This window comes from Desulfosporosinus paludis (assembly GCF_045689965.1).
Classification (GTDB): Bacteria; Bacillota; Desulfitobacteriia; order Desulfitobacteriales; family Desulfitobacteriaceae; genus Desulfosporosinus; species Desulfosporosinus paludis.
This window is the reverse complement of sequence record NZ_CP144211.1, coordinates 5,138,186-5,195,856: the sequence shown is the minus strand read 5'-3', so window position 1 is coordinate 5,195,856 and position 57,671 is coordinate 5,138,186. Positions and strand designations below refer to the sequence as shown.

The 57,671-nt window shown below is 43.1% G+C and carries 47 protein-coding genes and 4 pseudogenes (2 of these 51 running past the window's edge); 10 read left to right on the top strand and 41 right to left on the bottom strand.

The genetic code is table 11. The features are described 5' to 3' along the window. The 3 genes and pseudogenes from VZF35_RS25685 to VZF35_RS25675 all read right to left on the bottom strand — a co-directional run. Positions 1–19, bottom strand: the 5' end (the start) of a protein-coding gene (locus tag VZF35_RS25685; protein WP_407309403.1) for a cell wall-binding repeat-containing protein. Its footprint begins 1,604 nt before the window's first position; 19 of the gene's 1,623 nt are visible here — the first part of the coding sequence; its start codon is at positions 17–19; its stop codon lies off the left edge, out of view. Positions 20–68: 49 nt separating this feature from the next. Beyond that, on the bottom strand, positions 69–908 hold the full coding sequence (locus VZF35_RS25680; protein ID WP_407309401.1) for an ABC transporter substrate-binding protein: 840 nt from the start codon (positions 906–908) through the stop codon (positions 69–71). 334 nt (positions 909–1,242) lie between these two features. Continuing rightward, a pseudogene (locus tag VZF35_RS25675) lies at positions 1,243–2,876 on the bottom strand (class I adenylate-forming enzyme family protein). Between the two features lie 284 nt (positions 2,877–3,160). Here VZF35_RS25675 and VZF35_RS25670 point away from each other — a divergent pair. Both VZF35_RS25670 and VZF35_RS25665 read left to right on the top strand, forming a co-directional pair. Continuing rightward, positions 3,161–3,811, top strand: coding sequence for a VC0807 family protein (locus VZF35_RS25670; protein ID WP_407309399.1), 651 nt, complete (start codon positions 3,161–3,163; stop codon positions 3,809–3,811). Positions 3,812–4,077: 266 nt separating this feature from the next. Beyond that, positions 4,078–4,386 carry a hypothetical protein gene (locus VZF35_RS25665; protein ID WP_407309397.1) on the top strand — a complete coding sequence of 103 codons (309 nt, stop codon included), beginning with the start codon at positions 4,078–4,080 and terminating at the stop codon, positions 4,384–4,386. Positions 4,387–4,388: 2 nt separating this feature from the next. On the opposite strand, the gene VZF35_RS25660 is transcribed toward VZF35_RS25665, so the two are convergent. Then, a complete protein-coding gene (locus VZF35_RS25660) occupies positions 4,389–6,809 on the bottom strand; it encodes a hypothetical protein (protein ID WP_407309395.1) in 2,421 nt (806 codons plus the stop codon). Next, positions 6,799–7,965 (bottom strand): exonuclease SbcCD subunit D, encoded by a 1,167-nt coding sequence (locus tag VZF35_RS25655; protein ID WP_407309393.1) that lies wholly within the window; start codon positions 7,963–7,965, stop codon positions 6,799–6,801. The genes VZF35_RS25660 and VZF35_RS25655 overlap by 11 nt, the downstream gene beginning before the upstream one ends. A 289-nt stretch (positions 7,966–8,254) precedes the next feature. Here VZF35_RS25655 and VZF35_RS25650 point away from each other — a divergent pair, with 289 nt between their 5' ends. The 6 genes from VZF35_RS25650 to VZF35_RS25625 all read left to right on the top strand — a co-directional run bounded on the left by VZF35_RS25650 (position 8,255) and on the right by VZF35_RS25625 (position 13,212). Then, on the top strand, positions 8,255–9,241 hold the full coding sequence (locus tag VZF35_RS25650; RefSeq protein WP_407309391.1) for a tyrosine-type recombinase/integrase: 987 nt from the start codon (positions 8,255–8,257) through the stop codon (positions 9,239–9,241). A 119-nt stretch (positions 9,242–9,360) separates the two neighbouring features. Continuing rightward, on the top strand, positions 9,361–10,323 hold the full coding sequence (gene msrB, locus VZF35_RS25645) for a peptide-methionine (R)-S-oxide reductase MsrB (protein WP_407309389.1): 963 nt from the start codon (positions 9,361–9,363) through the stop codon (positions 10,321–10,323). 152 nt (positions 10,324–10,475) lie between these two features. After that, positions 10,476–11,393 (top strand): ABC transporter ATP-binding protein, encoded by a 918-nt coding sequence (locus tag VZF35_RS25640; protein WP_407309387.1) that lies wholly within the window; start codon positions 10,476–10,478, stop codon positions 11,391–11,393. Beyond that, positions 11,377–12,390: an ABC transporter permease gene (locus VZF35_RS25635; protein WP_407309385.1), complete on the top strand. Its 1,014-nt coding sequence runs from the start codon at positions 11,377–11,379 to the stop codon at positions 12,388–12,390. The genes VZF35_RS25640 and VZF35_RS25635 overlap by 17 nt, the downstream gene beginning before the upstream one ends. Before the next feature lie 10 nt (positions 12,391–12,400). After that, positions 12,401–12,829 (top strand): hypothetical protein, encoded by a 429-nt coding sequence (locus VZF35_RS25630; RefSeq protein WP_407309383.1) that lies wholly within the window; start codon positions 12,401–12,403, stop codon positions 12,827–12,829. Positions 12,830–12,843: 14 nt separating this feature from the next. Next, complete coding sequence (locus VZF35_RS25625) at positions 12,844–13,212, top strand: SGNH/GDSL hydrolase family protein (protein ID WP_407309381.1); 369 nt, start codon at positions 12,844–12,846, stop codon at positions 13,210–13,212. A gap of 115 nt (positions 13,213–13,327) precedes the next feature. Here the strand turns inward: VZF35_RS25625 and VZF35_RS25620 are convergent, their stop codons facing one another. The 5 genes from VZF35_RS25620 to VZF35_RS25600 form a co-directional block, all read right to left on the bottom strand. After that, a complete protein-coding gene (locus VZF35_RS25620) occupies positions 13,328–13,849 on the bottom strand; it encodes a hypothetical protein (protein ID WP_407309379.1) in 522 nt (173 codons plus the stop codon). Between the two features lie 163 nt (positions 13,850–14,012). Beyond that, positions 14,013–15,107 (bottom strand): sulfite oxidase, encoded by a 1,095-nt coding sequence (locus VZF35_RS25615; RefSeq protein ID WP_407309377.1) that lies wholly within the window; start codon positions 15,105–15,107, stop codon positions 14,013–14,015. A 95-nt stretch (positions 15,108–15,202) separates the two neighbouring features. Continuing rightward, positions 15,203–15,787 carry a pyruvoyl-dependent arginine decarboxylase gene (locus tag VZF35_RS25610; RefSeq protein ID WP_407309375.1) on the bottom strand — a complete coding sequence of 195 codons (585 nt, stop codon included), beginning with the start codon at positions 15,785–15,787 and terminating at the stop codon, positions 15,203–15,205. 344 nt (positions 15,788–16,131) lie between these two features. Beyond that, positions 16,132–16,335: a hypothetical protein gene (locus tag VZF35_RS25605; RefSeq protein WP_407309373.1), complete on the bottom strand. Its 204-nt coding sequence runs from the start codon at positions 16,333–16,335 to the stop codon at positions 16,132–16,134. 311 nt (positions 16,336–16,646) lie between these two features. After that, on the bottom strand, positions 16,647–17,456 hold the full coding sequence (locus tag VZF35_RS25600) for a class I SAM-dependent methyltransferase (protein WP_407309371.1): 810 nt from the start codon (positions 17,454–17,456) through the stop codon (positions 16,647–16,649). A 219-nt stretch (positions 17,457–17,675) separates the two neighbouring features. Here VZF35_RS25600 and VZF35_RS25595 point away from each other — a divergent pair, with 219 nt between their 5' ends. Continuing rightward, positions 17,676–19,280 carry an IS1182 family transposase gene (locus VZF35_RS25595; RefSeq protein WP_407307550.1) on the top strand — a complete coding sequence of 535 codons (1,605 nt, stop codon included), beginning with the start codon at positions 17,676–17,678 and terminating at the stop codon, positions 19,278–19,280. Positions 19,281–19,495: 215 nt separating this feature from the next. Here the strand turns inward: VZF35_RS25595 and VZF35_RS25590 are convergent. From VZF35_RS25590 to VZF35_RS25535, 12 genes and pseudogenes are all read right to left on the bottom strand, one after another. Beyond that, positions 19,496–20,694: pseudogene (locus VZF35_RS25590) on the bottom strand (LUD domain-containing protein). Continuing rightward, positions 20,694–21,680 carry a (Fe-S)-binding protein gene (locus tag VZF35_RS25585; RefSeq protein ID WP_407309369.1) on the bottom strand — a complete coding sequence of 329 codons (987 nt, stop codon included), beginning with the start codon at positions 21,678–21,680 and terminating at the stop codon, positions 20,694–20,696. Before VZF35_RS25585 ends, VZF35_RS25590 begins: the two are co-directional and overlap by 1 nt. Before the next feature lie 451 nt (positions 21,681–22,131). Further along, positions 22,132–23,295, bottom strand: a complete 1,164-nt coding sequence (locus VZF35_RS25580) for a pyridoxal-phosphate-dependent aminotransferase family protein (RefSeq protein ID WP_407309367.1) — start codon at positions 23,293–23,295, stop codon at positions 22,132–22,134. A gap of 251 nt (positions 23,296–23,546) precedes the next feature. Beyond that, positions 23,547–24,785 carry a (Fe-S)-binding protein gene (locus VZF35_RS25575; protein ID WP_407309365.1) on the bottom strand — a complete coding sequence of 413 codons (1,239 nt, stop codon included), beginning with the start codon at positions 24,783–24,785 and terminating at the stop codon, positions 23,547–23,549. A 24-nt stretch (positions 24,786–24,809) separates the two neighbouring features. After that, on the bottom strand, positions 24,810–25,652 hold the full coding sequence (locus tag VZF35_RS25570) for an FAD/NAD(P)-binding protein (RefSeq protein WP_407309363.1): 843 nt from the start codon (positions 25,650–25,652) through the stop codon (positions 24,810–24,812). After that, positions 25,652–26,665: a 4Fe-4S dicluster domain-containing protein gene (locus VZF35_RS25565; RefSeq protein ID WP_407309361.1), complete on the bottom strand. Its 1,014-nt coding sequence runs from the start codon at positions 26,663–26,665 to the stop codon at positions 25,652–25,654. Before VZF35_RS25565 ends, VZF35_RS25570 begins: the two co-directional genes overlap by 1 nt. Positions 26,666–26,674: 9 nt before the next feature. After that, positions 26,675–27,625: a 4Fe-4S dicluster domain-containing protein gene (locus tag VZF35_RS25560; protein ID WP_407309359.1), complete on the bottom strand. Its 951-nt coding sequence runs from the start codon at positions 27,623–27,625 to the stop codon at positions 26,675–26,677. Then, positions 27,618–28,100, bottom strand: a complete 483-nt coding sequence (locus VZF35_RS25555; protein WP_407309357.1) for a hydrogenase iron-sulfur subunit — start codon at positions 28,098–28,100, stop codon at positions 27,618–27,620. Before VZF35_RS25555 ends, VZF35_RS25560 begins: the two co-directional genes overlap by 8 nt. A 35-nt stretch (positions 28,101–28,135) precedes the next feature. Continuing rightward, complete coding sequence (locus VZF35_RS25550; protein ID WP_407309355.1) at positions 28,136–31,168, bottom strand: FAD-dependent oxidoreductase; 3,033 nt, start codon at positions 31,166–31,168, stop codon at positions 28,136–28,138. Between the two features lie 167 nt (positions 31,169–31,335). Then, positions 31,336–35,319 (bottom strand): helicase-exonuclease AddAB subunit AddA, encoded by a 3,984-nt coding sequence (gene addA / locus VZF35_RS25545; protein ID WP_407309353.1) that lies wholly within the window; start codon positions 35,317–35,319, stop codon positions 31,336–31,338. Further along, positions 35,312–38,948: pseudogene (gene addB, locus VZF35_RS25540) on the bottom strand (helicase-exonuclease AddAB subunit AddB). The gene addA and the pseudogene addB overlap by 8 nt, the downstream one beginning before the upstream one ends. Positions 38,949–38,960: 12 nt before the next feature. After that, positions 38,961–39,902 (bottom strand): N-acetylglucosamine kinase, encoded by a 942-nt coding sequence (locus VZF35_RS25535; RefSeq protein WP_407309351.1) that lies wholly within the window; start codon positions 39,900–39,902, stop codon positions 38,961–38,963. Positions 39,903–40,356: 454 nt separating this feature from the next. Here VZF35_RS25535 and VZF35_RS25530 point away from each other — a divergent pair, with 454 nt between their 5' ends. Beyond that, positions 40,357–41,082 (top strand): polysaccharide deacetylase family protein, encoded by a 726-nt coding sequence (locus VZF35_RS25530; RefSeq protein WP_407309349.1) that lies wholly within the window; start codon positions 40,357–40,359, stop codon positions 41,080–41,082. 3 nt (positions 41,083–41,085) lie between these two features. On the opposite strand, the gene VZF35_RS25525 is transcribed toward VZF35_RS25530, so the two are convergent. From VZF35_RS25525 to VZF35_RS25435, 19 genes and pseudogenes are all read right to left on the bottom strand, one after another. Then, the gene (locus tag VZF35_RS25525) at positions 41,086–41,889 is read right to left on the bottom strand and encodes a diguanylate cyclase (protein ID WP_407309347.1); all 804 of its coding nucleotides are present in this window, start codon (positions 41,887–41,889) and stop codon (positions 41,086–41,088) included. An 8-nt stretch (positions 41,890–41,897) separates the two neighbouring features. Next, a complete protein-coding gene (locus VZF35_RS25520; RefSeq protein ID WP_407309345.1) occupies positions 41,898–42,491 on the bottom strand; it encodes a hypothetical protein in 594 nt (197 codons plus the stop codon). Positions 42,492–42,600: 109 nt separating this feature from the next. After that, complete coding sequence (locus VZF35_RS25515) at positions 42,601–43,449, bottom strand: YitT family protein (protein WP_407309343.1); 849 nt, start codon at positions 43,447–43,449, stop codon at positions 42,601–42,603. Positions 43,450–43,632: 183 nt separating this feature from the next. Beyond that, positions 43,633–44,844, bottom strand: coding sequence for a DUF4349 domain-containing protein (locus tag VZF35_RS25510; RefSeq protein WP_407309341.1), 1,212 nt, complete (start codon positions 44,842–44,844; stop codon positions 43,633–43,635). Beyond that, a complete protein-coding gene (locus tag VZF35_RS25505; RefSeq protein ID WP_407309339.1) occupies positions 44,844–45,353 on the bottom strand; it encodes an RNA polymerase sigma factor in 510 nt (169 codons plus the stop codon). Before VZF35_RS25505 ends, VZF35_RS25510 begins: the two co-directional genes overlap by 1 nt. A gap of 264 nt (positions 45,354–45,617) precedes the next feature. Beyond that, a complete protein-coding gene (locus tag VZF35_RS25500) occupies positions 45,618–46,343 on the bottom strand; it encodes a phospholipase D-like domain-containing protein (RefSeq protein ID WP_407314830.1) in 726 nt (241 codons plus the stop codon). Further along, positions 46,307–47,041 carry a PLDc N-terminal domain-containing protein gene (locus VZF35_RS25495; RefSeq protein ID WP_407309337.1) on the bottom strand — a complete coding sequence of 245 codons (735 nt, stop codon included), beginning with the start codon at positions 47,039–47,041 and terminating at the stop codon, positions 46,307–46,309. Before VZF35_RS25495 ends, VZF35_RS25500 begins: the two co-directional genes overlap by 37 nt. Before the next feature lie 200 nt (positions 47,042–47,241). Beyond that, entirely contained in the window at positions 47,242–47,958 is a 717-nt protein-coding gene (locus tag VZF35_RS25490; protein ID WP_407309335.1) for an ATP-binding protein, read from the bottom strand. A 174-nt stretch (positions 47,959–48,132) separates the two neighbouring features. Continuing rightward, positions 48,133–49,242 (bottom strand): pyridoxal phosphate-dependent aminotransferase, encoded by a 1,110-nt coding sequence (locus VZF35_RS25485; RefSeq protein WP_407309333.1) that lies wholly within the window; start codon positions 49,240–49,242, stop codon positions 48,133–48,135. A gap of 85 nt (positions 49,243–49,327) precedes the next feature. After that, a complete protein-coding gene (locus tag VZF35_RS25480) occupies positions 49,328–50,272 on the bottom strand; it encodes a GHMP kinase (protein ID WP_407309331.1) in 945 nt (314 codons plus the stop codon). Beyond that, on the bottom strand, positions 50,272–50,829 hold the full coding sequence (locus VZF35_RS25475) for a cob(I)yrinic acid a,c-diamide adenosyltransferase (RefSeq protein WP_407309329.1): 558 nt from the start codon (positions 50,827–50,829) through the stop codon (positions 50,272–50,274). Before VZF35_RS25475 ends, VZF35_RS25480 begins: the two co-directional genes overlap by 1 nt. Beyond that, the gene (locus VZF35_RS25470; RefSeq protein WP_407309327.1) at positions 50,830–52,215 is read right to left on the bottom strand and encodes a cobyrinate a,c-diamide synthase; all 1,386 of its coding nucleotides are present in this window, start codon (positions 52,213–52,215) and stop codon (positions 50,830–50,832) included. 103 nt (positions 52,216–52,318) lie between these two features. Then, positions 52,319–53,291: pseudogene (gene cbiB / locus VZF35_RS25465) on the bottom strand (adenosylcobinamide-phosphate synthase CbiB). A 4-nt stretch (positions 53,292–53,295) separates the two neighbouring features. Further along, complete coding sequence (locus VZF35_RS25460; RefSeq protein ID WP_407314828.1) at positions 53,296–54,897, bottom strand: cobyric acid synthase; 1,602 nt, start codon at positions 54,895–54,897, stop codon at positions 53,296–53,298. 38 nt (positions 54,898–54,935) lie between these two features. Further along, positions 54,936–55,571, bottom strand: a complete 636-nt coding sequence (locus tag VZF35_RS25455; protein WP_407309325.1) for a precorrin-8X methylmutase — start codon at positions 55,569–55,571, stop codon at positions 54,936–54,938. Next, positions 55,568–55,936 carry a sirohydrochlorin chelatase gene (locus tag VZF35_RS25450; protein ID WP_407309323.1) on the bottom strand — a complete coding sequence of 123 codons (369 nt, stop codon included), beginning with the start codon at positions 55,934–55,936 and terminating at the stop codon, positions 55,568–55,570. The genes VZF35_RS25455 and VZF35_RS25450 overlap by 4 nt, the downstream gene beginning before the upstream one ends. Further along, positions 55,933–56,718 carry a precorrin-6A reductase gene (gene cobK, locus VZF35_RS25445; RefSeq protein WP_407309321.1) on the bottom strand — a complete coding sequence of 262 codons (786 nt, stop codon included), beginning with the start codon at positions 56,716–56,718 and terminating at the stop codon, positions 55,933–55,935. The genes VZF35_RS25450 and cobK overlap by 4 nt, the downstream gene beginning before the upstream one ends. Continuing rightward, entirely contained in the window at positions 56,715–57,404 is a 690-nt protein-coding gene (gene cobJ / locus VZF35_RS25440) for a precorrin-3B C(17)-methyltransferase (protein ID WP_407309319.1), read from the bottom strand. Before cobJ ends, cobK begins: the two co-directional genes overlap by 4 nt. Further along, on the bottom strand, positions 57,401–57,671 hold the final stretch of the coding sequence (locus VZF35_RS25435) for a cobalt-precorrin 5A hydrolase (protein ID WP_407309317.1). 836 nt of this gene lie beyond the right edge of the window; the window shows 271 of its 1,107 coding nt (coding positions 837–1,107); the start codon falls outside the window, past its right edge; the stop codon is at positions 57,401–57,403. Before VZF35_RS25435 ends, cobJ begins: the two co-directional genes overlap by 4 nt.

The following is a 57,671-nucleotide window of genomic DNA, read 5'->3' as shown; positions in this document are numbered from 1 at the left end:
ATGCTAATTTTTTCTTCATTGAATCATTTCCCCTCTTTCAAGCTTTCCTAAATAAACTATACCACCACCTACCCGTGAGAACAAGAAAACAGTCTGTGAAGATTCTCTATTCCATCAATTAGCCTTGGTCCAGGTCTGCATATAGCACCGCAAGAAATTGGATAAACTTTATTCTCTCGAACCGCTGTAATGCTCTCCCATTCCGCAGTAATAATGTCATCCACACTTCTCTGGCAAATAGGGTACTTGGAAGTACACCCTTTACATTTTAGAGGCTTCTCTTGTCCTTTTTCTATGCCACAAAACAGGATCACTTCCGGGTCGAATTCTTTAATTTGATTCCAACTGACCTTGACGTAGGAATCATTGGACTGGAAATCCATCAAGTGAGCTCCAGCAAGCCGTAAGGCATCATATTGAAAAGACCTTGGTCCTGGTGTAAAAAAGGGATCGGTATTCATTAGGCGAAAAACCCTTGGATGACGAATATTAGTTTTTTGGCTAAGGTTATCAATTCTTTCTTTCAAAAGCCTTATGATCGGTTGTACGGTAATTTCCGTTTGACAAAGCTGTGCTAATTTATTCATGAAAATAAAGACATCTTCTACATTGGTAGGGGTGGCCGAGAGAATATTAATGTTATTGTATTGCAGTTCTTCTATAAGTTTTTTATGCAAAGCCATATCGGCTAAAACAATGTCGGGCTGAAGTGAAAGAATTTTCGATAGTTGAGGGTGAGCAAACGTGCCAACTTTATATTTAAATATTGTTGCCTCTGGATAATTACAGTGTTCTGTTATCCCTACTACACGTTCCTCTAGGCCTAGAAAATATAAAATCTCAGTTGCCGAAGGAACCAAGGAAATAACCCTTGGAATTACCTTTGAACGAATATCATGAATTGACATATCCAACCCCTCCTCAAAGCTAAGTGTTTGTCTGCATTGCCATTATACTTCCATTTAAAACTAGGAATTCCTCTATTTGAGTTTGAGTTGAGTTTGAGTAAAAAAATAAACACCTTCGATGGTTTTCTAAACAAGCACCTCAATACTATCGAAGCTAAGAGACATTTTACCTTTGAATAAGTTGAAAGTGACTTTGAATGAACAGTTCCCCAAAAATAAAACCGGTCGGATCGTAATAACGTCCAGTCCGGTTTTATTCCTTCTTTATAAAGACAGCAATTCGTTCTTTCTAAGCGCTATAAAGCAGTTGCTGTTATGATGCAAAACTATGATTTTATTTCTCCGTTTGAATAGCCACTAAACTTGATCCACCGTATTTATCCCTCAAACGTGGCTTTTCAATCTTGCCTGTGGGATTGCGGGGAACTTTGTCGAAAATAATTTCACGCGGACGCTTGTATCGCGGCAGAGGGGCACAAAATGAGGTTATTTCTTCTTCTGAACACTTAAAGTCCGGCTTTAGTTCAATAATTGCGGCGGCGATTTCACCCAGGCGCTCATCCGGCAAACCAATGACCGCGACATCTTTAATGGCATTATGTGCGCGGATAAAATCTTCAATCTGTACCGGATAGAGATTCTCTCCCCCACTAATAATCACATCTTTTTTTCGGTCAACCAAATAAATAAAGCCGTCTTTATCCATCCGGGCCATATCTCCGGTAAACAACCAGCCATTTTTGAGTGCAGCTGCAGTTGCTTCAGCATCGTTGTAGTAACATTTCATCACGCCTGGTCCTCTGACAACTAATTCTCCAACCTGTCCTAGGGTTACAGAGCATCCATTCTCATCGGTAATCTTGACTTCCCAGTTGTGACCGGGTATTCCGATAGCACCTACTTTATGAATATTCTCAGTACCCAAATGGACACAGCCTGGACCAATTGATTCACTCAAACCATAATTTGTATCATAAAGGTGGTTGGGAAAACATTTTTTCCAACGACGAATTAGGCTGGGAGGGACTGGCTGCGCCCCGATATGCATCAGCCTCCACTGAGCAAGATCATAATCTTCCAGTTTTACATCTCCTCGATCTATGGCATCCAGGATGTCTTGTGCCCATGGAACTAAAAGCCAAACAATTGTAATCTTTTCTTCAGAAACTGTTTTAAGTATCCATTCAGGCTTGACTCCCCGAAGTAATACCGCTTTGCTCCCAGACAGCAAACTACCGAACCAGTGCATTTTGGCACCTGTGTGGTACAGCGGCGGAATACACAAAAAATTATCTTCCCGCGTTTGCTCATGGTGATTGTTTTCTGTATAACATGCTGACATCAAGCTCCGGTGGGTATGCAGAATTGCCTTTGGAAAGCCCGTAGTTCCCGAGGAGAAATATACTGCGGCATCATCTTCGTCTGAAAGCTCGATATTTGGGGCGTCAGAGGAACAGTTGGCAGTCAGGCGGTCATAATTTTCTGCAAAAGAAGGACGGTTTTCCCCGCAAAGAAAAGTGTCTTTACTTTAGGTATTTGATCATAAATCATTTCTACCCGTCCGATAAATTCAGGCCCGAAAATCAAAGCAATAGTGTCAGATAAACCTAAACAATATTTTATTTCTTCGGCTGTATAGCGAAAGTTTAAGGGTACTGCAATTGCTCCGGCCTTTAATATTCCAAAATAAATTGGCAGCCACTCTAGACAATTCATTAACAGAATAGCAACTTTATCCCCTTTTTTTATCCCTCTTTTTAACAGCAGATTAGCCAGTCGATTTGCTTTCTCATCAAAAACGCCCCAAGTCATTTCCCGTCGATATTCCCCTGCCGGGTTGTTTTCAATTAATTCGTACTCACGCCAGGTGACATTATGACTCTCTTGAAGATCTAAATTAATCTCACTTAAACATAGTTCTTGTCCATAGATCTTGGCATTTCGCGCTAAAAATTCTGTAATGGGCATTTTCTCTTTCCTCCCGTTCTTCCAAACAACAAAAAACAAACACTAAAATGGACCGTACTTCTAAAACAATACAAACTAAATTATAAAGCTCTCTACCTAGTTAATCAATAGATTCTTATATCCGTAGATATAGTCCGAAGCGTAAAGTTCTCTCTTCAGATAGATGTTTGAGCAAATTATTTATGTTAAAAATTAAGAGTAACAAAAAACATCAAGCACACAATAACGTAGTACTTGAAATCGGAAACTAAACTAAAACTAGGCATTGTTGATAGGAGGTAGTCATGAGAATCTCTCAGTCAGAAGGAATGAATCTTCAAGTTGGTGCGCTGCAAAGAAAATTAGGGTTAAGCTTGATTTTCAGTTGGCTTGTTCCGTGGGTATTATATATGGTGTTACGTCCTTATTTGTTTAGTGATACAATCGCCCTGACCATTGTTGGAGTTATTCCCCTCATAAGGACTGTAGCACTATTCGTTTGGCGTCGTCGAGTTGACTGGATTAGTGTAGGGGGTGTCATCAGCTTCACGATTGGCCTAACGTTTTCGCTTCTCCTAGGTGGAAGCTCTTTGCCGTTTAAACTCTATCGTCCTATAGTAACCGGCACTATAGGGCTAGCTTGCCTGATCTCGGCGGCGATAAAAAAGCCTTTACTTTCAACGTTAATTAAGCTATTTATACCCAAAGCTTCTGAGGGATTCGGCCACTCGATGTCGGACCAACGGTTCAGCTTAAAGCAAATGGCGATCATCACCACGGTGGCCGGATTAGTGCTCCTCGCTGATGCAGTAGTACACATTATTATGGCTATTAGTTTGCCAACAGACATCTTTCTTTTAATGTCCCGCGTCGTCACGATTGTTGCTGTGGCTGTTTTGTTCGGTTCAAGATGGTTAGTTCGGCGGAACATTTTTGGTAACCAAAACCGCCAATAGATTTTGAGTTTATGACCTAAAGCTGCCCTCCAGCCGATTACTCGGTTTTGGAGGGTCTTTTATCTTTAGTTGAACGAGTTCACTCCCTTAAGCATGGAGTAGATTTCTTAATCAAACCTTGGATTGAATCTAAACCTTAATATGGTTTAATTACAATCGGCGGCTCGATCAAACGACTAACGTCATAGTCAAGGCTTAGCTTAAACTTCTGATATTTTTCAGGAAGTCAAACATATTAAAGGGGAGGTGAACAATCAAATAAAAACTTGGCCACTCTGCGGGCCTACCAAGATGTTATTACCGACCACCCCGAGCGCTTAAAACAAGCCTTACCGGCGATTGGTCGTCAGGTCCACCGGATGGAGAAGGTAATTTCCGGGTTGCTGCAAATAGCAACTTTAGATAAGGGTGATATCACCCTGGAGAGCGTCGATCTTGGTGCTCTTATACAGCGCTTGGAGCCTGTTTATGAGGCTGAGTCCTTGAGAGGAATGAGAGGAAATGTTGCTGTTGAAAGTAAGGTTGGAGTTGGGACCCAGTTTACTATCCAGCTGCCTCTTACTACCAATGGTTAATACTATATTGAAGACCATCCAAGTCCATTGAGTTTTTCTCTCAGTTTAAGGTCTGTTGTGGTGAAAATTATCTGTCTTTCAAGGGATAGCTTTTTTAAATACCCTATGACACCGTCCCAGAATCGTTCTCTTTCATTGATTTCTCCCACTGAAAATAACAAAGGCACTTCTCTGTAGCTGCATAGAACTAACTTCGCGATAGCCATACGATAAGCAAAGTAATCACTGTTTGTTTTTTTGAGATTACTATGCTGCATCTTTTGGCCCTGCGAGGAGGAAATACTGCTTAAAATCTTATTCATTTCATAGTTAAGCAAGTTTCCATACTTTGTTTGCCATTCCTTTAAAGATGCTTCCAATAACCCTTGAGTGCCCTGTATGGCCCGCTGTAAGCTTTCATAAGTCATCCACTCCTGCTTAACAGACTCTATCTTCTCCTCTAAAACAGCCAATGAAGGATAATTTTGGCGTGACGGAAGGCGTTGTTCCGCCTCTATAAGCAGCTTGTGAATTTCTGACTGTTCTTTTTGCCAAGCAGTCAGTATCTTTAGTCGATCATCATCGGAAACTCGTGCTTCATGTTCCAACTCTGCTAAAGGTTCCAGTTTATTAACAAGTACTTCCATGTTTCGTGATCCTAGCAAGTCCTTGAACCTCTGGGAAAGCTCAGCAATTTTCCTCTCTGCGTCGTCTCTCATCCTTAGTTCAGCGGCAACATTAAATACTGTTGCTAAAACTTCTTCTCTATTTGTGGCAGTTGTTTCCCAATTGTTTAACTTCTCTCGCAATTGTTCAATAACACTGCGTAACTTAGTTTCTTTTTTTGAAGATTCTTCATGCAAAGACTGCAGCTCTTCCATCATATTGGAAAGCTGCTGCTTTTTTATTTGGTAATCTTTCCAACCCTTCAGCCATGCCAGAAAATCTTCAACATTGGTCGCGAGTAATGCCCGATTCAAAAGCTTAGTGCGGGAATATACAATGTTGTGCAGACTATCTTCCCTAGCGACATTTTTTTGCAACCCTTCAACTTGAATCTGAAGTTTTTCCACGAGCATTTGCTGGGTACGAAAGTTTTTAAGTCTACTTGCAAATTCCTCAAAGTTTGAGACATGATAACGGTCATAATAACGAGCAAGACGGGACGCTAACTTTTCTCCAATACTTGTGCCGTTAAAATAGCTTCGTAACGTGCGATCAAGGGAGCTGCCAAGCCTTGAGTTTTGCCACTTTGCTAATTGTCTTTCCCATTCTCTAACCTTGAGCTCATCTTCCTCTGTTACGTCAGCGATATCATCAAGCTCTCGAAGTCGAACTGCTTCATTAGAGTATTGAACTTGAGAACGTTCTAGCTCAGCGTTTGTGTTCAAGAAATTGTTAAGCTCTTTTTCTGCCGCATCCCTTTCCTCCACCGCTCTCTGTAAACGTTGAACGTCGTCCTTGGAGAACACCGCGTATCCGCATGTTTGTAAAGAACCTTGAAGTTGCGTAACGTTATCTGACTTATATTGGATGATATTGGAGAATTGATCAACTTGCTCTTGAAGATTTGCCCACTCAAGGCATTCCTCCCGCAAACCCTCAATCAAAGCCCAATCTACTTCAGAGTTACTCGTAATAACCGTTAGATTTGATTCTGCATTTCGAATCTGTTCTTCAAACTGAATTATTTCTGTTTGAAGTTGACGCAATTCCCGATAATCAGGGTTTTGGCTCAGCAAGGCCAAACGTTCCTGCAGAAGGAGGGCAGACTGGATTTTTTCAGACAAAATCGCTTCGTTTTCTTGCAGTTTCTTAATTTCTATTTGGAGCAAGCGTTCTTCATCTTGCCGGCGGCGCGATGCTTCCCAATCACGCCTCAAGGCGGTATACTCAGTCTGTATGAGAGTCATGTTTCCCAGTTGTTCACCGACTTTCTTTTGGGCTCCAGCCAGAGAGGCTTGAGCATCGATAAGCGATACCTCTTCATCGCCGCCTTGACGAAGATTATCGATTCTTTGGTGCAGCTGATCAAGGCTATTTTTCTTCGGCCAATCTACTATCACCCCTTGACAAAAAGACTGTAGATTTACTCCGAATATGTAGTCCCCTAAGGAAATACTTTCTGGCAAGGATATTGTCTGCCCTGTTATCATTTCAGTTACCTGAGTTAGAATTTGCCTGCAATCATTGTCTCGTGGCGGGTAGTTTCTTTGGATGTAAAACCGGGCATTTTCTCCAACTACCCAGGCCTCCAATAATCCTGTGCTAATCTCAGATATTAAAGAACTTAGTGAATCTTGATAAAATAGTTCCAGCAACAACTTTCCCAGAAGTCTTTGTTGACCTTTTTCCTCAAGGAAAAGGAAAGCTGGACCCGCAGGACATATCCAGTCAACATCCCCTAGATCCTCTCTACTGACTTTTATTCGTTCAATTCTCATCGTCTATCCGCCCCTGATCTAGTGCGGTGAGAGCAATTTTTCTCACCAGATCCCAGTGATCTTGGTCTGCTTTGCTCAACGCAGCGCTTTGACGCTCTTGGAGTTTTTGAAGAAATATTTGGGTTAGAGTTAGATAGCCGCGTTCCTCTCCAACCGTTGTTTCCGTCAGTGTCCTAAAATCCGGCCTAAGTTGCGAGGTCGTCTCTCCTTGACTATATATAACTTCGATAAAACGAAAGGTGTCTGCCAATAACCTTTGCAAAGGGCGAACCACTTCCTCTGCATTTGCAGATGCTCCAGTTAACTTAATTCTGAATAAATCCCTTTCCCGTTCTTCGGGGGCTGTTTCTGACAAAAGTATAGAAGCAAGGGATTCTATATTGACCTGAATTGGCAAGGCTTTTTCAATGTAGCGGCGCTGTCCCAGTTCCCGAAATTCAAATTGGGTGGAACCATGTCCAATTTCTCCGATAATCACTCCATGAGGACCGCTCTCGCTAAAACCTCGTGCTTCGAGAACCCCACTATCCGCCCAGGCAGTTTTTCCTGCCTTCTGAATGCCGGTCCACTTTTGCTGGTGCCCCAAAGCTAAATAGCTTAAACCACTTGACGAAATATGCTCAGTCTGGAGTGGGATAAATCCTTCAGTGCTTTTGGTAGAGGCCACCTCAGCATGGAGAAGCATAAGTGGGATTGTTCCGTCTTCTACCACCTGAAAGCCCTCGAGAAAAGGTTTTTCTTGCTGATAAGCGGTCCATCCCGCTCCATAGACTGTTACATTTTGAGCCGGGATTTTCACATGGCTGATCCCGGCAGAGAATATATGGGCATTACTCGGCCATACTGCGAGACGGTAGGCAGATGTCGCAACAAAAGGATCTTTTTCTCCTGGAACGATGAAAATTTTCGTACTCTTCAACCTGCCCAATGATTGAGCCACTCGCTCTACAGTTGTTTTCCGAACATACTCTTGTTCGAATAAATCACCGGTCAGAAAAAGAAATTCGACGTTCTCCGATTGACAAAGCAAGAGAACAGTTTCAAAGGTCTGCCATAAATCATGATTTCGCTGCATTGCCCATCCCGCTGGCCCTTCCCAAAAAGGACTGTCAAAACGGCAGCCGGAACATTGCAAAAAACGTACGCTCAGAGTCATAACCTCACCTTCAAACTTAAACCCTATTTAGCTTACCAAGGTTTTCACTTAACCTCTTTAGAGATACTTCATTTTACTATATTTCAAGGGTATCTAACTAGCATTGATATCTAAATATAAAGTATTCTGATGTCTTTAGGCTCTTAAACTATTTAACTAGGTCACTGAGCTGCGCTAAATTGCGATTGATTGTATTTAGAGCTTGTGCCAAGTATAATTAAAGAGTTAAATTCTGGATATCAAATATTTAAATTGACGTACATTGAAGTTGGAAGATGGAGGTAAAGCCTTGGATAATCGATCATACTCCTTCCCCCTGCCCATATTAGCGCGAGATTTTATTAACCACTTAGCGGTTACCAATAAATCAAAATCAACTCAAGTTGCCTATACTCTTGAACTGCGCTTGTTTTTTAATTATTTATGTGATTTCTTACCTGACTTCCCCTCTTCTCCTCAGGACATTGATTTATCCTTTATTGGAAAGATTAGTCATCGGCATATTGAGGCTTACCTAAGCTGGGTCAGTGACCAGCGAAATAACGGAGCTCGCGCTTTAGCGCGTAAACAAGCAGCTATAAAATCATTTTTTCACTACTTGCTTCGTGAAGATTTGATACCAAAAGATGTTACGATTAAATTGGATCCTATCAATGTTACTCAGAAACTTCCTAAAGCATTAGAACCGGAGCAGATTGCCGATTTAACAGATGTTATGGAAACCGGCATTGGCTTAACTCCGGGTCAATTAAAATACTACGCTTATACCGAAAAACGCGACTATGCTATAATCCTCACTCTAATCGGCACGGGCTTGCGATTGTCAGAACTTTGTCATCTCAACTTAAGCACCACTAACTTTAATAAAGGCTGCTTTGAGGTAACGCGCAAAGGTAATAAAGAAACGGTTATATATTTTAATCGTGAAATTTCCGAGGCTCTTACGGATTATATCTTGCATGAACGTCCTCGTTATGCTTCTGGGGATTCGGATGCTCTTTTTCTTTCGATACAGGGAAAGCGTATCAGCAAAAGGGCAGTACAAAATCTTATTTTAAAATATATGACGATCCTGAAGGGTCTTGGTCATAACACAGATGGTTTCAGTGCTCATAAGATGCGTTCAACCTTTGCAACCTTACTGTTGCGTGAAACCGATAATCTGGCCATTGTCCAGGATGCCTTAGGGCATTCTGATCCGCGAACGACAAGGATTTATGCCAAGGTTCTCGACGAACAACTTAAGCGCGCTGCAGAATTAATTAAGTTTAAGTAATAAGATCAGATTTCTTAAGGTATAGAGTGCATCTTTAAGGCATCTCTGCAAAATGGATAAAGTATCGTTCACTAATGCATAATAGTTGGGATAAATTTTTATGGAGGGAAATAAGGTTAATGGCTAAGGGAGAATATCAGTATGCTACATTTGCCGGAGGATGTTTTTGGTGCATGGTTAAACCATTTGAAGAGCTGCCCGGTGTGATTGAAGTAGTATCCGGCTATACAGGAGGAGATTTAAAAAGCCCTACCTATGAGGATGTCTGTTACCGAGACACTGGTCACTTTGAAGCTGTACAAATTACTTTTGATCCAGAAATACTTGCTTATAAGAGACTCTTAGAGATTTATTGGCAACAGATTGATCCAACAAATCCAGAGGGTCAATTTGCTGATCGCGGGCCGTCTTATCAAACAGCAATTTTTTATCATACGCAGGATCAACTTATAGAAGCTCAACGATCGAAACAAGCACTGGAGGAAAGTGGTCGGTTTGCTAAAGAAATAGTGACACAAATCCTTCCGGCCAAAGAATTTTATAAGGCCGAAGATTATCATCAAGATTATCATCGAAAAAATCCTTTAAGATATGATGCTTACCGCCGAGGATCTGGCCGAGACGCCTTTATCAAATTACATTGGGATGAAGCAGTGGAAAAAGAACTTCTGAAGCCCAAACTGACGAAAATGCAGTATGAGGTCACTCAAAATAAAGGAACTGAGCCTCCCTTCAATAATGAATATTGGGATAATCAATCAGAAGGTATTTATGTCGATATCATTTCTGGAGAACCCCTTTTCAGCTCTCTGGATAAATTTGATTCCGGGTGCGGTTGGCCGAGCTTTAATAAACCGCTCAAGTCTGAGGCTATCCGGGAGAAACCTGATTTTAGTCATTCCATGCATCGTACTGAAATAGTTAGTACTCAAGGCGGAGCCCATCTCGGACATGTTTTTACAGATGGCCCCCAACCGACGGGATTGCGTTATTGCATTAATTCGGCTGCGCTGCGTTTTATTCCGAAAGAACAACTTCAAAAAGAAGGGTATGGTGAATTCCTCAGCTTGTTTTTGAAGTAATTCAGTAATGTTATTAATACGACCTCTGAGAATTTTCTATAGAACCCCTAGTTTAAAGCTTTGATAATTGTGGGAAATCCACTTTTTATTTAAGCTTTTTTTATTTATAATAGACATGTCCTAAGGAAATTAACGGACTTAAAGGAGTAGTTATGTCACAAACTGCAGTACTTGAACTTAATAACGTAAGAAAAACCATTAAAGGAAAAGAAATCGTCAGAGGGGTTAATCTAACGCTCTACCCTTCCCAGATCTTTGGGTTTTTGGGTCCTAATGGCGCTGGAAAAACAACGACGATCCGCATGATTGTCGGTTTAATTAAACCGACATCAGGGTCGGTAACAATCTGCGGTTATTCCTTAGCTCATAGTTTTGTAAAAGCTATTTCCAATATTGGCTGTATTATTGAGAGCCCTGATATGTACAAATTTTTAACGGGTATGGAAAATCTCCTGCAATTTGCCGCTATGAACAAAACAATAACTCAAGAGAGGGTCAAGGACGTTGTTGAAATGGTGAGTCTTCAGAATCGAATTAAGGACAAAGTAAGCACCTATTCCTTAGGAATGCGCCAACGTCTTGGTATAGCTCAAGCCATCTTGGCAAGACCAAAACTGTTAATTCTTGACGAACCCACAAACGGCCTTGATCCTGCCGGTATTACTGAGTTCCGAAATCTGATTCGAAAACTAGCCTATGAAGAGGGCATGACGGTTTTTGTCTCAAGCCATTTATTATTGGAAATTCAGCAGATGTGTGATATCGTCTCTATCATCAAGCAAGGTAGTGTGATTAAAACTGCTAATGTTCAGGACATCTTACAAGGTGATCGGATAGAATGGCAGTTAGATGATCCTGATAGGGCAAAAACCCTTCTCAGAGAACATTGGAATATTGAAGCTGTTCAATTAAAAAAGAATACGATCAGTGCGGGCCTAAATCAGCAATCTCTAGCTGTAATCAATGAATTTCTCATCAGAGAAGGAATAGCCCTAACCTATTGCTCGGCACAGGAAAACTCGTTAGAAGAGTTATTTCTTGACCTGACTGAAGGTGATCAAATTGTTTAATCTGATTGAAAATGAAGTTGTTAAAATGATTTCTAAAAAGCGACTCCTCTTTGTTTTGGCTATTCTTATTGTGTTAATCTCGGTCTTTGCCTATGGTCAAAAACAAACTCAAGCAAGAACTCAAGCTCAGCTTTCTCAACGTATGGGAATAACGGCTGCCGATGATTGGCACAAGATGGCGGATCAACAGATCATCGATATGAAAAACAGGCTGGCCAGCCCTTATATGGATGAGAAAAGTAAGTCTTCACTTCGGGTCAAAATCGAGCAGCTTCAATATAATCTGGATAATAATATTAACCCCCTGGATCTCTCGGCAGCAAAATTCACGACCAAATTCATGGAACAAGCAATTTTCTTATTCCTGCCTCTTTTAATTATTATGTTGGCTGCTGATATGGTTTCCGGGGAGTCTTCAAGTGGAACCATCAAACTGCTTCTTGTCAGGAGCGTCCCAAGATGGAAGATTCTTCTCAGTAAATATTTAACTCTGATCCTTTTTGAGGTTGTCGTTGTTTTTTTCACGTTTGTAATTTCTGCGCTTATTTCGGGGTGCTTCTTTGGATTTGGAGGATGGCAAGCTCCCGTAGCAACCGGCTTTAAAGTATTGGCAGGGCAATTAGATACGTCCACCGTTCTCAACGTTCCCCAGTGGCAGTACGCCCTAATGGTTTATGCTGTGGCTTTTTTTGTGGCTATCGTTGTAGGAAGTATTTCCTTTATGATCTCTGTGCTCGTTAAAAGCACGGCGGCTTCGATCGGGATTATCATGTCGACACTCATAGCGGGTAATTTCATCAGCTACTTTCTCTCAGATTGGAAAATCACCCGCTATTTGTTCATGGTTAATCTGAGGCTTACGGATTATTTATCAGGCTCATTCCAACCGATCGAAGGGATGACGATGCTTTTTTCGGTCAAAGTCCTTTTAGGTTGGGCAATTGCGGCGATGATTGTAAGCTTTGTCTATTTTACAAAACAAGATATCTTGGTTTAAGGAGAAATCAATGTTTAAAAAGAGCGTATGGCACTCCATTCTTCTTATTACTTTTCTGGGTGTTATTGTTTTATCGGTTGGTTTCTATCAAGCGATCAGCGTCACCACGCTATCTAACCCTCAGCCCTCCGCTCAGACCACAATGGCGCAAACTATAGGAGATTCAACAGCAGGACATTCCCAAACCTCCAACGCTTTCAATGTGCTTATTCTGGGAGATTCAATTGCGAAAGGAACAGGGGATGAAAAAGGTAAGGGTTTTTCGGGTTATCTATCCGACTATTTTAAAAATAGTACCTCTAAAGAGATTCAAATGGATGACACTGGAATCGACGGGCTGGAAAGCAAAGGTCTTCTTGAACAACTCCAAGACAGTAAAATTAAGAAACTAATCACCGATTCAGATATGATTCTAGTTTCTATCGGGGGAATGATCTAAGAAGTATTCTTACCTTGAATAGCCTTGCCCAAGAGGATGCCTTTAACACGCGATTAAACAGCTATTTAAGCAACTTAAAACAAATACTTGATATTATCAACAAAACCAATCCTAATTCTGAGGTTGTGTTTCTAGGCCTCTATAACCCCTATGAGAAAGTAACCAGCAGTGAAGATACTAAATTTTTATCAACTTGGAACTATAAGACACAACAGCTTATTGAAGACGACGCTAAGGGAATTTTTATCCCAACCTATGATCTTATGAAATTTAATTTAAGCCGATATCTTGCTAAGGATGGCCTGCACCCTAATTCATCAGGATATCAAGCCATCTCTGAGAGGATCGGTACCTCGATTGAAACGATCATAGCAAAACCCTAAGCATTAAAAGTAAGTAATAGTAAAGAAATGCCTCAGTATTAAGAGCTCTGAGGCATTTCTTTGAGTTGTGTTAATTATGAAGTAATCATTAAATTCTTGCGATCATTTTGATTAATTATTGATATTGTGGTTGATTTGACCAACCGTAGCCTTGTAGGTTTTGTTGACCTTGACTTTGTTGCTGCTGTAGTTGCTTGCCTTGTTGTCCCTGTTGATTCTGTTGATTCTGAGTCATAGTTTGAAGCTGTTGTTGAGCCTGCTCAATAAAAGTGTTCATTTGGCTAAGCACTTGAGCAGATTGAATATATTGATCTGCCTGACTTAAAGCCTGCATGCCTTGTTGAATGCTTTGTTGTAATTGAGTAAAGGCTTGCTGTTGTTGTTGCTGCGATTGATTTTTAAATTGTGTCATTTGTTGTACTAACTGATTTAATTGTTGTCCTTGAGCTTGTTGTTGAGGTTGGTTCTGCGAAGTCTGGTTCTGAGTAGATTGATTCTTTATACTCGAAAGCATTTGTTCCATCTGATAGAATCTGTCTTTTAACTGGCCTAATTCATTAGCCACTTCCATATCCGTTTTAGCTTCTTCCATTACAATAGCTTTCATTTCTTTAATCCCATCTTTGCTAGTGCTCATTTAATTAAACCCTCCTCGAATTAAATTTCAACCTAATGTAATATTTCCTAAAGGATAAAATATATATCTGGATAATCATGGGTACTATCAAAAGCTAATATTAATTGTTCTTACAAAACTCATAGTTTCAATAATTGCAATAAATTTTTATATTGTTTTTGCTTTAATGGAGAATTTGAGGTACTGTGATAGAAATTTGATGAATGGAATTATTACCATATCCCTTAGCATTCCAGGGAGCAGCTTTCGGTTGAATTTGACCTTTATTGTCAAAGGCCCTGACCAGTAAAGAATAATGGCCGGGAATAGAAATATCCCAGAGGTACTCCCAGAACGTCCATGTAAAGGGCTCATGTTCAGGGCTGGTTAACCTGGCGGCATTCCAACTCATTCCATCATCCATGCTTATTTCTACTCTACTTATTGTCCCTTTGCCGGTCCAAGCGAGACCACGGAGTGTATGTTGTCCAAGATGAATTCTTTCTCCTTTGGAGGGCCAAGTAATAATTGAATTCACTTTCATTTCCGTTACTGGTAAAGCGTTGTCATAATCTCCCTCGTTTGTAATATATACATAATCGATTGCTTGGAATGGACCTTTAAAAGGACTAGAGGTGGCTGTGATTCGAGAGATCCATTTAACATGAGCCATTCCATACCAGCCAGGGACAATCAAGCGTAACGGAAATCCGTGCTTATAAGGAATTGGCTCATCGTTCATTTTCCATGCTAAAATACATTCACTTAATAAGGTTTTGTCTAGTGGTAAGCTGCGTTCGAAATTCACGTTAGTATCCATATCTGGGCGAATCCCTGAATCAGCTCCTGTAAAAACAAGTTCCACTGCCGTATCCTTAATCTGAGCCTGATCAAGAATATAGGTCAAAGGTACTCCAGTCCATTTTGCATTTCCAACAGCACCGATTTGCCATTGCTCCCCTGGGACAGGAGGCTCCATAAGACCTCGTTTATTACCGGAACATTCAATGGTTACATATCTATCAACTTTGGGCATTTGTTTGAGTTGAGCGTATGAAAAGCTGATCGGTTTCTCGAAGTCACCACCTAAGGATAAAACCCAAGATTCGAGATTTATCGTGGGATAGGGTAAATGGTTTCTGGTATAAAAGAGTTCGTTTGGAGTAATCCAAGTTAGGATATTATTAAGGGGCGACTCCATATTTTCAGGCATCATTTGGCGGGGTATCAAGCCCGGCTTGTCATTAAGTTTATTACTTGGTAAATCCTGATAGGTCATCTCTAAATTCCTTTCTATTTAAGCGATATGGCTTATTTTGTCAAGTAGCCGATAATTTCATTCCGGAAAGATAAATTTGTCACATATCGGTTCCGTTAAAATCTTCCCATGATTGGATAGATATAACTCAAAAAGCCTATCAAAGCAATTACCGTTCCATACTTGTGCTTTATTACATGTTCTTGAATTACCATCTTCTCGTCATATAGAGCATATTCCTCCGGATTGTAACGCCTATTGACAACTGCTGCCAATAAATTATGGAGATATTCCTTGGCTTGCAGTTCACTATCATTGCCCTTGTATTCCGCAACGTATCCCCCCATGAGCACTCCGTCATACTTTCTTCGAACGTGAACTCTACCTATCCCTGCGCAAACTCGTTCTCCCCTTTTACCGTTCATTTGGGCTATAATTGAATCCATGACTGCACCGTGATGATAACAGGACCTAGCACTTTCTATGGAGATTTCAGTGGCCTCTGGTGGTAATATTGAAGAATACCGAACAAAATTGAAGTCCTTAACACCTGCAGTTATCAATGCTAAATCAAAGGCTCCAGCTTCCCAGGGGTCTGCTCCCCAACCCAAATCTGTGTCCCCAAATCCTTTGGTCATTATATAATCCTTAGGTATTTTGTTGCCAATTAGGATCGTTTTCTTAAATAGAATAGTGATCACGCTCCACTCTAAACGTCATCAAACAGAGGAATTCCTCTAACTTCTATGAATATATTCGACAATGATGATGGTTAGGTGTTATGTCCTTGAAAAGGGTCCTATCTAAAAACAATTTAGATAGGACCCAAAAATCAGGAGGATGTTATATACGATATCCAATTCTGGATAATTGATACATTTCCAAACTAACCAAGCCTTTCAAACTCTTTAATCAATCATACTCATTTTCATTCTTATTTTCCAAATTATTGCATTGTCTTAAATAATTTTAGTAATACTCAATAAAAAGAATCCCTGTTAACAACGCTTACAGGGATTCTTGAAAATTCAAATTAATACTCAATCTATTTCATATAATGAAACCCTGTTTCACAATCGTAACAAAGGTCATATGCTTCGATCTCACGTGCTTGTCTGGGATGTAAATCATTCCTGTGATCTGAATAAATTCCTCGATTTCCCTTTTGCCAATCACTATAGTTTGGTGCCGAATCTTGGGATTTTCTCCATTCAGAGTTCCCTTTTACGTCATCTCTGCCATGAGTCATGCTGATTCACCTCCTTAAACTATTACCATCTTCAGTTGAATTGTTAGAATCTGATACTCACAACAAATTTGTTTCACATAATAAAACTCAGTTTCATTATGGTTACTATGATTGTATCTTATCATATTGCCCTTATTGTATCAAGTGGTCTCCTACCCTTACCCCATCTTAATTTTAATTCAATAAATCAAAAGAGTCAATATATTTAGTAAAATCAGAAGATAAATATCTTTAAGGAACTTTGGCTTTTCTTTAATTAAAACAAATAACCAGATCCTGTATGTTCTGGTTATTGAAAAACGTTCCAGCAGCTATTTTCGAAAGAGAATCTTTCGTATCCAATCTCTAAACGTTTTTTTAGGGGGAACCGTTGGTATTGGCTTTTGACCTGATACAAGGCCGAAACCAAAGAATCCCAGATTTTGCTTCATAAAATTGGCGTTTCTTTGCAATCGGTTGATTAAGCCGGGTTGATGTTTGATCTTTTGTGGTAGGTCTTTGATCAATAGCCAATCTTTCTTTAGTTCGCGTAAGAGCATATTGCCGTTATTTCTCATGGGCTGCGGGTTTTTTATCGTTACATCTTCGAATCCGGCTTCTGTTAAGGCTTTAAGCCATTCTTCAAAAGGCAAAGGATTAGTTCCTGAACCGAAGCAGATCTCCATTTGTTTTCTGAGATGAGGCGGCAATTCTTTAATGAGAGCCATTTCTAAATCAGCGACCCGTCCTTCAGGCCTTAGAACTCGGTAAAATTCTCGGTATACTTTGACTTTATCTAGAAATACTGTGATAGATTCTGCTATGACTAAGTCGAAGAGGTTGTCATCGAAAGGCAGCTGATAGACATCTGCTGCCTCAAACTTCACGAGATGGGAAAGTCCTTCCTTCTCGGCTCTATTTCTGGCTTTTTCCACCATTAGAGGATTAATATCAATCCCAATGATTTTGCAGCCAATCGTTTTGGCTACATGACAAGCTGTAAGACCGCTTCCGCATCCAGCATCGAGCACGAAATCTTCAGAGCTTATCTGCATGGCTTCTAAATTTTGTTTGGTAGCGGGAAAGCCTCCTGGATGGGAACTCCCTACCCCCAACCAAGCTATCAGTTCAAAATAATTCATGTCTTCGACTCGTTTACTGTTTCCCAAAGGCTCACCCCTTCCTTATAAAATATATGGTATTATATTCCAAGAATTAACCTACTGACAGTTGTTTGCTGCTTAAAAAAGCAAGGGGGCGTTGCAAAACGAACTAAAATAGTTCGTAAGCAACGCCCCTTTTCCTACTAGAAACAAAACTGCAGGTCCCAAAGAACCCGCAGTTGTCGTATAATTTGAGTTATGCTAACAACCAAATTACACTCTAAAAATTATACTGAATTAAGTGGACACTATCAATTAGTTCTACCATTTAATTTTGATGTGTTAATACCGGAGGATGACTCAGTTCGACTGCTAAGCCACATTTTGGAGGGATTGAATTACGAAGCGTTGTATCAGGCCTACTCTTCCACTGGAAGAAAACCTGTAGTCGAACCCAAAATCCTGTTCAAAGTAGTAGCCTATGCCTATATGAACAACATTTACTCAAGCCGCAAGATTGAAGTTGCTTGTAAAAGAGACATTAACTTCATGTGGTTGTTGGAAGGATGCAAGGCACCAGACCACAGCACCCTTGCTCGATTTCGGAAGAACTATTTAAAGGAATCCATAGAAGACCTCTTTTTCCAAATGGTGACGTATTTACACAAGCTTGGGGAAGTAGAGTTTAAGAACCTTTTTGTCGATGGAACAAAAATTGAAGCCAATGCTAACCGTTATACGTTTGTCTGGAAGAAAGTCGTTACTAAGAATGAGACCAAAATGTTCTTGAAAATTCAATCCTGTCTTGAGGAGATCAATTTGACCTATCTAAAGGACTTCAAGGCAACCAAAGAAACGTTACTTAAGGACCTTAAGGCGGCCCTCTCCTACCTAGAAGAAAAACGTCAGCAAGAGCAGATTGAATTTGTCCATGGTATTGGAAAACGGAAATCAAAGCTACAAAAGTTTACAGAAGACCTGAAGGAATTCTATACCCGTCAAGAAAAGTACAACAGACATCACCAATTCTTCGAAGGAAGAAATAGCTACTCCAAAACCGATCCTGATGCGACCTTCATGCATATGAAAGATGACCATATGCGCAACGCTCAGTTAAAGCCGGCTTACAATGTTCAGATTGGCGTGGAAAGTGAATATGTAACAGGGGTTGGAATTTTCCAGGATCGTAACGACATAGCCACACTCATCCCTTTCTTAAACACGCTGGAATCTAAACTACAGGCCCATTATGAAAATGTTACTGCAGACTCTGGTTATGAGAGTGAGGAGAATTATCTTTATCTCGAAGGGAAAAAGCAGACCTGCTACATAAAGCCGCAAACCTATGAACAATGGAAAAAGAAACGCTTCAAAAAGGATATCAGCAAGCGAGAAAACATGGTTTACAATGCAGAAATGGATGAATACACCTGTCATAACGGAAAACAACTCAAACTAGTGGGAATTACCCATCGAACATCGGCAACGGGCTACCGATCTGAAATCACGATCTATGAATGTGAAGACTGCCGTGATTGTCCTTGTAAAAGTCAATGTACAAAAGCTAAAGGCAATCGAAGAATGCAAGTATCTAAAACGTTTGTGGCCAAACGCCAGGTATCGTACGGAAACATTACCACCGAAAAAGGGAGACTACTCAGAGTAAATCGATCCATACAGGTCGAAGGAGCCTTTGGGGTACTCAAAAATGACTATAACTTTAATCGCTTTTTGACACGAGGTAAAAACAGTGTAAAAACTGAATTTATGCTGCTGTGTTTTGGGTATAACGTGAATAAACTTCACGCTAAAATACAGAATGAACGAATTGGTAAACCCCTTCATCCATTAAAAACGGCTTAAAAAGGGGTCGAAAAAACAGTCTCATCTAGAAGGCTTATTTTGCTATACACAAATTTAAGTAGAAAATAGAGATTGAGCATTGCAATCAAACCACTTAATATTTTCCACAGTAAAAAGAAATGGGGAGCATCGCTTGCTACTTCAAAATAGTAGTTTTGCGACACTCCCTTGCTTTTTTAAGAGAAACAGGAGATAACGGAAAGAAGTATTATTCTCTAGCCATTCACTACTTTCTCCCTAAGTTTTTGTACCATTGAAGGAACGTTTATTTGCATAGGACAGCGTTCAACACAACGCCCACAACGCAAGCAGGTGAAAACAAGTGGTGCAGCTTTCTCTATACCGCCTGAGACAAATGCTGTCCAAACTGCCCCGATTCCACTCATGTAAATATGCCCAAAGTGGCCCGCAGTAATTTGGAAAACAGGGCATTCATACATGCATCCCCCGCAGCGAAGGCAATGAAGGGCATTTTTGAAGGCATCTTCCTTCGCCATATTACTACGCCCATTATCGACAAAAATTACATTGAATTCTTTAGGTCCATGGGCGCCAAAGGTTGTGACTTTTTCTATATCCCCGGTTTTACTTGGACCGCTGATAATATTGACATACCCGGGCACCCCGTATTGCGCATAACGCCACGTGACTTCAGCGACTTTCATAGCTTCTTGAAACGTTGGAACAATTTTTTCAATCCCAACTAAAAGAACATGGACAGGGGGAGCTCCAGTTGCGAGGCGTACATTACCCTCATTTTCAATAATAACCATTGCACCCGTATCTGCAGCAACTACATTTGCCCCACTTATTCCGACATCGGCCTTAAAATATTTTTCTCTCATGAAATCCCGAACAGCTGCTACCTCTTGGGCAATATCCGGGGGACTTCTTTGCCAAAAAACTTTGTGAATATTTCTGCTACCCGTTCTCTAGGTACATGAACGGAAGGCGAGAGAATGTGCATGGGCCTCTCTTTATTAAGTTGTAAGATAAACTCCCCTAAATCAGTTTCCCAAACTTCATTGCCAATCTCTTCGAGGTATTCTCTGAGAGAAAGCTCTTCTCCCAACATACTTTTCCCTTTTACGATCGTTTTACCCGAACCTATGATACCTGCTGCTATTTCCAGAGCTTCTTGTTTGTCTTTAGCGTAAAAGGCTTTACCTTTGTTACGTTCGACAGATTCCATGGCTTGTTTAAGCAAAGCCTGCTGATTGGCAATGGATCTTGCCTTGATTTCTCGAACTTCTCCGGCCAGTTCCGGCGTGTGTGGAAAGCGTTCTAAAGTTTCTGCGATAGTTTGACGATAGGCCTTAACTGCGCGTGTAATGGCTTTCTCAATATTTTCATCTTTGCCGGCTATATTTATATCTTTTGTGTAGGTGTTGAATTCTTTTTTCAGATCAGCCATTACGAGTTAAACCCCCTATAGAGATATTCGATAAGGTCTTCTACTACGGTATTGTCGTCCTTGGCTTGCCCGCCTTGCAAGGATGCTAAGCAGTAAGGGCAAGATGTTAAGATAATATCGGCACCAGTTTCCTCTAGTTCTTTTACGCGGCGTGCTGCGATTGTATGGGATATTTCAGGATAGAGAAATTTGTTGGGACCGCCACAACACGTTGTCCATTGGCGATTGCTGCCAGCTTCTTGGAAAGAAACCCCCATACTGCTTAAAATATCCCGAAGTTCTTCCGTGATCTCCATTTCACGAGCTAAGCGACAGGAGTCATGGATGACAACAGTTTTCACAGAGTCAAGTTTAGGAAGAATGTTCTTTTTTTCCCAAACTAATTCAACGAAGGTTTTAATCTCATAATCAAAGTCCTGAACGAGTTTTGGATATACAAACTTAAGCACTTCAGCAGCATGCGGAGACAGACATACAATCGTCTTAGCTCTGCTCTCTCGAATCACTTTCGTTACTTTAAGTGCATAAGTTTGCATGTCAATATTAAAGCCCAATTCAGTGAGTAAAGCTCCACTGTAGAGTTCTTTATCCCCTGAATAGCAGAAATCATAACCTAGTTTTTGGAGAATGACGGCGGCCTTGTAAGAGATCGAATTAAAACGCTCACGGTCCTTGGCCAGAACAGAGGCATAGAGTTTTTCAGCATTGATCCCTGTTTTATTGATAATATTACGAGCCCCCATCATGAAAGAAAAAACTTTACTACCTTGATCCATGATCGTCATAGTATTTACTAAAGAGTCGATAAAAGGGAGGAGCTGATATTCTCCTCCCGTGTAGAATAGCATTTCCCCATGCTCCGGCAACTTAAGCCCTTTAGCCCAGGCAGCAACCTCAGAGCCCTTCATAGCTAATGGATTACCGTGCTTCAAAATATTACCTCGTATGATTTCCAGCACAGGAGGAAGCTTTATTTCAATTGCCATCAAATACCCCATCCGTTCTTTAAAGTTTAGAATTAAGCCTATTGTTATAATTAAATTCGAAAATCAGGCAAAAGTAAATCATTTTTGGACATGTATTATGTATTCAGTGAACCTCCCCACTCACACTTCGACAAGTGAAAACACTGTTTTCCCTGCAGGATCTGGGCTTCCGGTAGAGCTGGCAACTATATTCAATGCTGCATATGTGAATCTCCACTGGAGGCTTACCTATGGTCTCACCAGCTTTACCTCCTGGAGAGGTGAGACGAATCGGCATATGATAATAAAAAATAGAGGCTGTACTTAACTTGACCTTCAAGTTTTGTACAACCCCCATTATTATACTTATATCAGTAATAGGAACATTTACTAATTTCCTTAGTTAATAAAAATAATGACATTAGATTAAGAAAGGAGTCGAGTGATTAACACCGTAACTATAAAATAGTTTTTATCGTGTATGATATACCTTTGTAAACTCATCAACTGCTTTTTCAATATTAGCCTCGTGTCCCATTTCTTTAAGTGTTTCGCCAACGAGTTCAAGAGCTTTAACAAACATTTTTTCTGTGGTATTCCCCATATGTCCAATACGGAATGCCTTTCCGGATAATGAAGCCAAGGCTCCGGCAATAACCATGCCTTTCCCTGCTAAACGAGCACGAAATTCAGCATCTATTACTCCTTCAGGATAGAGAATACAACTTAAAGTTGGAGCTGCAATTTCTTCAGAAGCCAAGGGTTTCATACCATAGACCGTCAATCCGGCTCTCATGGCTCGCCCTATCGCTGTATGACGTTGATAGCGTTTACTTAATCCTTCAGCCATGACGATTTCCATACCTTTATTAAAAGCATAAATCATGTTAACAGGAGGGGTGGCATAATATTTACCCGGATCGTTCATGATTGGAAGCCAGTTTTTGATATCTGAGTAATAACCAGTAACTGTGGGCATAGCCTCTCGCGCTGCTAAAGCTTTCGATCCAAAGGCAACAATAGCCAGTCCGGGAGGAACACCAATCGCTTTTTGAGAGCCTGTTAACACAACGTCTATGGTGTAAGCCGGATCACCGTAAGTTTTCTGCATGTCTTCCTCAATTGCTGCGGCAGCACACACACCATCGAGAATAAAAAGCGCTCCGGATTTTTTGACAACAGGAACTAATTCATCCAGATTTGCCATGATCCCAGTTGAAGTATCGACATGTGTTACGGTGACAGCTTCGAAGCCACCTTCAGCTAATTTTTCTTCAATTAACTCTTTACGAACGTGCTGTCCCCATTCCGCTTGAATGGTCTCGACCTGAATACCAAAAGACTTAGCTAAAGGAATGAAGCGGTCACCGAAGTAGCCATGACTGATGACTAGTAATTTCTCACCGGGAGCGACCGTATTAATAATCGCAATTTCCATAGCAAGTGTTCCTGAACCGGCAATCACAAAAACTTCTCCATCAGTGTTAAATAGTTTTTTTGTTAAATCTAAACTATTTTTAAAAACTTTAACGAATCGCGGATCCGTATGAGCATAGGTTTCGCTGGATAAAGCATCATAAATTTCATCCACAACGGGTGTAGGTCCCGGGATAAGCAGCATTTCTTTATTAGGCACGATATGACCCCTTCTTTCTTAATCTCCAATCATTTTAGTATTTCCTACTATCTCTAATATATAAATACTAATTGGTATAATTTCTACTCAAATTGTTTATTTCCTGCAACAATTTGAGTTTTTCTATGTATACAGGGTATTGTGTAAATATTAAGCCCCGACGGGCGGTTGTACCGCCCAACGGGGCTTATTGACCTTGTACTGCAATAATCTTGTAGTCGTAACAACAGCCGAGATTTTATTGAGTACTTCTAGTTCTCTCCAGCCTCTGCTCCTTCGACTGCATCATCCGGAACTAAGGCATTTTCGACGAGGGTGCTAAGGTGATGCATTTTCATACCGAGCTTATAGAACTTATTCATGTCATTAAACTGATCGATACAGTTATGACAGGGAATGCAGCCTATTTTAGCCCCAGTAGCTATTAATTGCTCTACTTTTGGTTTAGCTTTTTCCATACGCTGCGCTCTAGTTGCGGCTACTGCTAAAGCTCCTCCACCAGCTCCACAACAAATGTTATACTTGCCCTCGGGATTCATCTCGCGATAATCCATGACGACATTTTTAATCACATAACGTTGTGGTTCATAGACTCCTTCTTTACGAACAGTATTACAGGGGTCGTGCATCGTTACCGGGAGAGGATTTTTAGTCTTATCTAGTTTTAATCTGCCCTCTTTAATCCATTCGGCATATTTCTCGACAATGTGGCGTACTGGAAAATCCTTGCCTTTCCAATAAGAACGCTTGAACATTCTACAAGAACGGAAAGCATGGCCACACTCCGTAACTACAAGCTCTTTAGCATTTAATCTCTCTACTTCTTCGAAGAGAGGGCGGGTAATTTCTTGAAATTGATCATTTTTCCCTGTGAAGAGACAGATATTGGTTGCATCCCAGCGCTTACTGCTAAGTGTGTAATTAACTTTAGCGGCTGCGAAGACATGTAATATTGTTTGAAGTTCATTCGGATAATGCTTAACTTCTCTGGCATTAAAGCCGAACATAAAATCAGCATTCGGTACGTCAATAGGAATTTTATAGGTAGGATCTTTCAATTCGTTCTGGAGTTCCTCTTCCAGCCATTCTAAGGTCTCATCATAATCGATTTGTTCTACTGCCATTTGGTTACCCGTTCTGACATGGTCATCAGCAATAATTTGTAGATGTCCGGGAGGAACGGGAGTTTTTCCGCGAAAGGCTCTTGTAATTGCTGCAATGTTCACGCCCATTGGGCACTCTACAGTACACCGTTCACACATATTGCAGTTCCAAACGAACGGATCGTTTTCCACTTCTTCTCGCAGGCCAAGAGCTACTTTACGAATAAATTTACGGGGATCGTTATTTTCCCATATATCGCTATACTTGCAACCAGCGGTACACATACCACAGGTAAGACAGTTGGAAAAATCATAGCCTTTTAACATACCAGCTACTTCATCACGCAGAGTTGGATCTAGACTTTTAACTCTAATGGGTTCTGCCATTCACTATCACCTCCGATATTTGAATTAATATTCATTAGGTAATTCTTTTAATTGGGCCATGGAAAAGACAGGTCCGTCTTTACAGACATACTCGGTTCCGATATTGCAGCGTCCGCAGATTCCCAGACCGCATTTCATGCGCATTTCCAGAGAGGTATAAATTCTTTCAGGTGGGAAGTTCAGCTTTTCTAAAACAGGTAATGTGAATTTGATCATGGCCGGTGGTCCACAAACTACCGCATAGGTATTAACAGACGATGGAGCAACTTGTTCAGTAATCGATGGGATAAAGCCGACGTGTTTGGTCCATCCTTCTGCCGGACGATCAATCGTTGTCACGAGATTAATATTGGGATTCTTTTCCCATTCAGCTAATTCTTCTTTGTAGAGCAATAAACCAGGATTTCTAGCTCCGTAGATAACCGTAATATCACCATAGTCGCCGCGATGTTTTTCATCCAGCATATAGACAGCCAAGGAACGAAGTGTTGTAAAGGCAAAACCTCCACCGATAATGACAAGATTTTTTCCTTTGAACTCTTCAACTGGATAATAGTTACCCATCGGTCCCCTGACCCCCACCATCGTTCCTTCTTCCATGAGGTGAAGGGCATTAGACACGCATCCGACTTTAGCAACAGAGAATTTCAGAACACCAGGTTCAGTGGGGGATGTAGCAATTCCGAAAGGAGCTTCTCCATACCCAAAAGCACTGAGCTCTGCAAACTGACCGGGCATATATTTGAAGTTTTCTTCATCTTGCTTATTGAGATATTCTAAGGTAAAGGTATTAATGTTTCTGTCTTCGGTCTCAACTAAATTCTTAGCGAGTCTCATCGTTATCGGGAGATAAGGATTTTGTTGCATTATTCCACCACCAATTCTGCTTTGTTGACGCCATCAATGGCTTGGCGCATATCCAGATTTACAGGGCAACTTCGAATGCAGCGGCCACAGCCAACACAGGCCATATCCCCATTGTTATGCACAAAATAGTTAAATTTGTGCATCATCCGTTGACGCCAGCGAGCATCTTGAGAATTTCGAGGATTATGACCAGAACCGTGCAGTGTAAAGAGTGGCGCCATGCAGGCATCCCAGGTTCTTACGCGGCTCCCTGCATTTTGGTGTACTTCTTCGGAGATATCAAAACAATGGCAGGTTGGGCAGGAGAAGGAACAGGTGTTGCAGCCTAAGCATTTTTCTTGAAGACTGTCCCAATAAGCATTGTTGAACATTTTATCGAGTTTACTGGTAATCGTTGAAACGTCCACTTGACTTGTTGTTTGAGCACTTTTAATGGCATCCACAAGTGCTTGTTCCTGAGCCGTTAATTCAGAGAGCCTTAAATCACTGAATAAAGCGTTCCCCTTTTCGGTGATGACTTCGACGTCATAGGAATCCCCTAAATCGATCAGGAAAATATCTGCGCCTTCGCTGCTGGCAGGAGATAAGCCCATGGAGGAGCAGAAACAGGTAGGGGCAATTTTACGGCAAGCGACACCGATAATGACGGTATTATCTCGTCGTTCATAATAATAAGGATCTTGATACTGGTCATTTTTAAAGACTTTATCAAGCAGGAGCAGACCTTTGGCATCACAAGGCCTCATGCCGAAAAGGATGGTTTTCTCTGCTTGGAGTTCGTTTTTAACGGTAACGTTTTTGCCTTCTTTCACATAGGACAGAAGTTTTTCGTGTTGAGGAAAGAAGATTGATTTAGGAGGAAGTTTGGAATTCAGATAATCTTGCTTGATGTCAGAAAAGCTTTTGATCGTTTTGTAATTGACTCCGCCTGCTTCACTTACAGGAGCAATTAGTTGATAATCTGAGGACAAAGCATCTAAGGACTGGCCGAATTTTTCTTTACTTATCTTCATTTCTTCACCTCACTCCTTTACCAAAAACGCTTCAGGGTCATCCCCGCTGTATACGTTGAGAGCTGGTTTAACATCTTCGCCAATACCGGATTCATGGTGATACATTTCTAAAACATCTCGACTCATTTTGCGATTTAAAGCACGAATATCAACACCTTGCGGACATGCCCTGCTGCATGCTCCGCAATCAACACATCGTCCGGCTAAATGGAGAACACGTCCTGCTTGGAAAAGGAGGTTTTCAGCCCGATCGACTCCGCCCGTCAACCAGCGGGGAGTATTGCAATCCACAAAACATTCCTGACAATAACACAACGGACAGGCATTGCGGCAAGAATAGCAACGGATACATTTATCCATCTGCTCTCCAAAATAAGCCTCTCGCTCACTGTCCGATTTGTTTTCCATGGCGACAACATCGGCAAAGGGGACAGATTGTTGAGGAACTTCGATGGTTGCTCCGAGATGAACATCTTCGATCACAGGATTAGGATAACGGCAGGTTTGGCAGGTAGCATCTTTAACTTCAGCTAAGGTAAACACACCATCCCCGGACATACCTTTGATGGAAACTTTTCCATCTGCAAGTGTTGCTTCGATAATTTCTCCGAGTTCAGCCTCAATCTTTCTCTTGTCGACAACCCCTTGACAGGAAACGCCGACGATGTATAAATCATCTCTTACCAATTGGTTTTCCTGCATGAGTACGACTAAGGCCCGGCTGTCACACCCTTTAGCGATAATGGCCTTTTTCCCGGGAAATTTATTGGTGAATGCTGCCAAATTGTTTTCACAGGTTTCATCCCAAATAAGTTTTTCGGCATCCTGCGCTGTACGTACAAAGCATGGCGTCGCTTTGAGCGGCAAGGAACCTTTTTCATATCCAATGACAACGTCGACTTTCCCGTCGGCCAGTAATTGGCGGGCTGTTTCTCGGATATCTTCAATAATGCTACTCATCCGTTCCACCCCCGTCCTTTACTTTAAATACACTATTATTAGGCCCCAGTGCAGCAACGCGTTCTGTAACCCCTTTCACTACTTCGGCAAATCGCACACCCTCAGCAGCAGATACCCAAGAGAAACTAATCCTGTCTTCTTCTAATCCTACATGCTTCAGAAGAGATTTGATCAGTGCGAATTTTCGGCGTGCGACGAAATTCCCGCTGATATAATGGCAATCACCTGGGTGGCATCCGGAAACTAAGACTCCGTCAGCCCCATTGGCCATGGCTTTTAAGAGGTATAAAGGATTTATTCTCCCTGAACATGGAACACGAATTGTTCTGATCGTTGCAGGGTATTGAAATCGGCTGACACCCGCCAAATCTGCTCCTGCATAACTGCACCAGTTGCACAAAAAGGCGGCAATTTTAGGCTCGAACGGTTTATTTTCCGTATCAGATACGTTTACTTGACATTCTTCCATAAACATCTACCTTTCCTTAGCCTTATTAAAGCACTTCAATTTTAGAAGAAGTTTAACATTTCTACGATTTGTTCATTAGTACATCCTCTAAGATTGATGGCACCGCAGCGGCAACTGGAGGCACATGCTCCGCACCCTTTACACAGTGCATCATTCACCACGGCTACGCGGTTCTCCATATCCACAGTAACAGCCTTGGCTGAACATACGGCTTCGCAGGTTCCACAAGCAGTGCACTTACGTTTGTTAACAAAGGCATTTAAGCCGGCGGACGCAACTTTTTCTTTAGACAAGGCCACGCCTGCTCGTCCGGCAGCTGCTTTAGCTTGGGCAATAACTTCTTCCATATTTTTCGGACTATGAGCGATACCTGCCATGTAGACACCATCCGTACTGAAATCAACAGGTCTCAATTTCATATGAGCCTCTAAGAAGAATCCTTCGTTATTCAGAGGCACTTTGAACCACTTGGACAGTTTTTTGCCGTCTTCCGGAGCTTTAATGGCAGCCGCAAGGCAGATGACATCAGCCTCTATTTCAATCGGGCGATCTAAGACATGATCTCTCGCCGTTACAACAAGAGTTTCCCCTTCTTTCGTAACAACAGGCTTATCCTTTTCACTATAGCGAACAAAGAGAATTCCGCTTCTGCGAGCGAGCTCATAGTCTTCTTCAAAATAGCTGTAGGTTCTCATGTCACGATAGAGAACGAAGACATTAGCAGACGGATTCTTTGCTTTAACTTTTAAGGCCAATTTAACAGATTTTGTACAGCAAGTGCGGCTGCAGTAAGGGTTCTCCTCACAGCGAGATCCGACACATTGGATGAAGACGTAATTTTGGGCCTTGTTCACAAGGTCATCATGCCGGACTAAAGCTTCATCTAATTGAATTTGAGTCATGACACGGGAATCTTGGCCGTAGAGATACTCTTGCGGTTGATATTCCTGTCCACCGATGGCAATCAGGGCAACCCCATGTCGAATTTGTTCTCCGTCGTTTAAGGTTGTTGTGAAGCTCCCTAAGAAGCCGCCAACGTCTTGAATTTCCTTGCCTACATGCAGAGTGATTTTCGGATGTTGGCCGACACGTTCCATGAGTCCAGTAATAAAGGCCTTTACATCTTCTCCTCTGAATCCTGTTGAGAAGCGTTTGCCAAAGCCGCCAAGCTCTGGAGATTTTTCAACCAGATGAACTTCATACCCTTGATCTGCCAAGGATAAAGCACTGGTCATCCCGGCGACCCCACCACCAATGACTAAGGCAGCGTGATTCATGTCCATAAACACGGGTTGTACAGGCTGTTGCATTGAAGCCCGGACAATGGCCAAACGGGTAAGATCTTTAGCTTTTTCAGTCGCTTTTTCCGGCTCATTCATGTGTACCCATGAACATTGGTCTCGGATATTGGCCATATCAAAGAGGTGAGCATTTAAACCGGCCTCTTTTAAAGTTTCTTGGAATAAGGGTTCATGGGTTCGCGGGCTGCAAGAAGAAACGACAATTCTGTTTAATTTGTGTTCCTCTATCATCGCTTTCATGGAAGCCTGGGCGTCCTGAGAACAAGCGTAAATCTTGTCGGTTGCGTAAACAACGGTAGGCAGCGTTTTGGCATACTCTACGACTGACGGTACATTGACGACACTGCCAATGTTAACCCCGCAGTGGCAGATGAAGACTCCGGTGCGAATGACATCTCCGGCAACTTCTTTCTCGGGAGGATATTCTTTTTCACTGACTAAAGTGCCGCGTTCTTGAGCTAATAAGGCAGAAGCCGCACCTGCTGCAGCACTAGCTTGCATTACAGTCTCTGGAATATCGCGCGGCCCGCTGAAAGCACCTGCGGCATAGATCCCTTCACGGGAAGTATTAACGCCGCTGAGCGGTTCGAGTTCAGCAAAACCGAACTTATTGACCTTTAGATCTAAGGTTTGCGCCAAAACTTTAGAACTGTCCCCAGGCTCCAAGCCAACGGAAAGAACGACCAGATCGAATTGCTCTGTAGAGATTTGGCCATCTTCATTAGAATAACGAATGACTGCATCTCCTGAGCCGTCTTTTGCTTCGGTTACCTCATAGATACGAGAACGAACGAAGCGAACCCCTTGATTATTCTTAGCATTATCGTAATATTTTTCGAAGTCTTTCCCATGGGTTCTCATATCCATATAGAAGATCGTAGTGTCCACCGGAATATGGCTATGCTCTTTGGCTATCACTGCTTCTTTAATGGCGTACATACAGCAAACCCCAGAGCAATAATTCTTTTTAAGTTTGGAGTTTCTAGAACCCACGCACTGAATCCAGGCAATCTTTTGAGGTTCTTTCTGGTCAAAGGGGCGAACCAAATGTCCATCAAAGGGTCCAGAAGCACTCAATAAGCGTTCAAATTCAAGGCTGGTGACGACACTTTTGATTTTGCCATACCCATAATAATCTAAGGAACCTGCATCGAAGACTTTAAAGCCTGGATTGAGGATCATTGAACCAACTTCAATCTCAATTTCCTTGGCTTCCATTTCGTGATCAATGGCACCGGCTTGACAGGCCTTGACGCACTTTTTGCAAATGTCCTTACCTTTAGCTTTTCCGGTTGTTTGAAATAAACATTTTTTAGCATCGATAGCATAGGCATTAGGAAAAGCTTGAGAATACTGTTTGAAAACAGCTTTACGTTTTCCTATTCCTTGATTAAATTCATCATCGACTTTTACAGGACATACTGCTGCGCAAGATCCACAACCCGTACATTTGTCAACGTCGATAAAGCGTGGTTGTTGTTTAATGGTAACTTTAAAGTTCCCTGCTTCTCCCTCAGTTTTAATAACCTGGGAATTCGTGTAAATGCGCACATTGAGATGCCGCCCGCATTCGACTAATTTTGGAGACAAAATACACATGGAACAATCATTCGTAGGGAATGTCTTATCCAACATTGGCATGGTTCCGCCAATGGCTGACGATTCTTCTACCAAATGAACCAAGTACCCCGACTCTGCCAAATCAAGAGCAGATTGAATGCCGGCAATTCCGGCGCCTACGATCATGACAGCACCGATTTTATTTTGACTCATTTTAACACCTCTTTCATCCTTACTCTTTACCTTTGTTCTTTGCAATAGTTACAACAATCACAAGGTACAACAAATAAATAATTCGCCAAATAAGTTAAAAATCCTCTCTCAAAATGCCGAAATATTATAGAAAAATGTAATTATTCAATAAAAGAATCCTAATAGTATCATAAAAATAGTTGATTCTCAAGTGATTGCTGAATTTCCAGACGTCGCGCATTTGGGATGACAATTTCGCGGCCCAAGGTAAAAGAATATAGTGAACATTGAGTAACTTGGATGCCCATGAGCCGTTCAATTGCCAGAGCATAAAGTGTGAGCTGAAGAGCATACCTGTCCCTTAAAAGCTGATCCGAGTCCTTTCTACTCTCACGCAGAGAGTCTGTTTTATAGTCTAGAATTTCCGCGAAAATTTCATCTTCCTTTTTGCAGATCATTACTACATCTATGACACCTTGGACCAAGATATTCGCTTGAGCATGTTTTTGAGTTGGAAAAGTTATGGTAAAGGGAACTTCACGCAGGAGCTGTTCAGAATTGAACAGACGTAAACCCAAGGGAGTGTTCAGTAAGTGGACAATTTGCAGAGGCTGGATGACACTTTTTTGGTCCGTACTAAGAATTTCACGTTCTTCAAGTTTGATTAAGAATTCCTGAATGGCATCAATCTGGGCAGTTTGTGTCAGAGTTGACCAAATGTTGCCCAATCCTTGGAAAGGCAAATGCTGCATAACGGTATGCATGGCGGTCCCTCGTTCTGATGCTGTTAAAGGGTGTGCCGACTGCATAAATTTTGGTCGAACCGGCTGATCCATTTGAGAACGGATGGTAGGATGCTGCTCAGCATCTTCGTGCATATACCAGTTGTGCAGACGTTTTAATTCCGAAACACTGGTTTTTGCCACTTGGTTGACTAGATGGGGGTATTTCCAGCTTAGTCGGCGATTGATTTCATCATACCATTGTTCAAAAGATTTAGTTTCAGCGGAATCCCCTGTAAGAAGGTTAACCTTGTCATTCTCTTCCTGTGATAACTGAAGATCTTTGCAGCTTGTTTCCTCATCCGATATTAGTAGGTCGCGATGGCAGATGATCTCCCAACTTGAATCGGTTTCAGGGATGGTTATGACGGATAAATCTCGAGCCTCCCCAATGTGCAGCTGAGGATGTCGAATTAGTGCTGGGCCGATCCAATCGAGAAAGGACTTGGCACTTCGGAGTTGGCCATCAGGCAAGGCGACACCTTGCCAATCTGAAATACGCTGCCATTTCAGAAGGGTATTCTCCAAGTTTTCCACATTCCCATAGAGGAATAAACGTTCCTTAGCACGCGTTAGGGCTACATAGAGGATGCGCAATTCTTCAGCCAAAGATTCTTGTGTCAAGCGCTGCTGAACTGCGTATTGGATCAACGAGGGATAACGAACGTTATTTTCTACATCAATAATAGGCATACCAAGCCCTAATTTGGTGTGCAGGAGCATTTTACCTCTCAGCCCTTGGGTGTTAAAGGTTCTGCCCAGGCCGACAACAAATACGACAGGGAATTCTAAGCCTTTGCTGGCATGGACGGTAATTAAGCGGACAACATCTTCATTTTCCCCTAAGGCTCGAGCATTCCCCAGATCATTACCCTGTCCCTGAAATCGTTCTAAAAAACGCAGAAAACGAAACAAACCGCGGTATCTCGTTGCCTCATAGCGTTTTGCCCGATCATAAAGCACCCTAAGATTGGCTTGACGCTGTACACCTGCCGGCAAAGTCCCTACATAAGCAAAATACCCGGACTCTTCATAGAGAGACCAGAGCAAATCAGCAAGAGATGTATGACGAGATCGGGTTCGCCATGTTTGAAGATTGTTCCAGAAATCAATGAGTTTCTCCTTTAATCCTGGAGCCGTTGTTAATAAATCTCGCGCTTTTTCAATTCTCAGCGGTAAGCCGTCTTCATAAAGTCCCAATATCTGGCCAAATGTCTCGATCTGATTGCCGGGTACTGTTTCAGCACTTAGGCCAGCCCATACAGCGAGGGTTAATGCTTCATAAAAGTCGCCTTCAGGTAGCATCGTCCGCAGTTTTCCGAGCTCACTCCCATTAAGGCCGACGAGAGGAGAACGCAGAACTGCGGCCAAAGGAATATCCAGGCGTGGATTATCGATGACTTTCAGAAGAGACAGCATCGTTTCTACTTCGCTGGCCCCGAAGTAACCTGAGGACGTTTCAGCATAGACAGGAATGCCGGCAGTTTGAAATTCCTCAACATAGATCGGAGCCACCGCAGAATAGGAACGCATTAAAATGACAATATCTGAATAACGGACAGGGCGGAAATTTCCCAGTTTCTTATCATGAATCTGAAACTCAGAACTCTTGACCAAGGCTTGGATTCGTTCACTGACAAATCGAGCCTCTACTCTGGCCTTATCAAAATCTTCAGAGGATATTTCCTCCTTCGCTTCAGCCAAGTCCTCTTCGGGGCCTTGGGGACTTTCCATAGTCGAGGTTTTAGGATTTAAGTTTAAGGAGTTTTTTATCTCTTTTAAATCTATCAGATGGACTTCGATGGGACCTTCAGCCGTGCGGATTAGATCTTGTCCATTAACATATGAGGCTCCATATTGTAAAGCGGCTTGATCGTCGTAGGAAATTTCTCCCGTCCCCTCAGTCATTATCTGACGGAAGAGAAAGTTGACGCCGCTGACGATTTCCCGGCGACTGCGAAAATTACGATTTAAATCAATGACCATGCGGTCAGGAGATTCACTCTGTTTTTCAGGGTTCCAATGAGGCAAGTCATGATACTTCGCGAGAAATAAGCTGGGGTCCGCCATACGAAAACGATAAATGCTCTGCTTAACATCTCCAACCATAAAGAGGTTGGAGATGTCTCCCTGGCGAGATACGAGTTGTAAAATATGCTCTTGAACTGGATTGATGTCTTGATATTCATCCACCAAAACTTCGGCAAAAAACTCCTTTAATCCTTGAGCAATCAGCGTAGGCTGCTCCTCATCTGCCAACAAGCAGAGGGCAAAATGCTCCAGGTCTGAAAAATCCACCACATTGCGTCGTCTTTTGGCTTCCGTATAGCTCTGAGAAAATTCCAGAACTAAATGACCGACGGTCTGGGCCAGTTTCCCCATATCACGTAAGGCCAGAAACTGGTGTGCCAGAGGATAGGCAAAGAGTTCGTCTTTGAGGGTTTGGAGTTTTTTCTTAGCCTCATCCCTTAGTTTTTTACATTCTTCTTGTAAAGATTTATCAGCTTTGGAACGTGTCGCCGCAAGCTTAGGAAAGTTGATGGTCTCCTGATACTGTGCTTCAATCTGTGCCCATGTTCCAGAGGTCACGAGTCGGCTCAGTAAGCCTGCACGGTTAAGATCATCTTGTAATGTTTTTGCATACTGAATCGGTCCTTCCGGTCGCTGAGCAATTTGTTCAGCGTTTTCCAAGAGACTCAAACCCTCGTTGACTGAGTCTAAGAGTCCTTGGCGGATAGTTTGTCCCCATTCGCTCTTCATCAGAGTTTCAAGATCATCCCATAGATAGGCCTGATCAAGTGTATTAAGCCATTCCGTTGGGTTTGGCTGGCTTTGCGCAAATTCGAAAAGACGCAGGATATGCTCCATAACCATTTGATCATCGCGATCTGAACTGAAGGCCTCGATGAGCTGAATAAAGTCCAGGTCTCCTCGTTCATAATGAGTTTCAAAAAGATCTTCGACGACGTCTTGTCGCAAGAGGGTTATCTCTGCCTGATCGGCAACCCGAAATGCAGGATCAAGATCAAGTTGATAAAAATATTTGCGGATTAACTCTAAGCAAAACGAGTGCAAGGTGGTGATGTTGGCACTCTGCAGGAGAGTACGCTGATGAAGGAGGCGCTCTAATTCCAGAAGGTCATGTTCTAAAAGCAAGGCCTCATCGAGAGCTTTACCGATTCGCTCGCGCATTTCGTTTGCGGCTGCTTTGGTGAACGTTACGACTAGAAAGCGATCCACATCGACCGGTTTTGCAGAATCTGTCATTTGATGAATGATCCGTTCCACTAAAACGGCCGTTTTGCCGGAGCCGGCGGCTGCGGCAACTAAAAGTTGGCCGCGCAAGGTAATGGCAGCCCGTTGTTCAACAGTCCATAAGGGTTTACTCATCGAGACCTCCTCCTTCCAACCAATGTAACCCTCCCTTGGCTGAAGTGTCTTCTTGAGGAGGATTGGTCATTTTATGAGATTTGAAGTTTTCTAATCGTTTCCAGATTTCCTCTTGGTTTAATGTAAGCAGGTCCCTATATTGATTTTCTGTAAGATAAGGATCGAAGTGGCACACAGGCCGATAGGAACAATACTGACAGCCCGTACTTTTACCTCGACGGTAAGGAGATAAGGAAATATTCCCAGAAAAAATATCTTCGCCTGTTTGCCGCAGCGTATGAGTAAGATAGTTCTGGAGCAAAGAAAACTGATCTTCTGTAAGGACGTTGGCTCCTTTACGAAACGTTCCGTCTTTATTTAATCTGAGACCGAGCAAATCAGAATGCCCTGAGGAGAAAGATGAGTCCATCGCTTCCAAAACTTGAGGATTTGCTAGTAAATATCCACTGATCTTGACGGCCTTGACACGGTGCAGCTCTAACTCTTCTGCACTGAGAGGCGCTTTTTCTTCGAGCTGAGGCTCAAGTACAGGAAAATAGAGAAAACCGGCGGGTGTCGCGCTTAGAGATGTCGGATTATTCCCCTCTTTAGATTCAAACATAGGTGAGACCGTATTCAGCAAAACCTCCGCACCCTGTAAAGCCACATTAAGATACGTGATCAATTGAAGATTAAGCCCGTAATAAATTGTATCCAAAGCTAAAGATTGTTCGCGGGATTTATAATCAAGGATTCTTAAGAACACTTGCCCATTGAGAAATGCAGCATCAACACGATCAATTTGCCCGGATAAAAGCAAGGTATCCCCATCAGAGAGGGGGATTTCGACACCCGGGAGTGTTTCATTGGGACCGAATTTGACCTCCAATTGGATAGGAATAAATACTCCTCGCCGGGCGTGTTCTCCAAGCACTCGTACGGCGTGATGAACGGTTCGTTTGAGTTTATGGGTTAAGTATCGGTAACGGGCACTGCTTAAAAGGATCTCATGCTGCAGACTAGGAGCTAACTGATCCGATAATTCACTGATAAGAGCCCATGATTCTTCCTTTGTCAATTTCCCCCAAACTAAGCCCTTTTCTTGGAGTTGAAGGGCAAAATCGTGTAAAAGTGCATGAAAGAATTGGCCCATATCCGGTTTAGAAAGCTGATATGTGGGGCGTTCACGCAGCTTAAGCCCATAACGGGCAAAATGCCCAAAAGGACACTTAGAGAATTGTTCTAAGCGGGAAACACTAGCCATTAGGCGTTTGCCATAGAGACGGCGAGCTAGAGGCCGTTGAATTCGATCTTCTTGATTCTTAGCATAGAGACTGGATCGGATATAGTTTAGTTTGGCCTGTTGATGAGGATCTTGGCTTAGCCACTTTTCGGCAGCTTCCCATAAGGGAGACAGGCTCTCTCCCAGGCGCAAAGTGCGTATTTGTTCGGCATAATATTGGAGGGCAGTATCTGCTTGGCTGATACGATCTATCGATTCCTGATTGCCCAAATAATCTTCGGAAATTGGGAAGAGTTGTTTTAGACGAAGGATAACTGAGGAAACTGTGAGACCTTTCCCCTCTTCGTCTGTCAGCGGATAAGAGACCACGAGTTTTTCGGTAGCCCGAGTGAAGGCGGTATAGATAAAAAATTGTTCCTCAAAGGTTTGGGCCTTTCCCTTGGGAGCCAAGGCCACTCCTTCTTTTTCTAAGAGTTTTCGTTCTTCATAATCGAGAACTCCTTCGGAAACAGGTCTAGCCGGAAGAATTCCTTCGTTAGCTCCGAGGAGAAATTGAACTCGCACCTCCGGATTTCGGGAACGGTCGAAGGACCCCACAAGAACTTGGTCAAGTCCAGGGGGGATTTGGCCAAGTTCCAGTCCCTCGATACCCGAAGCCAGAATTAAGGAATATTCTTCAAGTTCCAGTTGTTCATCCCCTAAGCTAGTCACTACTTCATCGAAGACTTGTATAACGGCCGGCCAGAGTTGTTCGTGCAATCGGGCCTCGCTCAATTCTCCCGCTTCTTGAGCTTTGTCCGCCCATATTTTTAAGGTTGAGGCTACCTTGAGGTTTTCTAAAAACTCGAACAGAGTTACCGTAATCTCTCGAACGGTCAAACCTTCCTTTTCGCTCTTAAGTTCCAATACGTTGCAAAGGGGGGCTATAAGTTCATAGATAGTTGCTCTGTAGGAATTAAGCTGGGATTGTAATTCTAGTTCAAGATCGTGTTGCTCTTCATTACGCCCAAGTGACCATTGGCGATGGTAACGCCAAGGAACATTGTTACTCCAGTTTCCTCCGCGTATCCCGTGTTCAAGAACATAGTTTTCCAGACGATCTATGGCATCTCTTTGAAGAGGGAAAAAGTCCGTTTTTAGGCAACGGAAGAGAGGTTCATACCCCCAGTTGCTCGCTGCTACTTCTAAAATAGAGAGCACTAATTCAATCAAGGGATGATGGAGAATGGAATGTTTATGATCGATGTAAAACGGAACTTCATAAGAGGTAAAAACTTGAGAAATCAGTTCGTGATACCCTGAAAGATCACGCGTCATTACGGACATATCTTTCCAACACAGCGCCTCATCCCTGGCTAAACGCCGCAATTCTCGGGCTACCCTCCACTTCTGCCCGTCGATTGACGGCAGATATAATTTGAATCCCCGGCTTGAGATAAAGGTCAGAATCATACGAAGCAGCAATTTCAGGGAACAAATCAGGAACCTCTGGATAAGGTTTTGTCGGATAAGCAGTATAATTCTTTTCTAAATACCAAAGCCAAGGATGTTTAAAACGTTTCGTTGTCTCGAGCAAGGTAGGTGGGTGGACTGGGATACCCGTTTCTGCCGCCAGTCGCTGCAGAGATTGAAATGTTTGCCAAGGACCTGTAAATAATTCCTCTCCGACTTTTAAAGATCCTTCTTCCCGATGTTGTTCAACATTTAATAAATACGGATCCAGAGGAATTGTTACCACAACCTCTGCAGCTGTGATTAGAAGAGTTCTTAAAACTTCAAGTTCCTGAGGAGTATACCCGATAAAGCCGTCGACCCATATTTGAGCCCCATGAATAAGAGGTGCGCAAGGAATTTTTTCTGCCAAGATAGATAGCTCATCATCTGGATCAAGCACAGCTTGTCCCAGGGAGGTTTGAAATTCTTCATAAATTAATGCCAAGTCATTAAGCTTATCTTCTAAAATCTCATAGGCGTTTTTAACCTGACGCAAATCATTGGGGGTAATGCGATAGAGTTTAAATTCTCCAATAGCCTGAGCCAGCAAATCAGCCATACCGGGTCGAGTTGCTGAACGTGCAAAGGCTTTTAGTTTAAGACGGTGTTTTAAGAGAATCCGGCGCAGAAGCATTCGTTTGCCGGTTGCCCCTATCAGTGTTTTTAGCCCTCCACCGGTTTCTGCAAAGATTCGCCAGCCCATCCTCCGGAAACTCAGGACCTGTGCCCGGAGACTTCCCCCTAATTCTGGTGTATTAGCCAAGGCCATTTCCATTTGATAGGTCGCTTGTTCTGGGACCAGGAGGATTATGGGAGCTCCCCAGGGCTGATTTCGAAGTTCGCGGCGGATTTCTTCCAAGCACAGAGTGCTTTTACCGCTTCCTGCTCGACCAATGATCACTCTGAGGCTCAAATCAATCTCCTCCTAAAACTCAATATGGCGCACCTGGCTGATCTCACTTAAGAGTGCCGCTCCGACAGAAGGCGGATAACTAGGTTTAAGAAACTGAAGAATGGGGAATTCTTCTTGGATGGTTGACTGGAAGGAAGGTTTGATGAATTCCCAAATATGGACGATCCCACCAACAAGACCTAGTTCATGCCCTCGGGTTTTGCGTAGAAGTGCCTGAGTCACTAAGCCTAAATCCCGTCCTGCCTCCTGAAGGATTGCCTGAGCCGCAGAGTCCCCGATGCGTGCAGCCTCCACGACAATAGGGACCAGCGCAGCGACGTCCTTGTTCGTGCGCTTGTCTTGATTCAGCCAGTCGACGATTTCGCGCACTTGGTTTAATTTTAAATGGTTTGTTACTAAAGATTCAAGGATGCTTTTGGAACCGTACCCATCAAAAGAGGCGACCATAGCTGCCAGTGCTTTTCTCCCAATATCATAGCCGCTGCCCTGGTCACCAATTAGATGCCCCCATCCGCCAATTCGATAAGCCTTCCCTTCACTGTTAACTCCTAAAGCAACGGTTCCTGTGCCAACCGCCAAAACATTTCCGCTAAACGTTCCTCTCACGGACATTAGTGCTCCAAAAGCATCATTTTCCATGACAACCGGAATATTCCGGAAAGATATTCCTCGTTCGTTCTCCAGAATGATTAATTCTTCCCGTATACCATTGGCCATGATGTTCCAGTCCTCCGAGGTATCTATACCGGCTAGACTAATCCCGATACCCTCTAATGGCTCATCTTGAAGTGAGTCGCGAATTCCGGAAACAATGTTTCGAACTGCTTGCGTCATACCAACGACATGATAGTTGCTTGAAGGGTTGCGCTGAGACCATAATATTTGTTTGGTAGAATCAAGCGCAACAATTTCTGTCTTGCTTCCTCCGCCATCCACTCCGATTTTTACTCCCATCTGATCACTTCCTCTTCTAATTCTAATGCTATATCAATACCATGGCTTTGTTATTAAAGTTTTTTGAATGTGTTTGATTTTGAGTGCCTTATCAATGCCATAACTGCAGGTTCAGAAATGGATTTCAACTAAAATTATAACATGATATCAATCATAAAAGCAGTGGAGAACAACGGTCAAACCGCTTTTCCACTGCCTTATAACATAGGACCTTGCCTAGTTTTCTAGTACTGTCAGAAAGTATAACTTCGTTAAATACTTTCTACAGCATAAGGGCAACTAAGCAGCTGCCTTCGCTAAGGCTAACAAGTGCGAACACAGTGTCTTCGGGCGCCAGCCTAGTTTTCGTTATGTAAAAAATGCCTTTAACCAAATTCGTTATATTTAACAGAGTCAAGGTATGGATCAAGCTATTTATCCATAGGTATTATAGAAGCAATTGGAGGTGGATGGGGTGCTGATTTATGTTCTAACTCGCCGAAAAATAATCTTGGGCCTTTCGGTAATGATCATTATAGGAGTTATTAGCTACCTAACAGCCGATTCTTTGACAGCACCCTCTTTAGTTCGGGCACCAGGCACTTATTATATGGCTCATACGCAGGAAAAAGTAGTAGCCTTAACCTTTGATGATGGTCCAGACCCCATCGATACGCCAGAAGTTTTGGATATCCTTAAAGAAAAAGGTGTACGGGCTACATTTTTTGTTTTAGGTCAGGCGGTTCAGGAAAACCCGAATCTGTTAAAACGTTTGGCAAAAGAAGGGCATGAAATCGAGAATCACAGCTTTAACCATGATTATCAGCAACATCAACTTTTGACAGAGATAAATCAAACGGACCAAGAGGTCTATGCTGCAACAGGCACTCACACTCATTTTTATCGTCCGCCGGGAGGTTTTTTGACAAAATGGCAGCTAGAAAACATCAAGAAAAACGGTCATATTGTTGCTCTTTGGAGTGTGGACAGTAAAGACTGGCGCAATCCCGGAGTCAATCAAATTGTTAAAAATGTTCTGGATAACGTATTTCCAGGAGCGATTATTCTTCTGCACGATGGGGGATTTCACCGAACTCAAACTGTCAAGTCCTTGGCGAAAATTATCGACTCTCTAAAAAAACAAGGTTATCGCTTTGTCACTTTAAGTGAAATGAAAGCCCTCGATACTGAGCTTAAGTAACTGCTAGTGTCTATTTATTGTCTTAAAAACAGTGGCACTCTCTTTATTATAGACGCTTAACCGGTCTTTGCCATTACGTTTGGAAACATAAAGGGCTTCGTCAGCATGTTTAATAAGCTCTTCTGCCGTCGAGGCGTGTTGAGGATAAGTGGCCAGGCCCAAGGAAACAGTGGTGTGCAAGGCCGGATTATTCCCTAAAGTTCTAATCCGTGTAGCTTCCAATAATCGTTCTCCGATGCTGATTGCGGCTTCGATGTGGGTATTAGGCAGGAGAATGACAAATTCATCCCCGGCATAGCGCACGACTGAGTCCCCTTCTCTGACCCCTTCCAGCAAAAGTGTTGCAAAAAACCGCAGAAATTGATCGCCTACAGGGTGGCCAAACTGATCGTTAATCCCCTTGAAATCATCACAATCTATAAAGAGAAGGGAGACATTCCCCTCGGTTGTCTGGGCATGATTTATAGCCCCTTCCGTTAAATCCGTAAGGGAACGAGAATTTAAAAGCCCTGTTAAACTGTCTGTTTCAGAAAGACAACGGACATGTTCATATAAGCGAGCATTTGCTAAAGCAACACTGACTTGGTTAGCAAAAATCTGAGCTAGTTGAAGGTCATCTTTGCTAAAGGCCTCTAAACTTAACTTATAAATCCAAAGGACCCCGAAGGTTTCCCTTTCAAGCTGAAGAGGGATTCCCATCACGGATTCATCGTCATAGGGGGTGCCCTGAATATGCAAAGCCCTGGGGTCATGTTCCGCGTCCCCTGAAAGAATGGATTCTCCGGTTGCTGCTACCCATCCAACCATTCCGAAACCTACTCGAGGATGGTTATTAAAAATAGAGGCGAGAATCGCTGGGTCGTTCTGACTTTCACGAGCACTGCTAACCCGTAATGATTTTTCCCCTCGTCCATCAAATATATTGTACAGCCGTCGGCCTGAAACAAGGAGAAAATTTGATCGACGACTTGATTGGTTAATTCACATAGATCAAGGGTTTTCGTTAACGAGGCTGAGATGCTTGACAGCGCCGACATTTCCACCTCATGGCGTTGAATTTGACGGATTGCGCTGATTTCTCGATTGACGGCTATACCTATGAAGAGATAAACAAATGTATACATAGCCCATTGGACGAGTGTCAGGAGATGGGTATGTTTATATAAAATGATGAAGGTTAATAATGAGGCAATGGCGATTTGCATTATTAATAGTTTCCAGGGAAAATACAAAGCAATAAGTGTTACCATGAGGAAAAAAAAGGATATCAAAAAAATACTTTTATCCCCCGCAAGAATTATGATGGCTGCTAGAATGGACATTAAGCAAATCATGCCTAATGCCCAAAGTTTATGATTTGAAACGGGTGATGCTTTCATTCTGTCAATTCTCTTCTTCTCTCCCGTCATCGGTCGTCCCCTCTGTTCTATAACTGGTTATCAATTACAATTTATACATCATTGTATAATTCTAGTTCTTTCAGCTAAATCCTGCTGGGTTATCACTGCTTCAAATAAATTATTCATTTTTCACAAATCCTCTGCCCAGAACTTCTCCTGCATTGGTAACGATCATAAAGGCTTGGGGGTCTACTTCCCGCACGGCTTGCTTTAAGCGACCTAATTCGGGAAGACTAACAACACAAATGATGACGTTTTTGGACTCGTTAGAGTATGCTCCGCGGCCGCTTAAAAAGGTTGCTCCCCTACCCAAATCCTCCATAATCCGATCAACTAAAGCTTCAGATTGGTCGGAAATGATGGTTATAGACTTCGATGGAACTCCACTTTGAATCAAGTCTAGAACCCGTCCGTAAACAAAAAGGGTTACTAGTGTATAGAGAGCTACTTTTGAACCTAACATAGCCCAGGAGATCATAATGATAACGCTGTTTATCGCCAGAGCTGATGTTCCCATCGGCACGCCATACCTTCGTTGAATGACTTTGGAAACGATATCCGTACCGCCAAGGCTTCCTCCGAAACGAAAAACAAGGCTTGAAGAAATTCCTGAAAATACTCCGCCATAGAGTGCACCAAGAAAAATGTCATTAATCGCAACAGGCTGGATCCCTTTAAAAAGGTCCAAGAAGATAGAATAGATGACCAATCCCCAAATGGTTTTAAAGACAAAATGCTTATTAATTTCCCGCCAACCTAAAATGAATAAGGGAATATTCAATAAGAACGTCATCAGCCCGATAGGAAGTTTGAGCGTATAGTAAAGAAGCAGAGCAATACCGCCCACTCCACCGCCACTTAGTCCGGAAGGGACAATAAAGGCCTGAACCCCGTAAGCAGCAATAATCGCTCCAACTGCGATGGCGATAATTCCACTGATAGATTTGGTGCGCTTCGATAACTTCATGCGATACCCTCCATATAATTCGTTGGTATAAAGATCACATTTGATAAATCAAACCTCCCCTGCCTCTTGAAGAGTTCTGGGGAGGTTCGATACTTGGATTTAATGCTCTTTATTAAGTGATATTAATAATATTATACAGACATCTCATAAGAAGTAAAGTAAAGTGAAGCCAAATCCGACAGTCTATCGTTTTATTTTCCGGAGATAGCAAATCCAACCAACTAGGCCAAGAATCAAATACGGGAAGACATACCCTAGACCTACCACCAAATAATTAAGGAAATTCCAGGCACTGCTGATGGTTTTTAAGAAGGCATTCTGAGCAGCTTCCCAAGTGTTTTGCCAAGAGACGGGCTGCCAAGGGTTTTTGATCGCTAAATTTGGACCTGAGTTAACAACGAGTTGAAGGTTTACTGTGGAATAGTCTACCTGATTGTTCCAAAGTTTAAGCTGCCCTTCTAGTTGTTCGATTTGCTGGCGGATATCACTCAAGGCATTTTCGACCTTGAGGACATCATCAACGGTTTTAGCTTGATTTAAAATCTCAAGATAGCGCTTTTCTTCAGCTTGAAGAGTTTGCAGGCGGTTTTGGGAATCGTAGTATTGGTTGGTAATGTCATTGGCTATGGTGTGCTGATCAAGAATCTTACCCCAGGAAATCAATGAGTCGTTTAAGGCATCTAGTTTATCGGCAGGAATCTTTACAGTCATACGGGCTGAAGACTGGTTTTCTGAGTTGTTCTGCTGAGATTCAGCGATATAACCGCCCATTTGCTGAACTTTTTGGCTGATCTGGGAAAAGGTATTGGAAATATTAGCGACTTCCAGAGTTAGAGTAACGTCCTGGGTTATTTTGCGGGGAACTGAAGTATTTGTTGGGCCCGCATCGTTTTGAACAGGGGTTTGCGGCGCTGCAGCCGAGATTTTTGCCGAAAGAGGGGCGGTGTTTTCGGAAGAGATGGTATTCTTACTGACTCTATCTTCAGCTGACGGTGATGGCGCTGAGCTTCCAGCTGCCACTTGAGACATTTGTTTTTGAGGAACAGCACTACCCATTTGTGGAAATACATGCCATGAGCCATTCAAGGTGGTTTGTCCTACGATAAATAAGAGAGTTAGGCCAATAACTGTGAACCCCAGTTTCCAATGGCTGATCAAGTTAACCGTGGACCACCTTGTTCTCAAACGAACAACTAGGCTTTTCTTAATAGGAGCAGATACCTCTTCCCTTTGTTCCGCGGCCATTTTTTCCAGAGCTTTTTGTTTAATACTTTGTTTAATCTGCTTATTGTTTTCGGAATCAGACTGGATGGCTTTAAAAAATGTTCTCATTTGTTCTAAATCACCATCTTCTTCCCAAAAAGATATGAGATTTGTTCTCTTAAAGCTCTTCATCAGCCTCTCCCCCCTTTGTCAGGATCCCCCTGGTAGATTTTACGGAACCCTTTCTTAGCGCGGTATAAAAGGCTGTCCACTGCCTGTTGAGATGTTCCTAAGATTTCTGCAACTTCTCCTGCACTGAACCCTTCAATTAAGCGAAGCTGGATAACGTTAACCTGTTGGGGGGAAAGCATCGCTAATGCTTCTCCAACACTTAAAATAGTGGCCCAAGTGTCACTTTGGTCAGAATCTTTAAGAAAGGATTTTGGCCGTTCTTCCAGAAGTATTCTGGAAGAATTTTTATGAGTCCTGTAAAAATCTGCGATTTGACGGACGGCAATTTTCAGTGCCCAGGCTTTTAAAGCCTCTTTCTTAACGAGCTCTGGCAGAGCCCTCCAAACTTTAACGATAATTTCGGCGGTAACATCTTCGACATCTGACTTAGGGACACGGATTGAAACAAACCTGTAAATGATCGGGAATATCTTTTCATAGATTTCATCAAAGGATGAATCTGCTTCCACCTGGCAGTTCTCCTCCCCTCGATTGTTATTTTAATCTTTTTATAACTTAGATACCTAGAATGTAAAATTGGCTAATCAGTACTATTCTATAGACGAATCTCAGATGCCTTTTCTGATGGTTATGACTTAAAAAATAATACCAACCTTTAGAGTTGAGAAGATCCTCTAGGAAGCTAAAATAGTCAGAAAAAAGGATGACGATATGCCGATAGGCAAACGTCATCCCCATAGTTTATACAAGCTATTTTTCCATGTATTCTATGATCACAATAAGGGTGAAAATAAGCGAGCGAAAGATTCTTTTAGACGTTCAGAGAATGGGCGGGTTTGGAACACCTCAAGTTGAATCGTCTGGCAATCTTGTAAGTCAATCTCGAAGTTTTCGTTTAGATTCCCAATGATACGTTGGTCGTATAGAAAAGCACAGATTTCAAAATCGAGAGAAAAACTTCGCACGTCCATATTGGCAGAGCCTATTGAGCCTAATTGTTGATCGATGATGAGGATCTTGGCGTGAATAATACCTTTCATATACTTATAAATCTTAACCCCTGCCTGAAGGAGTTCTTCGAGATAGGAGTTCATGGCCCAGTATGTCAGCTTATGCTCGGGGATTCCCTGGATAATGACTTGCACGTCGATACCGGAGAGGGCGGCGGTTTTAAGGGCCATAATCAAACTTTCATCAGGAATAAAGTAGGGAGTTTCAATTCTTATGCTCTTCCTAGCCATAGATATGGACATAAAAAAACCCTGCAGAATGGAAGCCCAATGGGAATCAGGGCCGCTGGCGCCGATCTGCACCGGGAGAACGCCGGAAATAGTCACGTTCGGAAAGTAATTATCCCCCTGAAGTTCTTGATGAGTCACAAAATACCAATCATTTAAGAATATAGCTTGCAGGCTATGCACGGATTCTCCTGATAATTTCAGATGAGTATCTCGCCAAAAGCCTAGCTCTGGATCACGGGATAGGTATTCGTCCCCAATATTAAGCCCCCCATATACCCGGTACGGCCATCAACGACCACGATTTTACGATGGTAACGCAAATTAAGTTTCGGGCTTAGAAAAGGAAAGCGCACGGGAAAAGACCAATGGGCTTGTATTCCCGCATGACGCATAGTATCCATGAACTTGCCTGACAGGGAAAGGCTTCCTATACCATCAAGCAGGACTCGAACCTCCACTCCTTCCGAAACTTTACGTGCTAGAATTTTTACGACGTCCTGGCCAATCTCATCCCCTTTAAAAATATAATAACTAAGGTGGATGTGATTTGTGGCATTTTCTAAAGATTGAAACAATGCTTCAAATTTCTCTCCGCCATTAATAAGAACTTCTGCTTGGTTATGAAGATTTAAGGGAGCATAACCACTGTTAAGAAGAAGATTGACTAATTTAGGATCAGAGGTTTGATCGTTTGGAGAACTATAACGTTCAGCGTTCAGAGTAGTTTGTTGTTGATGTACTGTCTGGTCCAGTCGATTACTCGGAAGATGTTTATGTTGAAACATTCGGTTTCGCTGTTTTCGGCCTAAAAGAATATAAAGAATAAAACCTATCAGAGGAAAAAGACTGAGAATAAAAAGCCAAGCCACTGTTTTACCGGGATCTCTATTTTCCAAGAGAATAACCGTTCCAAATAACAACACTTGAAGGATTAGTAACAAAAAAATCCATACCATCGTTTCACCGCCTCAAGAATATTACAGACGAGCGCATTGTTGATTGTTTGTAGGAAGAGATGCCTTTGGTATTATGCACACTCACAATCCTTTTTAATTAAAGCACTTGAAACCTAGTTAATAATTCTACTTAGTCATCAAATTCTATAGGCAAAATAAAAGCTTCTCTCACTGTCCGTGAGAAAAGCTTGTTCGAAGTCTCAGCTTAAAGGAATTTTCAATGAGAATGTTGAACCGGATGAACCTGTCGTGATAACCAAGTTGCCGTTGTGTCGAGCAGCAATTCCGAAGCAGGTAGCCAACCCGAGTCCTGTTCCGTGTTCTTTGGTTGTAAAAAACGGCGTGCCGAGTTTCTCCAGTATACGAGGTTCGATCTCCTTACCTTGATCTTTAACCGCTAAAATTACTGTATCGTCAATAGCCGTTGTTTTTATAGTTAATGTTTTGCCAGGGTCCATGGCCTCTAAACCATTGCGGGCCAAATTTAGGATAATCTGGCGTATCTGTTCCTCATCAAGCAGCAAGTCTGGCAGGTCATTTAAATCTAGCTCGAGATATTTGTCATAGCAACGAGCATCTGCTTCGATTAAAGGAGCTAAGGCCTGAACGATCTTATTGAGATTCCGAAGTTTAAATTCTGTAGGTTTTGTTTTACCGAAGGATAAAAATTCGGAAATAATCGAGTTTGCCCGATCCAATTCATCAATCATCAGAGCAATGTACGATTTGTAATGCTCAATATCCTCTTTATTGCTTAAAAATTGCAGAAAACCTCGTACGGTTGTCAAGGGATTTCGTATTTCATGACTAATCCCTGCTGCCATTTCTCCGACTAAGTTCAGGCGGTCTAAACGAGCAATTTCTTGCTCAAATTGTTTGCGGTTAACATGAAACCCGTTCAGATCTCGTTCTCCCATTGAATGATTCACCTCGCATGTTAAGGACAGAGAATTGTAAGTCCTTATAACATTCATGAGCCTGCGCATCTATTCTACATCAGGCGGTAATATCCTTCTCTTAAGGGAGATTATTCTTGGAAATTCTCAAATATACCACTTTAAAATATCAGAGGCAAATTTTTAGAGACAAGGTTAATGATAGAAAGTTTTGAGAGCCCCGATGAGTTTTTGCATCGCTGAAATGTCCTTAATAGCGATTCTAATATAATTGCCGGTCAGGCCGGCGAAGTTTTTGCAATCACGAACAAGGATTCCACTATTTCCGAGATGCTGAATTAACTCCGGAGGTGAAGAGTCAATGATCTCTATTAAGGAGAAATTTACCGCGGTAGAAACCAGCCGCAGATGATGAAAACCACATCCCTCAAATTCGCGATAAAAGTAGGATCTGCTTTCTTCTAACTTTTCTCTTACCTCATCGGCATAGTTACTATCCTGGAGAGCTGTTATTCCAGCACTTTGAGCAAGGACATTGACAGACCATGGATCACGATATTGTTCAAAGTGGGTTAACATTGTCTTTGAGGCAAAAACAGTACCTAAACGTAATCCCGGTAAACTGTAGAATTTTGTCAAGGAATATAAGACGACGAGATGCTCATTGACAGCCAGGTAGGACCGAGCAGATTTCCGCAGTTCGTCCGGAAGAAAATCCAAAAATGATTCATCAAAGAGAATTTTGCAGCCTATTTCTCGTGTGAGCTTGAGGAGCTGTTCAAATGTTTCCAATCCTAGGACACTCCCCGTTGGATTATGGGGAGAACACAGAAATAAGAGTTCACATCCCTTAAGATAGTCCTTCCAGAGTCGATTAAACTCGGCTTTGTCCAGGCTTCCCTTCCCTTCCTCAGGGTTGAGCTGATACTTTCTCCAGCCGTCTGCTCCTAAAGGAATATAACACACTTCAGCCCCCACGGAACGTGCTGCCCGTTCATATTCACTGAAGGTTGGCAGAGGGATCGCAACTTTTCGGGGTTTCAAGGCATTAACAATCGTGAAAATCAGTTCTCCGGCCCCATTACCAATCATTATTTCTTCAATAGGCTGGTTTAAATGATCAGACAAGGCCCTTCTCAAAACAACACTTTCAGGATCAGGGTAACTCACAATATCCTTAAGGCTTTTTTGTAAGGAATCCCAGACTCCTTGAGGCGGGCCAAAAGGATTTATGTTTGCCGACAAATCAATAAAGTTTTTTAAGCCATAAATTTCTTGAGCTTTTCTAAGATTTCCTCCATGCATGAACTCACCCCGCATTTTCTTTATACTGTCAGTCTTCGGGCGTCAGCCAAGTTTTCTTGATACTGATCAGAAAGTATAAGTGCAACTAAGGCAGCCGCCTTCTCCAAGGCTCAGCGCCAGCCAAGTTTTCTTTATACTCTAAAGCATTCGTGAGGATTCCGCCAGGATGGCTGTTAAAGAGGTCTAGGTAAACGGGATTAAAGCGCTGCTGCGCTTCCCCTTGTAAATGACTGCGAACCTCCCTCTCCACTGCTTTAGATTGGGGAAAAACTCCGGCCAGCAGTGTTCCGCTATGAGCCGTAACGACTCCGTACCCACCATTTTGCAGAACCCAATCCAGAAACGGTTTAAATAGCAATTTGGGATTCATCTCCAGATTGCATTGAGCACTAATTGTCCCTGCAGCTGCTAATTTCTCTAAATCCTCCTGCTTAATTCCTTCTAAAGCTATCTTGTGAGCTTTTCGGATTTCTCTTTCCCAGCGGCGATAATGTTCACCGAGTCCAGGACGAGCGTTAAAGACCTTTGTATCAATAGTTCCTCCCCAATCCAAGGCTAAAAATAGAGCCGGTATCGAGGGGCCCAGCACACGATGATTATGCCCATGAACATGTTCTATTTCCGTAATTCCCGGAAACATCACACTGTCGCTCGGTTCGATCCGTAAAGCGAGTTTTGCCAGACGTACTGGGGTGGGATCTTGACCTAAAGCTAGCAAAGCTGCAGCTGCCACGGCAGCGATGTCGGCTGTCGAACTAGCCATGCCTTTCCCCTCAGGAAGCTGCCGAAGGAAGTCAACACGACCGCCTAGTGTGGGCAGCTCTAAATCTTCTTTGAGTAACTCCAGCACTTGGAGAGCTTTCGATTTCCTAAGGGGGATATCCCAATTTTCGGCATGTATGTCAAGGGCTACTTTGACCTCTGAAAATCGATCAATTGGACAATCGACAAGAAAAGGAACTCCATCGCGAGCCCCTTGTACCCATTCTCCACATGTCCCTGGACACCGAGCCAAACCGACCGTGTTCATTAATACTCAATCCCCCTACGACTGTGTACCCCTTTGGAAAAAGGATGTTTTAATAAGTTCAAGTCCCACCAAGAATCCACCCAGGGCTTTATAGCCTCAGGCATCCCGCGGCCTGTTAGGATCCAGCTCAGGGAAGAACCTGTCACCAGGAGCTCTCGCAATTGATCAATCTTTAAAAAACCTCTGTTTAGCGCATGACTGATTTCATCTAGAATAATGACCTGATAAGTGTTTCCTCTAACTTCAGTGAGAAGAAACTCGTAGGCCATTGTTACCAAATCCAAGGCGATCTCCGGATCTCGGTTCTGACGGAAGCATTCGCCGCACCCAGAGCAATGTTTCAAACCGGTACGAATCATTCCCGACCATCTGCATCCTACACCAAACTGAAGAAGTGGTATCCCCAGCCTGCTGAGACCTACTAATTCTCCGCTGTACGTACTTCCTTTAAGAAATTGGACCATGAGAATGCTCTTGCCTTCCGAGTAGGCTAACAAAGCCTCGCCGATAGCTGAGGTCGTTTTTCCTTTTCCCTGACCGGTATAGACAGTGATCATTTATGTTCCTCTTCTCTGGCGAGGTGATCTAAACCAGTGTTCCAGCAATTCCGGGTGGCCGGCGAAGTTAAGGTGAAGGTAGGAAGCGATCAGGTTATCCTGAGCATACCCCTCCATTCGATCTGCCTGGTCACCTTTAAACAACTCGTAAGCAGCCGGAACGTCCGCCTCATAAGTGACTTTTGAATAATGAAATTCATGGCCTTGAACCACTGTTCCCCTAGGACCGAGAAAATTATCTTTCCGGAAAATCCCTCGTCGATAGCCAATTCCCTGTAAGCGTTTGGTCATTTCGGCTTTCATGGGAATAAGATCTGCCATCGGAAGTTCTTGTCCCTCAAAATCAGTAATTGACCTTCCTAGATACATGTATCCCCCACATTCGGCGTAAAGAGGTTTCCCGCTTGCCGCATAAGCGCGAAGGGAGTTTAAGAAAAGGGTATTTCTGCTCAATTCTTTAAGATGAAGTTCGGGAAAACCACCTCCAAGAAAAATCCCATCGAGGTTTTCCGGCAGAGAGTGATCGTGCAGGGGGCTAAAGGGCACAATAGTGCCATTTAAGCGTTCGGCTAAATCTAAGGCATCTTGGTAATAAAAGAGAAAGGCTTCATCCCAGGCTAAACCCAGACGGAATTTATCGCCTTGGCTTGGTTGAGAATGTGCTCCAGGGTTCGTGTTAGCAAAAACAGAGCGGTTAAGGTTAGGGGCACTAAGCATGATTCGTTCCACTTGATCCAGATCAATGTGGTCTGTGATGAGCTTAGAGAGTGTATCGATAAACCCTTCAAGCAATCCACCTTCCCCGACGGGAATTAACCCTAAATGTCGTTCCGGCAGATGAAGCGATGTTTCCTTTGGAAGTACGCCGAGTACAGGTACTTGAAGCTCTGAAAGTGCTTCTCTGAGAATTTTTTCCTGAGCAGTCGATTTTACCCGGTTAAGGATGACTCCTTGAAGGCTAACCTCAGGATCGTATGTTTTAAAACCGTGGACCAATGCCGCAACGCTGCGGGACATGGAAGAAGCATCGACGATCAGGAGAATGGGGGCATTGAGAAGTTTAGCTACATCTGCTGTACTTCCAAAACCTGCAGTTCCACTCATACCGTCAAAAAGCCCCATCACTCCTTCAATGACGGCCCAACGCTCCTCCGTACTCTGAACAAAGACCGAAGGAAGACGTTCTCCCAATAACCAGCGGTCAAGATTGCGGGATGGTCTTCCGGTTGCAGCGGTATGATAGCTGGGATCAATGTAATCCGGTCCGACCTTATACCCTTGAATTGGCCGCTGGCGTCTATTCAAAGCGGCCATTAATCCAGTTGCCAGAGTTGTTTTTCCCACTCCGCTATGCGTACCCGCTAGGACAATTCGAGGAATCTTCACATTAACTCTCCCTCTTCTTAACTCTTAAAATTTAGCAGATAACAATTCGTGTTTACCAGGAAATCATTGATATCCTGCCATAACTTTTGTTCAGTTATTATTTTTAAAAGGCCTTTAAACTTATCAAATAGGCTATGCTGAGCGCGGGCATAAGAGATAACCAAGTCGCAGTTCGAACCAGCCTTTGACAACCAACAATATCTGAAGAGCTTGATGGATGCAAGCTATCTCCCATTTCTGCCCGATGATGAACTTGTCCGTGATAACTATTGAAACCGCCAAGCTGAACTCCCAATAATCCGGCAACAACACTTTCCGGGTTTCCTCCATTGGGGCTGGGATGTCCGGCAGCATCCCGCTTCCAGACCTTAAAGGCTCTGCGGACAGGCATTCTCCTCAACCAGCCGGCTAAAAGCAAGATAGGTACGGATAAACGGGCAGGAAGATAATTTGCCCAATCGTCGGTTCGAGCTGAGAACCAGCCAAAGTCTTCATACTGCTCATTCCGATACCCAACCATAGAATCCAAGGTGCTAATGGCTTTAAAGGCCATTGCCAGAGGCGCACCGCCAAGAGCTGCATAAAAGAGCGGAGATAAAATTCCATCGACGAAGTTTTCAGCGAGGGTTTCAATGGTTCCTCGCACAATCTCTCCTTCGGCAAGATTCCCTGTGTCTCTGCTGACAAACCAAGAGAGCTTTTTCCGTGCTTCTTGGATATCCCCTTGAGTTAAGGGGATCAGAACGCTCTGTCCTGCATCTAAGAGAGATTTGCTCGCTAAGGTCGTAAATATGAAATAGGCACTGACTCCCAGTCCGAATATGGGATGGAGAAAATTCGCGCCTGAAATCAGCGCCCAAGTCACAAGATAACTTCCGCTCACGACGAAAAAGGTTAGCCCCCCCCCAAACCCGTCTCGCCTTCGAGGTTCCGTGATTAAGACGTCGCTCCAAGCAGGCTATGACTTTCCCGATAATCACAACGGGATGGGGCCAATTTCGCGGGTCCCCGATCAATTGGTCGAAGAGGAATCCGAAAAAAACTGCAAGTGTAAGAAAACTGATTTTTTCCGTCATCCTGTCATCCTTCTACCAGGTCGATTCTTTCAATGGTCTTTTGTACATCTGCCGAAGTTCTTAATCCCACATGTGATGATAAGCCCATTATTACCCGGATGCGCTCAAGATCGACGCTTTTACGAACCAAATCTGCTAATTCGTTAAAAGCGGATTCTCGCAGCGCCGCCTGAGATTGGGTCGCTGTACAGGGCCTTACGCGGTCTTTGCGCTGCCAGAGCCAATTCAAAAGAGACATTCTTAAACTATCATTATCAAAAATCCCGTGCAAATAAGTCCCATAAGCATTACCTGCCTGTAAACCATCAGGGTATGATACTCCGTTGGAAGTCAATTCAAAAAGAGGCTGATGTCCTTCATCAGGCATAGACCGTCCCATATGAATCTCATACCCTTCGACAGGCTCTCCCAAGCATGCTTGAAAAAAGCTTTGAGTCGACAGAATCGTCCCTTTGCTCTGGACAGTATGCTTCTGGGGATAAAATTCCGTCACCATGGGGAGAATTCCCAGTCCGGAAACTTCTTCCAGATCGGACTCTGTATGCAATGGATCTTTTACTAAGCGCCCCATGATTTGGTACCCTCCGCAGATTCCAATGATCGGGACATCCTCTTTCCAGAACTTATAGACTTGTGCACCTAATCCACTTTCGTGAATAAAACGCAAATCGGCAAGTGTGTTTTTACTTCCTGGAATAATGACAAGATCCGGGTTGCCTAAGTTATCGAGTTCCGTGACATAGCGTACAGAAACGTCGGGTTCGTCTTGAAGCGCATCAAAGTCTGTAAAATTGGAAATATACGGTAAGCGAATCACTGCGATATCCAGTTGATCGGCTGTGGATACGAAAGGCTTTTCTACTGCCTCATTGATAGCGACAGAATCTTCGTCCGGTATGCGTATTTTGAAATAGGGAACGACTCCAACGACAGGGATCCCGGTTCTTTCTTCAATAAAATCAAGAGCAGGCTGAAGCAGGGCAATTTCTCCCCGGAATTTATTGAAGATAATCCCTTTAATCAGAGCGCGTTCCTCTGGTTCCAGTAGTTCTAAGGTTCCGACGACAGAAGCCAAAGCTCCGCCGCGATCAATATCGGCGACGAGCAAAACAGGAGAGTTTGCTTCCATCGCGACACGCATATTGACGATATCGTTGGATTTTAGATTTACTTCGGCAGGACTTCCGGCGCCTTCGATAACGACAATTTCATAGTCATTGAGTAAACCGTGCAGGGCTTCTTGGGCATAGGGCCAAGTCATGCGCTGGTATTCCCCGTGATAACGTAAGGCTGTCACATTTCCCTGAGAGACCCCCATAATGACCACTTGAGAACCCGTTGGTCCACTGGGCTTAAGCAAAATAGGATTCATGCGTACATCAGGTTCTATTCCAGCGGCTTGGGCTTGAACTACCTGTGCCCTGCCCATTTCTCCCCCAGCCGCAGTGACGAAAGAGTTGAGAGCCATATTTTGCGCTTTAAAGGGACTCACTCTGTAGCCTTCTTGATAAAATATCCGGCAAAAAGCGGCTGCTAATACGCTTTTCCCTACGCTGGAAGAGGTCCCTTGGATCATAAGTTTTGCCGCCGGCGGTTTCTGTGTCAACATTTCTTCACCCTCTTTTCTAAGGTGGTGTAATTTAATCAATTACCCTCTCGCAACGCCGTATAAATTAAAGCATTAACGACTGTTGCTGCGAGTGGGCTTCCCCCTCGTGTTCCTAAAACAGTCACCGACGGGATGTCCTGACGTTCCCAAAGTATATCCTTCGACTCCTTTGCGCCGACGAACCCAACAGGAATCCCAATGATTAAGGCAGGGCGTGTCTCAGGCTGCTGAGCTAAACGAAGGACTTCGAGCAGAGCTGTAGGGGCGTTGCCGATGGCGACGATTGCCCCTTTTAGTCGCTCCGGATGCATTCGAAAAGCGGTCATCGATCGGGTGATTCCCCACTCTTTGGCTTGTTCAGCAATCTCTGGAGCATTTAGATTGCATTCAACCGATCCACCTAACATTTTAAGTTTCTCTTTGGAAATGCCGGCTCGGACCATTTCAACATCCGTTATGACGGTCGTGCCTTCTTTAAGAGCTTTAAGACCGCAATCAATCGCTTGAGGATGAATGGCGATGACCTGTTCTAAAGACGGATCTCCACTCGTGTGAATTAAGCGTTCAACAACAGGATATTCTTTGTTTAGCCACGGACGCTTGAGACCTGCGCGAATAATGCGCATGCTTTCCATCTCGATTTGACCGGGATCCAAGATAAACTCTGTCATTCTACTATGGCCTCCTTGATGCGTTCGCAGGCCAAACTTGCTATGCTGTCATCCGCTCCCAGTTCTTTGGTGTAGACAATTTCGACATTGGGATGTTGTGCGCAGAGTTCACTCAATTCTTCATGAATATCTATGGTGACGTGGATTCCCCGAAAAAGAAACAGAGGCATGATGACAATACGAGATGCGCCTTCGTTGATTTTTCCCGCCACTGCTTCTGGAAGGCTGGGGCGGTCATGGGCCATATAGGCAGGCGTTACTGGCTGTCCAAGTAACGAACTTACTTTCTCCGCGACCACTAATAGCCCTTGATTTGCTTCAGCACGACGGCTGCCGTGTCCTAAAAGAATGATCTCAGTTTTCATAAGAGTTCCTCCATCTGTTTTATAAACTCCGGAATTGAGCTGGACGATATGGTTTGGATGAGTCGACTATTGGAAATTTCAGTGGGTGGTCGTTTTAGAATTACTAAAGGGATGTTTAAAGAAAGACAAGCTTGAACTTTTTCTCCAGTTCCGCCCACTTGACCACTTTCTTTGGCGACCACAACCTCGATATTTAATTGTTTAAACATTGCTGCATCCCATTCTTCTGAAAATGGCCCTTGAGCAGCAATGATTTGATTAGGTCTAAACCCTAAGGCTTCACAGCGTGTCAAGACCTGAGAAGTCGGTAAGACTCGGATAAAGAGGATTTTGTTGTTCAAACAGGGTTGTGACGTCCAATCGGGCAAAGAATTGCTTCCAGTGGTAAGCAGAATGCGATTGCCTAGATTTGCAGCGGCTTGAGCCGCCGCAGAAATATTCTCAACCCAATGGATCAGGGGGTGAGCTTTAAGTTCAAGGGGTGAGCGCTGCCAGCGAAGGTAAGGTACTTTAAGTTCCGCGCAAACCCTTTGGGCCAGTTCTTTTACGCGCACTGCATAAGGGTGAGTGGCATCTACGAGGGCTGCATAGGAACCACTCTTTAGAAGATCCGTAAGAAGCTCTGCATTCATTGCACCTGAACGCGCCGACAGTCCTTGCTCTGACACCAGATCTGCTCCGTATGCGGTCAGGGTGGAAACAAGGACATCATGTCCCTGACTTTTTAAAGCTTCGGCCAGCTTGCGTCCATCCTCAGTTCCAGCCATGACTAAAAGCTTCACAGCTTATATCCTCGAGGTGTAACCATATAAGACCCGACAATACGAGTTTGAGAGTTCCCGATGATGACAGTTGTCAACATGTCAATGGGAAGATTTGTGAAATCAGCGAGGTTCGTAATTTGGACACTGGATTCCTCGCCGCGCAAGGCTTCCCGAACGAGGCCGACCGGAGTGTAGGGGTGACGAGAACGCAGAAGAATTTCCCGTACAGTTTCAATATGTTGTGTGCGCCCAAGGCTTTTCGGGTTATAGATTGCTAAAATGAAATCTCCTTCAGCTGCCAGGCGTACTCGTTTCTCGATGACTTCCCAAGGAGTCAGGAGATCACTTAAGCTGATCACTGCAAAATCGTGCATTAAAGGTGCCCCAAGCATAGAAGCCGCAGCGGATGCGGCAGTAACTCCCGGGATAATCTCGAGAGGAATATCAAGAAGTCCTTCTTGCTCCAAACACTCGATAATAATTCCAGCCATACCGTAAACCCCGGCATCTCCACTGCTCACAACGGCAACCCGATGCCCTTCCCCTGCCAAGCGAATCGCTTCTCGACAACGGTCAATTTCTTGCCGCATGCCTGTGGCAACCACTTGCTGATGAGTTAGAAAGGGTCGTATCAATTCGATATAAGTTTTATAACCAACGATATATTCTGCTTCATTTAATACGGACTGAACCCGAGCCGTCATATGATCGGCATCCCCAGGTCCAAGACCGACGACAAAGAGTTTTCCATGCTGATGGCTACTGTGACTCCCTGTCCCTTGATCTTGGGCAGAACTAGCCGTCCCCTGTGTGCTCCCAGTAAACTCGCTGCTTCGCATACTCCGTCCACTCCTATCGTTTCTTTTACAAAATTCGATCGACGCAACTTTTCTTGTTGGTTAACTTCTTGAAGCTCATCTGCCGAAAAGGTTCGGAACGGAACCCCGAGGTGTTCCGCCGCTTCCACCAGA

Excerpts from the sequence above, each read along its gene's own strand:
- VZF35_RS25680 (WP_407309401.1), bottom strand. The coding sequence starts at position 908 with ATGTCAATTCATGATATTCGTTCAAAGGTAATTCCAAGGGTTATTTCC.
- VZF35_RS25670 (WP_407309399.1), top strand. The coding sequence starts at position 3,161 with ATGAGAATCTCTCAGTCAGAAGGAATGAATCTTCAAGTTGGTGCGCTG.
- VZF35_RS25660 (WP_407309395.1), bottom strand. The coding sequence starts at position 6,809 with ATGAGAATTGAACGAATAAAAGTCAGTAGAGAGGATCTAGGGGATGTT.
- VZF35_RS25655 (WP_407309393.1), bottom strand. The coding sequence starts at position 7,965 with ATGACTCTGAGCGTACGTTTTTTGCAATGTTCCGGCTGCCGTTTTGAC.
- msrB (WP_407309389.1), top strand. The coding sequence starts at position 9,361 with ATGGCTAAGGGAGAATATCAGTATGCTACATTTGCCGGAGGATGTTTT.
- VZF35_RS25640 (WP_407309387.1), top strand. The coding sequence starts at position 10,476 with ATGTCACAAACTGCAGTACTTGAACTTAATAACGTAAGAAAAACCATT.
- VZF35_RS25630 (WP_407309383.1), top strand. The coding sequence starts at position 12,401 with ATGTTTAAAAAGAGCGTATGGCACTCCATTCTTCTTATTACTTTTCTG.
- VZF35_RS25620 (WP_407309379.1), bottom strand. The coding sequence starts at position 13,849 with ATGAGCACTAGCAAAGATGGGATTAAAGAAATGAAAGCTATTGTAATG.
- VZF35_RS25615 (WP_407309377.1), bottom strand. The coding sequence starts at position 15,107 with ATGACCTATCAGGATTTACCAAGTAATAAACTTAATGACAAGCCGGGC.
- VZF35_RS25605 (WP_407309373.1), bottom strand. The coding sequence starts at position 16,335 with ATGACTCATGGCAGAGATGACGTAAAAGGGAACTCTGAATGGAGAAAA.
- VZF35_RS25600 (WP_407309371.1), bottom strand. The coding sequence starts at position 17,456 with ATGAATTATTTTGAACTGATAGCTTGGTTGGGGGTAGGGAGTTCCCAT.
- VZF35_RS25595 (WP_407307550.1), top strand. The coding sequence starts at position 17,676 with ATGCTAACAACCAAATTACACTCTAAAAATTATACTGAATTAAGTGGA.
- VZF35_RS25585 (WP_407309369.1), bottom strand. The coding sequence starts at position 21,680 with ATGGCAATTGAAATAAAGCTTCCTCCTGTGCTGGAAATCATACGAGGT.
- VZF35_RS25575 (WP_407309365.1), bottom strand. The coding sequence starts at position 24,785 with ATGGCAGAACCCATTAGAGTTAAAAGTCTAGATCCAACTCTGCGTGAT.
- VZF35_RS25570 (WP_407309363.1), bottom strand. The coding sequence starts at position 25,652 with ATGCAACAAAATCCTTATCTCCCGATAACGATGAGACTCGCTAAGAAT.
- VZF35_RS25565 (WP_407309361.1), bottom strand. The coding sequence starts at position 26,665 with ATGAAGATAAGTAAAGAAAAATTCGGCCAGTCCTTAGATGCTTTGTCC.
- VZF35_RS25560 (WP_407309359.1), bottom strand. The coding sequence starts at position 27,625 with ATGAGTAGCATTATTGAAGATATCCGAGAAACAGCCCGCCAATTACTG.
- VZF35_RS25555 (WP_407309357.1), bottom strand. The coding sequence starts at position 28,100 with ATGTTTATGGAAGAATGTCAAGTAAACGTATCTGATACGGAAAATAAA.
- VZF35_RS25550 (WP_407309355.1), bottom strand. The coding sequence starts at position 31,168 with ATGAGTCAAAATAAAATCGGTGCTGTCATGATCGTAGGCGCCGGAATT.
- addA (WP_407309353.1), bottom strand. The coding sequence starts at position 35,319 with ATGAGTAAACCCTTATGGACTGTTGAACAACGGGCTGCCATTACCTTG.
- VZF35_RS25535 (WP_407309351.1), bottom strand. The coding sequence starts at position 39,902 with ATGGGAGTAAAAATCGGAGTGGATGGCGGAGGAAGCAAGACAGAAATT.
- VZF35_RS25525 (WP_407309347.1), bottom strand. The coding sequence starts at position 41,889 with ATGGTTGGATGGGTAGCAGCAACCGGAGAATCCATTCTTTCAGGGGAC.
- VZF35_RS25520 (WP_407309345.1), bottom strand. The coding sequence starts at position 42,491 with ATGACGGGAGAGAAGAAGAGAATTGACAGAATGAAAGCATCACCCGTT.
- VZF35_RS25515 (WP_407309343.1), bottom strand. The coding sequence starts at position 43,449 with ATGAAGTTATCGAAGCGCACCAAATCTATCAGTGGAATTATCGCCATC.
- VZF35_RS25510 (WP_407309341.1), bottom strand. The coding sequence starts at position 44,844 with ATGAAGAGCTTTAAGAGAACAAATCTCATATCTTTTTGGGAAGAAGAT.
- VZF35_RS25495 (WP_407309337.1), bottom strand. The coding sequence starts at position 47,041 with ATGGTATGGATTTTTTTGTTACTAATCCTTCAAGTGTTGTTATTTGGA.
- VZF35_RS25490 (WP_407309335.1), bottom strand. The coding sequence starts at position 47,958 with ATGGGAGAACGAGATCTGAACGGGTTTCATGTTAACCGCAAACAATTT.
- VZF35_RS25485 (WP_407309333.1), bottom strand. The coding sequence starts at position 49,242 with ATGCATGGAGGAAATCTTAGAAAAGCTCAAGAAATTTATGGCTTAAAA.
- VZF35_RS25480 (WP_407309331.1), bottom strand. The coding sequence starts at position 50,272 with ATGAACACGGTCGGTTTGGCTCGGTGTCCAGGGACATGTGGAGAATGG.
- VZF35_RS25475 (WP_407309329.1), bottom strand. The coding sequence starts at position 50,829 with ATGATCACTGTCTATACCGGTCAGGGAAAAGGAAAAACGACCTCAGCT.
- VZF35_RS25455 (WP_407309325.1), bottom strand. The coding sequence starts at position 55,571 with ATGACAGAGTTTATCTTGGATCCCGGTCAAATCGAGATGGAAAGCATG.
- VZF35_RS25450 (WP_407309323.1), bottom strand. The coding sequence starts at position 55,936 with ATGAAAACTGAGATCATTCTTTTAGGACACGGCAGCCGTCGTGCTGAA.
- cobJ (WP_407309319.1), bottom strand. The coding sequence starts at position 57,404 with ATGACGGCTCGGGTTCAGTCCGTATTAAATGAAGCAGAATATATCGTT.